The organism is Janthinobacterium sp. 13 (assembly GCF_002749695.1).
Classification (GTDB): Bacteria; Pseudomonadota; Gammaproteobacteria; order Burkholderiales; family Burkholderiaceae_D; genus Janthinobacterium; species Janthinobacterium kumbetense.
Genome location: NZ_PEEQ01000001.1, coordinates 1 through 55,936 on the forward strand (window position 1 = coordinate 1; position 55,936 = coordinate 55,936).

A 55,936-nucleotide genomic window follows, 5' to 3' on the forward strand; every position below is an offset into this window, starting at 1 on the left:
CTATTTGGGGCGCCTGCTGCAAGGCGACTTCTGGCGCAAGCTGGCCAAAGGCGGACTGCGGCTGGGCGCCAGCCTGGCGTCGCTGCGCCAGGTGGCGGCCGCCACGCGGGCAGCGCCAACGGGGGAAGACGACGCGCCCGCGCCGGCTCTGCTGCGGGCGCTGGCGCAATTCCAGGGCAGGGTCTTGCTGATCCTCAGCGGCGACGACCTGGGCGCGCGCGAGTGGCAGGCGCTGCTCGATGGCGACGCGGCGTGGCGCGCCGTGGCCGCCCGCGGGCAATGGACGCAGGCGCGGGTCGACGGCGCCAACCACACATTTGCCAGCGCCGCCTGGCGCGGCGCGGTCGAACAGCTGTGCGCGCGGTGGCTGCAGTCATGGTAGCGGCCCGACCGAAACGGGTGCTGATGGTCGCCTACCATTTTCCGCCCCTGGCCGGCGGCAGCGGCATCTTGCGCACCCTGGGCTTTGCGCGCCATTTGCCCGACTGCGGCTGGCAGCCGCTCGTGCTCAGCCCCAGCGCCAGCGCGTATGCGCAGCGGGGCGATACGCAGCTGGCGCAAGCCGCCACGCAAGCCACCGTGCGGCGCACCCTGGCGCTGGACGCGGCGCGCCATTTCGCCGTCGGCGGGCGCTATCCGCGCTGCCTGGCGCTGCCCGACCGCTGGAGTTCCTGGTGGCTGAGCGCCGTGCCGGCCGGCCTGCGCATGATCCGCGCCTACCGTCCCGACGCCATCTGGTCGACGTACCCGATCGCCACGGCGCATTTGATCGCGCTGACCCTGCAAAAACTCAGCGGCCTGCCGTGGATCGCCGACCAGCGCGACCCGATGCTCGACGACAGCGACCCGCAGGCGCCGTATCCGCCCGAGCCGCGCCTGCACCGCATGCATGCGTGGATCGAACAGCGCATCGCGGCGCGCAGCGCGGCCATCGTCTGCACCACGCCGGGCGCCATCGCGGCGCACCAGCGGCGCCTGGCGCAGGTGGCGCGCGAGCGTTTCCACCTGATCGAGAACGGCTACGATGAAGACGGTTATGCGCATGACGGCGGCCATGAGCGCATGGGTCGGCGCAACCGCTTCCTGCTGCTGCACAGCGGCGTGATCTACCCGTCCGAGCGCGATCCGCAAGCGCTGTTCGATGCGCTGGCCCGGCTGCGCCGCGAGGGCGTGCTCCACGCGCGCAATTTCCAGCTGGTGCTGCGCGCCACGGGCCACGATGCGTGGCTGGCGGGCCTGCTGGTGAAATACGCCATCCTCGACCTGGTGCGCCTGGAACCCTTGCAGCCGCACGGCGCGGCGCTGCGGGAAATGCAGGCCGCGGACGGCTTGCTGCTGCTGCAGGCGGCCAATTGCAACGGGCAGATTCCCGCCAAGCTGTATGAATACCTGCGCTGCCGCCGGCCCATCCTCGCACTGACCGACGCGGCGGGCGACAGCGCGGCCAAGCTGCGCCACTGCGGCATCGACACCATCGGCCAGCTGGCCTCCAGCGGCGATTGCGCGCGCGCCCTGCTGCGCTTCCTGGAACTGGCGCGCCAGGGCCAGGCGCCGCTGGCCAGCCCCGCCGCCATCGCCCTGCAATCGCGGCAAGCCCGCAGCAACGCCCTGGCCGCCTTGCTGGACCAGGTCAGTCACAGGAGACCGACATGAAGCATCGCCTGCTTGCCTGCACCCTCGCCGCCTGCTGCGCCCATGCCGGCGCGGCCGAATGCCCGCCCTACGTCAAGCACACGCCGGGCGGCGACTACACGAACGAGGAAGACCGTTCCGGCCTGTCCGTGGTCGAGAAATTCCATTTTTCGCGCGCCGTGGAAACGCTCACGCAAGGCATGACGACCAGCCTGGGCGGCGACATCAGCTACACGCTCGAGCACTTCCCGAATCACCACCGGGCGCTGGCATCGATGGCAAAACTCGGCTTGCGGCTGAAAAGCGCGCAACCCGTCGGCGCCCGCTACACGGTCAACTGCTACTTCGAACGGGCGATCGCCTTCGCGCCGCACGACGTGACGGCGCGCATGGTGTATGGCAACTACCTGCTGGCCACGGGCCAGGACGCGGCGGCGCTGGAGCAGCTGGACTCCGCCAGCCGCCTGGCGCCCGACCAGGCCACCATCCAGTACAACCTGGGCTTGATGTATGTAAAAAAGAAGGAATATGACAAGGCCAGCGCGCACGCGCAAAAAGCCTACGCGCTGGGCTTTCCCTTGCCTGGCCTGAAGAACAAGCTGAAGGCGGCGGGCAAGTGGAAAGAACCGCCGCCGGCCGCCGTGGAAGCCAAGGAAGCACCGAAGGCAGCGACAGAACCGGCCGTGCCGCCGGGCGAACAGCCTAGCGGGGAATGACGGCGGGCCGCCCGGCCACGCTCGCATGCCCGGTCGGCGACGCGGCCAGCGCGGCGGCCAGGTCGCGCCGCGACTGCGCCTTGTCGGCGGCATTGCCGATATGCGCCAGTTCCGCCGGCTGCAGCACGGTGGCGGTAAGCAGCATCACTTCGCCGTACGGCGTGTCGAAGGATGGGGGAATGGTGGCCACGCCCTGCGCCAGCAGCACGCCCACCTGTTCGTTTTCGTCTTCCAGTCCCTCGGGCGCATCCTGCACGTCCAGCACCATCGACACGCTGCCGTGGCGCTGCACCAGCAAATCGATGGAACCGTGGTCGGCCACGTTCTGGCTGACCTGGTAAATCACGTCGAACAGCCACGATTGCGCCACTTCCTGACCATCGAAGGCGGACAGCGGCGCTTCGATGCACACTTCCAGCAGGTGGCCGCGCGGGACGAACACGTCGTCGTCATCCTCGAACGGATCGCTCAAGCCATCGCTGGCGAGAATGATCGACTCGGCGCGGCGGATCACGCGCCACGCCTGGCGCAACGACGGCCAGCGCGGGCCTCCCATGAAGGCGGGGTTGACGAGGGGCGCCAGCACGTCGGCATCTACAGTGCCCAGGGTGGCATAGAATGCGTCGCGCCCGGCGCAGGCCGCAGCCAGCATCCGCGCGCCCGCTTCCTTGCCGACGACGGCGTCGTCCGGTTGCGCTACCTGGGGAATATCGTGTTCGTTTTGAGACATGGGAATACTCTTGAATTAGTCGGCAGGTGGAAAGTCATGATAGGAACGGGGCAGATAGCCCCAGATGCGCGCCACCCGGTCGCGCACCTCGAAATCGAAGCCGATGCGTGCCAGTTCCGGCACGATCCACACGCCATGGTCGATGATTTTCTTGGGCAGCAGCATGGCCACGTGTTCTTCCGAGTACAGGCTGATGTCGAACCATTCCACGCCCAGGAAGGGAAACGGCGGGTGGTAATCCCATTCCGTATCCCAGCGCGAGACATAGCCGGTGACGGAGCCGTAACGGTAGGACGGCGCCCAGTCGGGCTGCCCGCGCATGAAGGCCAGCAACGCGTTCCACTTGCAGTCGTTGGCGGCGCCGGCCAGGTTGCGCCGCGCGATGTGGCCGCGCAGCTTGCGCTTGACGTCGTCGCCGCCCGCATCGGCCTGCGGCAGGCCGTGCGTCGCTGATGCCGTCATGCGGGCGTCTCCTGCGCGTCGCTCACGCGGAGGTTCGCCCGCAGATCCTCGACCAGGCGCTTGCGGCTGCTCAAGGCGTATTCGATGGGCGAAAAAGGCATGGCGGCCGTGGCATAGGCATCGATCAGCGCATGCATCTGCTGCGCCTGCGCTAGCGAGAACAACGTCTTGCTGCCATTCCCGCTTTGCTGCGCGAGCTTTTCCTGCAGCACTTCCTTCCAGGCGATGTGCGCCTCGGACATGGGATTGGCCACGCACAGGGAAAACGTGCCGTTCAAGAAATACGTCCAGGCGCTGTCGGTGCGGGCGCGCAAGCCGTCCGCAATCGGCGCGCCCCTGTCGTCGAAACTGTCGCGCAGGCGCCAGGTCGTCAGGTTCAGGGTCGCCAGCGCGGCCGCGTAGCGGGAAGCAAATTGCGCCTGCAGGCGCGCTGGCGCCGTTTCCGCATCGCCGGCAACAGCGTCACGCGCAATGGCGATCCAGGCCAGCTGGGACGGCGGAAAATAGCGGCCGGCCCTAGACCCGGGCGCCGCCATGGCGCCAAAGACGAACGAGCACAGATTGCCACTGGCATCGACCACGTATGCCGGCGCGGGAACCAGGCGGGCCTGGATCAGGGCGTCGATTTCCTCCATGGTCATGGCGGCGGCGGCCGCCAGCTGCCTCTCGTCCAGATAGTGCTGCGCGAGATAATGATCGAGTTCCGTCATGCGCCGGCTTCCATGTTGATGACTGTGGTATCGGCCAACACGCTTACGGCGCCACCGGCTTGACCTTGGACGCGGCCAGCACGGCGCGCGCGCGGGCCGTGTCGATGTCGTCGGCCGTGGCCAGCGCCACGCCCATGCGGCGGCGGGCGAACGATTCCGGCTTGCCGAACAGGCGCAAGTCCGCGCCCGGCACGCTCAAGGCGTCGGCCACGCCTTCGAAGGCGATGCCTTTCGCTTCCAGCTGGCCATAGATGACGGCCGAGGCGCCGGGCGAACGCAGCGCCACGTTGACGGGCAAGCCGAGGATGGCTTTCGCGTGCAGCTCGAATTCGCTCTGCACCTGGCTGGCCATGGTGACCATGCCCGTGTCGTGCGGACGGGGGCTCACTTCCGAGAACCACACCATGTCGTCCTTGACGAACAGCTCCACGCCGAACAGGCCCAGGCCGCCCAGGTTGTCCGTCACTTTGCGCGCGATCGCGCGCGCGCGTTCGAGCGCCAGCGGCGCCATGCGGGCCGGCTGCCACGATTCCACGTAGTCGCCGTGCACCTGCAGGTGGCCGATCGGCTCGCAAAACTGCGTCTCGACCTGTCCCGCAGCACCCACGGCGCGCACCGTCAGCAGGGTGATTTCGTAATCGAAGTCGATGAAACCCTCGACGATGACCCGGCCCGTATCGACCCGGCTGCCGCTGGCCGCATATGCCCACGCCGCGTCCACCTCGGCGGCGCCATCGAGCTTGGACTGGCCCTTGCCCGACGACGACATCACGGGTTTCACCACGCACGGGAAGCCGATTTCCCGGCAAGCGTCCTGCAACTCCTGCAGGCTGCTGGCGAAGCGGTACGGCGACGTGGCCACGCCCAGGGTTTCGGCCGCCAGGGTGCGGATGCCTTCGCGGTTCATCGTCAGCACGGCCGCGCGCGCGTTCGGAATGCACGTGATTTGCCCGGCCGCTTCCAGCGCCGCCAGGGTATCGGTGGCGATGGCTTCGATTTCCGGCACGATCAGATCGGGCTTTTCCAGGGCTATCAAGGCGGCCAGCGCCACGCCGTCGCTCATGTCGATCACGTGCGAGCGGTGCGCCACCGGATGGCCCGGCGCGTTCGGATAGCGGTCGACGGCGATCACTTCCACGCCCAGGCGCTGCAGCGAGATGATCACTTCCTTGCCCAGCTCACCGGAACCGAGCAGCATGACTTTGATGGCGGTGGGCGACAGCGGTGTGCCGAAGGTGCGGGGCGCGATGGTGCTGCTGGTGGTGCGAGTGGTCATGGCAGGGTCTGTAGGCGGATGGAAAGATGGCTGGGACTATAACAAATGCCGGCCCGCTTGGACAGGGTGCGCCAACCGTGCAAGCGCTGGCGGCGGCACTTGCCAGCGCCCGCAGTCAATGCAATAATTGAGAATGATTCTCAATTAACTATCGTCGTCCATCGTCCCAGCCGCCATGAACCCTGCCGCACCGCCCGACCTTGCCACCCTGTACCGCGCCCACCACGGCTGGCTGCAGGGCTGGCTGCGGCATAAGCTGGGCTGCGGCGCCGATGCGGCCGACGTGGCGCACGACACCTTCCTGCGCCTGCTGCAGCGGCGCGAACGGCCGCAGCCGGCCCTGCGCGAACCGCGCGCCTACCTGACGCGCATCGCGCAAGGCCTGGTGATCGACCATTACCGGCGCCGCGACGTGGAATACGCCTACCTGCAGGCGCTGGCCGCCCTGCCCGAACAGACGGCGCCGTCGCCCGAAACGCGGCTGCTGATCATCGACACCCTGGTGCGCCTCGATACGGCGCTCGACGCCCTCAAGCCGCGCGCCAGGCTGGCATTTTTGCTGGCCCAGCTGGACGGCTTGACGGGCCCCGCCATCGCCGCCAGGCTCGAAGTCTCGCTGGCCACCGTCGAGCGCGACCTGGCCAGCGCCTGGCGCGCCTGCTACCGCGTGTATTTCCAGTGACGGTCGCCTTGCAGGATGACCCCGTCGAGCAAGCGATCGCCTGGGCCGTGCGCCTGCAGATGCACGGCGCCACGCCTGACGCCCTGCTCTCGCTGCAGCACTGGCGCGATGCCGATCCCGGCCACGAACAGGCGTGGCAGCGCCTGGCCGCCATCGGCAATCAATTCTCGGGCTTGCCGCCGGAAGCGAGCCGCGCCACCCTCGACGCCAGCCTGGCGCGCCGCCGCCAGCGCCGCCAGGCATTGAAAGTGCTGGCCGGCATCGGCTTTGCCGGCACGGCCGCCTGGTTCGCCATCGACACGCAGGCCGACTACCGCACGGGCACGGGGCAACGCCTGGCCGCGCGCCTGCCGGACGGCAGCTTGCTGCACCTGAATGCGGGAACGGCCGTCAGGCTGCGCTTTGACGGCAAGCAACGGCTGCTGACCTTGCTGCATGGCGAGCTGGCCGTCACCACGCAAGCCGACCCGCAGCGCCGGCCGTTTCTCGTCGACACGGGCGAAGCGCGCATGCTGGCGCTGGGCACGCGCTTCACGGTGCGCCGTCTCGCCGGCGCCGACGGCATGCTGACGCGCCTTGCCGTGCAGGAACACGCGGTGCAGCTGCAGGCAGGTACAGGCGTGGCCAGTCCCGTGCTGGTACGGGCCGGCGACAGCGTCGTGACGGATGGCGCGCGCACCTGGCGCGAGCCGGTCCATGACGATCCGGCCGCCTGGCTCGACGGCGTGATTGCCGCGCGCGACATGCCCCTGGGCCAGCTGGTGGCCGAACTGGCGCGCCACCGGCACGGCTTGCTGCTGTGCGACGCCGATATCGCCAGCTTGCCCGTCTCCGGCGTCTTCCAGCTGGACGACCCCGAGCGGGCCCTGCGCGTGCTGCTGCAGACGCAGCCCATCGTGGCCGTGTACCGCACGCGCTTCTGGGTCACGCTGAAAAAAGCGTAAAAAAGATGAGGGGATCGGGCTGGCCGCACGGCATACAGCTTGATACCCCCCAACTTGATAGCGATTATGAACCACTCTTTCCTGCCCTGCCCCCAGCCATTCCCACCACTTCCCGCCCGCTTTCCTGTCCGGTCTCCCGCCCGCTCCCGCCTGGCCGGCGCCGTCACCGGCGCCCTGCTGCTGCTCGGCGCGCCGCCCGTCCTGGCCCAGCACAAGCCGCCGCAGGCCAGCAGCGCCAGCGCCACGTATGCCCTGCAGATCGCCGCCGGCCCGCTCGATGCGGCGCTGGAACAGCTGGCGCGCAAGGCGGGCCTGACGCTCACCTACCAGGCGGCCGAGGTGCGCGGCTTGCGCACGACCGGCCTGGCCGGCAATTACAGCGCGGCGGCCGGTCTCGATGCGCTGCTGGCCGGCAGCGGCCTGGCGGCGCTGCGCCTGGCGCCCAACGATTTCGTCCTGCGCCCGCTGCCCAGGTCGGCGAACGCGGCGGCCGATGGCGCGCAGCAACTGGCCGAAATCACGGTCACGGCCGGCGGCGAGCCGGTGCTGGAAACGGAAGGCAGCGGCGCCTATGCGGCGGCGCTGGCCGGCACGGCCACGCGTTTTACCCTGTCGCCGCGCGAAACGCCGCAATCGCTGACCGTCATCACGCGCCAGCAGATGGATGACCAGGGCGTCCTGAGCCTGGCCGACGTGCTGCAGCAGACGCCGGGCGTGACCGTTTCGCACGACGATACGGAGCGCTATAACTACTATGCGCGCGGCTTCAGCCTGAACAGCTTCCAGTATGACGGCGTGCCCACCTTCGATTTCAGCACCAATTCGAACGGCCTGGGCATGCGCGACATGGCCATCTACGACCGGGTGGAAGTGGTGCGCGGCGCGAATGGCCTGATGAGCGGCGCCGGCAGCCCGGCCGGCGCCGTCAACCTGGTGCGCAAGAAACCCACGCGCCAGTTCCAGGCGTATGCGCAGGCGGGCATCGGCAGCTGGGACCGCTACCGCGCGGAAGCCGATGTCTCCGGCCCCTTGAATGCGGACGGTTCCGTGCGCGCGCGCCTGGTGGCCGCGCACCAGCAGCACGGCTCCTACATCGACTATTACCAGCAGGACAAGAGCGTCGTGTACGGCGTCATCGAGGCCGATGTGACGCCGCGCACGCGCGTGCTGGCCGGCATCGATTACCAGAAAATCGATTCGAAGGGGTCGTCGTTCGGCCAGAATCCCCTGTTTTACGCCGATGGCAGCCGCACGCGGTTCGCGCGCGCCTTCAACCCCGCCGCGCGCTGGACGGACGCTGGCAGCACCAGCACGCGCGTGTTCGCCGCCGCCGAGCACCTGTTCGACAACGGCTGGCAAGTCAAGGCGGAAGCGAGCCACTGGAAAGGCGATACGGACCAGTTGCAGGCGAACATCATCAGCTGGGGACCGTATCCAAACCCGGCCACGGGCCTGGCCACCGTGCAGCGCGGCGCGAAAACCTATGTCATCGACAGCAATTCGCTCGATGCATATGCGACGGGACCATTCCAGTGGCTGGGCCGCCAGCATGAACTGGTGCTGGGCGTCAACGCCAGTCACCGCACGTCCGACTACCTGGCGTATGGCGGCGGCAATGTGGAAATCGATTACCGCCACTGGAACAACAACGTGCCGCTGCCGGCGAGCATGGCCGTCAGCCTGACGCAAAAATACAGCTTCAAGGAGTACGCGGCGTACGGCGCGGCCCGCTTCAAGCCGGCCGATGGAATGTCGCTGATCGTCGGCAGCCGCCTGAACAGCTATGAGCGCACGGGCGACCTGATCTACGGCTGGGGCGGCACGGGCCGCGACGACGCGAAGGAAAAACACCGGCTGGTGCCGTATGCGGGCGCCGTCTACGACTTGAACGGCACGTATTCCGCGTATCTCAGCTATGCCAGCATCTTCGAGCCGCAATCGGTCAGCGACGCGAATGCCAGGGCGCTGCCGCCCACCACGGGCAAATCCTGGGAAAGCGGCATCAAGGGCGAGTTTTTCGAGCGCAAGCTGAACGCCAGCGTGGCCATCTTTCACATCCAGCAAGACAACCTGGCCGATTACGTGGGCACGGACGCCAACGAACGGGAAGTCTACCGCCCCATCGACGGCACCACCACGCGCGGCGTGGAGCTGGAAGTGGCGGGCCAGCTGTTGCCTGGCTGGCAAGTGCAGGCGGGCGCGACGTTCAGCCGCCCGCGCGACAAGGATGGCCAGCGCATCGATACGACGCGCCCCGAACGCAGCGTCAAGCTGGCGACCAGCTACCGCCTGGGCGGCGACTGGCGCCGCTTGAGCGTGGGCGGCAATATCAACTGGCAAGGCCGGACCTATTACCACACCGTCCTGACGGGCGACGTGCCGGCGCGCGCCGACGAAGGCAGCTTTGGCGTGGCGGGACTGATGGCGCGCTACGAGTTCAGCAAGGGGCTTAGCGCCGTGCTGAATATCAATAATGTCTTCGACAAGCGTTACTACAGTGGCTACGGCCTGTACGGCAGCGGCTACTATGGCGATCCGCGCAATGCGCAGCTGACCTTGCGGGCCAGCTTCTAACCGGCGTACGCCCGCTTGATCTCGTCAATATCGATCTTTTTCATGCCCATCATGGCCTTCATCACGCGCCCGGCCTTGACGGGATCGGGATCGGTCAGCAGCTTGATCATGAGGGTGGGCACGATTTGCCAGGACACGCCGAACTGGTCCTTGAGCCAGCTGCATTGCTGCGCTTCCGGCGGCCCCCCTTCGGACAGCAACTGCCAGTAATGGTCGACCTCGTCCTGGGTTTCGCAATTGACCTGGAACGAGATCGCCTCGGAAAACTGGAACAGGGGGCCGCCATTCAAGCCCGTGAACGTCTGGCCGTCCAGCTCGAAGGCCACCGTCAGCACGCTGCCCGGCTCCTGGCCGTGGATTTCCCTGCCCTCTTCGCCGTAGCGCAGGATCTGGCCGATCTTTGAATTGGGAAATATTTCAGTGTAAAACCGGGCCGCCGCCTCGGCGTTGCCGTTGAACCATAAACATGGGGTAATCTTTTGTACGCTGTGCATGATGTCTCCCTTGGCCGAAGTAGAAACACCTTCCCTGTGCGGGAAGGCCAGTGCTCCATCATAGTCACTATCGCGCCGTCGAGGCGCGCAATTTGCCGCCGCCTGTGCCGCCGCTTGTACTCCCCTCTTGCGCGATATCGGCGCGTCCCAGCATGCCGGCGCTGGCCAGCAGGCGCAGCCGGGCCGAGCGCCATTCCGCCTGGCAACGGATGCGTTCCTGCTGCGCTTCCAGCAGCGCCGACTGCGTATTGAGCATTTCCAGGATGTCCGCCGCGCCCAGGCCGAACTTGCGCTGCACGCTGGCCAGCGCGTCCTGCGCCGCGTCCAGCCACGTTTGCGCCGCGGACAGGTTGGCCAGGGCCGTGCTCGCCTCCGCATGCGTCCTGACCAGGTCCATCAGGGTCTGCTGCTGCACCTCCTGCGCCTCCGCTTCCCTTTGCTCGGCCTGCGCCTGCGCGCCGCGCACCTTGTAGTGGCGCGCAAAACCGTCGAACAGGGGGATGTTGAGCGAGATGCCCACCAGCGTTTCGCGCGTGGAAGCCGGCGACAAGCCCTGGTTCGGGCGGCCGTTCTGGTACAGATTCGCCGTCAGGTCGATGCTGGGCCGGCCTTCCGAACGGGCCACGGCCACCCGTTCGCGCGCGGCCGCCAGCTGCGCCTGTGCCGCCACGATGGCCGGATGCCGTTCCCTGGCCAGCGCCAGCCAGGCGCTCAAGTCTTCGCGCAAGCCCGCGTTCAAGCCCGCGCCATCCCCGTCGTCGTCCACCAACACCGCCGTGCCGGCCGGCAAGCCCAGCGTGTACACCAGCACGGCGCGGGCCTTGCGCTCGTCGCCGTCGGCGCGGCTGGCGCCCAGGGCCGCCTTGGCCAGGGCGCTCGTCGCCTGCAGGGTGTCGCTGTGCGAGCCCAGGCCCCGCTGCGCGCGCCGCTGCGTCGCCTGCACCGTTTCCCGAGCCAGCGCCTCGTACGCCTGCCGCATCTGCACGCTGGCGCGCGCCGTCTGCGCGTCGAAATACGCGCTGACCGTCGCCGCCAGGGTCTTTTGCAGCACGGCGTCGCGGTTGGCCAGGGCCGCATCGAGCAAGGCCTGGGCCGAACGCCGGCCCGCCGCGCGGCCGCCAAAGTCGAACAAACGCCAGGACAGGCTGAGCGAACCCGTATTGCTGTCCAGGCTGCTGGAAGCCGTTCTGGCGCCGGGATAGGCCGTGCGGTCATGCACGCGGCTCAGGCTGCCGTTCAGGGTGGGCAGATAGGCGGCCCTGGCCTCGCCCACGCCGGCCGCCTGCAGCCGGATGCCGGCCCAGGCGCCGTGCACCTGCGCGTTGCGGCACAGGGCCAGGTCGACGGCCGCCGGCAGGGTCAATGGTAAGGTCAGCTGTACTTCGGACTCCCAGGTGGACGGACATGGCGCGGTATTGAACTCCATCGGCTGTTGCGCCTGCGCGGGCAAGGCCCCCAGCAAGACGGCAGCCAGCAAGGCGGCGCGGCATCTAGCGTTCATGCAGCGCCTCCTTCTGGTGCTGCACCAGCGGCGAGAGCACGTATTCGATCACCCGTCGCGTGCCCGTGCGGATTTCCGCGCGCACGGCCATGCCGGCCGACAGGGGCACCAATCTGCCGTCGACGGCGATGGCCGGCTGCTGCAGCGTGATCCTGACGGCATAGACGAGGCCCTTCTTCTCGTCCTCGATGGCGTCGCGCGACACGCTGCTGACGACGGCGGCCACGGTGCCATACTTTGTGTAGTCGAAGGCGTCGACCTTGATGGCGACCGCCTGCCCTTCCTGCACGAAGCCGGCGTCGCGGTTTTCCAGCATGGCGTCGATTTCCAGCCTGCCCTGGCGCGGCACGATCTGCATCAGCGCCTGCGCGGCCGGCACCACGCCGCCCACCGTGTGCAGCTTGAGCTGCTGCACCGTGCCGTCGACGGGGGCCGTCAAGCGCAGCAGGCTGCCGCGGGCGCCGGCGCGGCGCGCATCCTGGCCGCTGGCGGCCGCCACCCTGGCCCCTTCCGCCAGCGCGTCGTACGCATCCTTGCGCGTCTGCGCGACCAGCGCCGCCCGTTCGCTGCGGGCCGACGCCAGCTGGCCGGCCAGGTCGATGCGCGCCTGCTCCTTTTCCAGCCACGCGTGTTCGGCCACGTCGCGCGTCCCCGCCAGCGCCCGGTAGTCGCCGGCGCGCTGCACCGCCAGCGGCAGCGCCTGCGCATAGCGGGCGATTTCGCCATCGAGATGGGCCAGCCTGGCGCGGAAGCTCGCGTACTGGCCATCCACATGCGCCTGCGCGGCGGCGACGTCGGCGGCGGAAGCCTCCGCGGGCGGCGCCAGCTTCGGCGCGCGCACGGTGTCGACGGCGGCGATCAGCGCGCGTGAGCGGGCCATCTGCAGCGCGGCCGCCACGGCGTCGCCGGCAGCCTTGTCGCGCTCCGCGTCGGGGCCGCGGCTGTCGAGCTCCACCAGCAGCTCGCCCGCTTTGACGGATTGCCCTTCCCGCACGTGCAGGGCGCGCACGGCGGCCACGTCGACGGAAGCGATGGTCTTGGTATTGCCGGACGGAATGATCTTGCCCGCCGCATTGACGATGATGTCGACCTGGCCGAAGACGGCCCACAGCACCACGCAGCCGACGAGCAGCATCAGCACGCGCGCCGTGAAGCGCAGCGACGGCGACACGGGCCGCTCCTGCAGCGCCAGCGCGGCCGGCAGGAAGGCCGCCTCGTCCTCGCTCAGCACGGGACCGCCCAGGGTGGCGCGGCTGCGCCAGCTGTGCCGCAGCACCTGGCCATAGCGGGCCAGCAGTTCGCCATACGCGGCCAGGCGGTGGCCGGCGCTCATGCGGCGCTCCCGGTCGTTCCCTGCTGCAAGCCGTACAAATGGGCATAGATGCCGTTCGGCCTGGCCAGCAGCGCCTTGTGCGTGCCCAGTTCGGCCACCTGGCCCCGCTCCATGACGACGATGCGGTGCGCCTCGCGCACGGCCGACAGGCGGTGGGCGATGATCAGCACGGTGCGCCCCGCGCAAATGCCGCGCATATTGTCCTGGATGATTTTTTCCGACTCGTAGTCGAGCGCGCTCGTCGCTTCGTCGAAAATCAGGATGCGGGGGTTGCCGACGAGGGCGCGGGCGATGGCGATGCGCTGGCGCTGGCCGCCCGACAGGCCCGTGCCATGCTCGCCCACCATGGTGTCGTAGCCTTCTGGCAACTCGCAGATAAAATCGTGGGCGCCGGCCAGTTTCGCCACGGCAATGACGGCGTCGATGGGCAGCGCCGGGTCGCTCAGCGCGATATTGTCGCGCACGGAACGGTTGAACAGGATGTTTTCCTGCAGCACCACGCCGATCTGGCGCCGCAGCGAGGCCGTGTCGATGACGGCGATATCCTGCCCGTCGATCAGCACCCTGCCCCGCTCGGGGATGTACAGGCGCTGCGCCAGCCGCGTCAGGGTGCTCTTGCCGGAGCCGGAACGCCCGACGATGCCGATCACTTCGCCGGGCGCGATGGCGATCGACACGTCGCGCAGCACCTCGGCCGCGTCAGGCCGGTAGCGGAAACCCACCTGCTGGAATTCGATGGCGCCCGCGATGCGCGGCATGCGCGCCTTCTGGCTGCCCCCGTTCAAGCCGCCGGATTCCGTGCGGGCATTCAGGATATCGCCCAGCCGGCTCATGGAAATGCCCACTTGCTGGAAATCGTTCCACAGCTGCGCCAGGCGCAGGATGGGCGAGGCCACCTGGCCCGCCAGCATATTGAAGGCCACCAGCTCGCCCACCGTCATTTTCCCGTCGATGACGAGGGTGGCGCCCCACCACATGATGGCGGCCGTCACCAGCTTGCTGACGAGGGTGACGCCGCCGCTGGCCAGCATGCCGATGTTGTTCGCCGACAAGCCCGCCGACACGTAGCCGGCCAGCTGCTTTTCCCACTGCTGCTGCCAGCGGGGCTCGACGGCCATGGCCTTGACCGTGTCGACGCCGCTGATCGTCTCGACCAGGAAAGACTGGTTTTCCGCGCTGCGGTTGAATTTGTCGTTCAAGCGCCCCCGCAGCACGGGCGTGAGCAGCATCGACAGGGCCGCATACACGGGAATCGAAGCCAGCACGATCACGCTCAGCGCGGCGCTGTACCACAGCATGGCGGCGATGAAGATGAAGGAAAACAGCACGTCCAGCACCAGGGTCATGGCGTTGCCGGTAAGAAAGGAGCGTATGCTTTCCAGTTCATGGATGCGGGCCACGGAATCGCCCACGCGGCGCGCCTGGAAATACGCGATCGGCAAGGCCAGCAGATGGCGGAACAGGCGCGCGCCCAGTTCCACGTCGATCTTGCTGCTGGTGCGCGCAAAGACATAGGTGCGTATCTGGCCCAGCACGGCCTCGAAGACGATGGCGCAGACGAGGCCGATGGCCACCACGTTCAGGGTCTGCATGGCGTGGTTGACCAGCACCTTGTCCATCACCACCTGGAAAAACAGGGGCGTGGCCAGGCCGATCAGCTGCAGCACGAAGGAAATCAGCAGCACTTCGCCCAGCAGCCGGCGGTATTTGACGATGGCGGGGATGAACCAGCTGAAGTCGAAGCGGGCCGTCTCGCCCGCGTAGCTGGCCTTGCTGGTGAAAAAGATCAGTTCGCCCGACCAGATGGCGAGGAAATCGTCGCGGCCCAGGATTTGCGGCGGCTGGCCCGGATGCTGGACGAGTACCTTGCTCACGCCGCCGTCGCCCGTGTCGACCTTGCCGAGGATAAAGAAACGGCCGTCGTGGCCGATGGCGATGGCCGGCAGCGGCGCCTGCGCCAGCCGTTCAGGCGCTTGCTGCACCAGCTTGGCCGTCAAGCCCAGCTGTTTTGCGGCCAGCAAGACGGTTTGCCGCGTGAACACGGACTGGCCGAATGCGTGCTTGAGCTGGGCGCCGTCGGCAGCAATGCCATGCAGGCTGGCCATCAGCAGCAGCGACAGCAAGCCCGTGTCGGGCGCGGCAGGTTCCAGGGGGGACGTATCGTGGCGATATGAAAATGCGGTCATCGGATCATGTCAGAAATTCAATGGCGCAGCCAGGCCGGCACGTGCAAAACCGGCCTGGCTGCGTAAGTGGCGATACGGCTAGCTAGCCGTTAGTGGGCCGCCGCCAGCTGGATCTGCGCCGCCGGGCCGCCATGGGCCGACCACGGCGCCGATGCGGCCGCCGGCACGGCAAAGCCGGCCATCGCTTGCACCAGCTGCGCCGCATCCGCTTGCCAGCCGCTGAAACCGCCCTGGCTAGCGGCACTGAATGGCTGACCGGAACGCCAGTTCTGCGCCAGTACGGGCGCCAGGGTCGCGGCCGTGCCGGCAGGCAAGGTGAGCTGGCCAGCCGGCGGCGGCGTCAGGCCCGCCATCGCCTGCACGAGTTTTTGCACGTCGCTGCCCAGCAAGACGCGGCCATCGGCCATGCGGAATTCCTCGATGCGCCGCTCCGCGCTCTCGTACCAGCCGGTGACGGTGATCTTGTCGCTGGTGCCGATGGTGCTCACTTCCAGAGCCGTGCCCACCTGGCGGAACCACAGCTGCTCGGCGCTGACGCCGGCCAGGAAGGACACCACGTCGCGGCTGCCCGCCTCGTTGGCCTCGTTGATCATGTCGGCGCCGTCGCCGCGGGCGAAGATATAGGTATCGTTGCCCAGCGTGCCGGCCAGGACGTCGTCGCCCTTGCCGCCCTGCAAGATATCGTTGCCCAGGACGCCCAGCAGGGTGTTCTTCAGTTCATTGCCGATCAGCACATCATCGAACTTGCTGCCGACGACCGCGTTGAAATTGGCCACCACATCCACGCCCGGACGCGCCGCCAGTGCCGTGCCTACGGCTGCGAAGGCAACCGTCGCGCCAGCGCTTGCGTTGACGTAATTGAGCGCGTTGCCCGCACCGCCGCCGTCGAGCACGTTGCCGCCGGGGGTAGTGACGAAAAAGATGTTGTTGGTGAAGGAGCTGCCCGTCACGGTCAGGCCAGAGCCCCCGAGGCGCACATTCTCGACGTTGTCGGCCACCGTGTAGTTGACCGTGGTAAACACGGTATCGTTGCCGCCGTTGTCCCGTTCGTCGATGAAATCGCCGCCGTGGTTGACGTAATACGTGTCGTCGCCGCCCAGGCCCTGCAGCAGGTCGGCGCCGGCCGTGCCATACATGACGTCGGCATTCGCCGTGCCCGTGAAGGTTTGCCCCGTCGGCTGCGTGGGGCCGTTGAAGTGCCAGGCCTGGGCCAGCGCGGGCGCCAGGGCGGCGGCCGTGGCGGCAGGCAAGGTCAGCTGGCCCAGCGCCGGCGGCGCCAGGTACGCCATGGCCTGCACCAGCGATTGCACGTCGGCGCCGCGCAGGACGTGGCCGGCGGCCGTGCGGAATTCCTCGATGTTCGGCGCGGCCGCGTTCCAGGCGCGGATGGTGATCTTGTCCGTCGTGCCGATGGTGCTCACTTCCAGGTCCGCACCCACCTGGCGGAACCACAGCTGGTCGATGTTCACGCCGGCCAGGAAGGCGATGGCGTCGTAGCCGGCGTCGGCGGAAAGCTCGGTGACGACGTCGGCGCCGTCGCCGCGGGCGAAGACGTAGGTATCGTCGCCCAGGCCGCCGGCCAGCGTGTCGGCACCCTGGCCGCCTTGCAAGGTGTCGTTGCCGAGGCCGCCGGACAGGCTGTTGGCCAGTTCATTGCCGATCAGCACGTCGTCATAGGCGCTGCCTGTCACGCTGGAAATATTGACCAGCACATCGCTGCCAGGCAGGAACGCGGTACTGCCGCCGGCGGGAGCGATGGTCGCCGTGGCGCCCGCCCTGGAACCGGCATAGGTGGCGGAATTATTGCTGCCGATGCCATACAACAAGTTGCCGCCGGCTACGTCGACGTGAAAGACGTTACCGCTGCCGTTGCCTGTCACACCCAGGCCCGCTGCGGCCAGGTGCAGTTCTTCGATGTTGGCGGCCATGGTGTAGTTGACGGTCGTGTAGACAGTGTCGCGGCCGCCACCAGGCTGTTCAGTTACCACGTCGTTGCCATGGTTGACGTAATAAATGTCGTCGCCGCCCAGGCCCGCCATCACGTCGGCGCCCGCCGTGCCCTTGATGATGTCGGGGTTCGCCGTGCCGGTAAAAACGCCATTGCCGGGCTGGTTTGGTCCCTCGATGCGCCAGTTCTGCGCCAGCACGGGCGCCAGGACGGTGGCTTCGTAGACAGGCAAAGTCAGCTGGCCCAGCGGCGGCGGCGTCAGGCCCGCCATCGCCTGCACCAGGTTTTGCACGTCGCCGCCCAGCAGCACGCGGCCGTCGGCCGTGCGGAATTCCTGGATGCGGGGCACGATGCCGCCGCTGAACCAGCCATTGACGGTAACCTTGTCCGTCGTGCCGATGGTGCTCACTTCCAGGTTCACGCCCACCTGGCGGAACCACAGCTGGTCGGCGCTGACGCCGGCCAGGAAGGAGACGACGTTGTGGCTGCCCCCTTCCACCATCTCGGTGATGCCGTCGGCGCCGTCGCCGCGGGCAAAGATATAGGTATCGTCCCCCTGCATGCCGACGAGCAGATCGTCGCCCTTGCCACCGCGTAAGGTATCGTTGCCCAAGCCGCCAATCAGGCCGTTCTTGAGCTCGTTGCCGGTGAGGACATCGTCGAACTTGCTGCCGGAGATGCTCATCAGGTTGACCAGCACGTCGCTGCCCGCTGGCGCCGTCAGAGGGTCATTCGCGCCCAGCAGCGTTGCCGTCACGCCCGTGCGGGAACCGACATACACGACCGAGTTGCCCGTGCCGCCGCCATCGATCCTGTTGCCGCCGGCCGTGTCGACGTAAAAGATATTATTGGTATTGGCGCTGCCCGTGACGGTCAGCCCGGCGGCGGTCAGGTAGACTTTCTCCACGTTCTCGGCCACCGTGTAATTGACGCTGGTGTACACGCTGTCGTTGCCGCCGTTGGCCAGTTCGACGATCACGTCGCCGCTGTCGTTGACGTAATACGTGTCGTCGCCGGCCAGGCCTTCGAGCACGTCCGCGCCCGTGGTGCCGGTCAGCACATCCGCGTTCGCCGTGCCGATGAAGCGCTGCGGGGCGGCCGCGACACTGTTCAGGTATGCCTCGATGGCGGACATGCCGTCGGCAGCGGTGGAAGTTTGCGATGCAAATTTTTCAGTCATGTTGCAGTTTCCTGTCATTAAACGTCAAAACCAAGAGTGAATATGTCGGCGCAAGCTGACATGCAAGGCAAAAGTTCCGGCCGCCTCCACTTGCAGTTCAGCGTGCACCTTCAACGGTCCGGCACTTTCGGCGCAGGGACGGCGCGCGATTGAACGCCGCCTCGCATGCACGCCGTATTGACGTTCAAGCGGGTGTAGCACTGTTATTTGTCATGCAAATGTCACACTGCATGCTGGAAGGGAGGGGGGAAGGAAGCGCGCGGGCGCGCCCGCCGCGATGGAGTCTGGTTTCAGGCGGCTGGGGGAGAGCTCTCGCTTGACGGCCGGGCGCCAAACGTCTGGTCCTGCAGCTGCGCCACCAGGAAATCGATGAACACGCGCAAGCGCGGCGGCAAATGGCTGCTGGCCGGCCACAGCAGCCAGAATGCCGTGCGCGCCTGCGTATGCGCGTCCAGCAACGAAACCAGTTGCCCCGCCGCCAGTTCGCGCTGCACGGCGAACGCGGGCAGGTAGGCGATGCCCTGCCCCTGCAAGGCCAGGAAGACGCGCATTTCCACGCTGTTGCACACCATGCCGGACGCCGGCTGGGCCAGCGCGTCCATCAGCGGCCACGGCTCCAGGCGGCCCGTGGCGGGAAAACGGTAGTCCAGGCGGGCGTGCCGCAGCAGTGCGGCGCCATCGGCGGGCCCGCCATGGCGCGCCAGGTAGGCGGGCGACGCCACCAGCAAGCGGCGGAACGTGCATAGCTTGCGCCGCATCAGGCTTGAATCGGCCAGCTCGCCCGTGCGCACGGCCGCGTCGAAGCCGTCGCTGACGAGGTTGACCATGGCGTCGGAAAAATCGAGATCGAGTTCGATGGCGGGATAGGCTTGCATGAAAGCGCCGATGGCCGGCTCGAACAAGCCGCTGTAGCGTGGCAGGCTGATACGCAGGCGACCGCTGGGGCCGCTGCTGGCCTCGCTCAATTCCCGCTCGGCAGCTTCCACCTCGGCCAGGATGCGCTTGCAGCGCTGCAGGAATTTTTCCCCTTCCGCCGTCAGCGCCAGGTGCCGCGTGCTGCGCTGGAACAGGCGCGCGCCCAGCCGCGCCTCCATGCGCGCCACGCTCTTGCCCACGGCCGACGAAGACAGGCCCAGCAGCCGGCCCGTGGCCGAGAAACTGCCGCTGTCGGCCACCTGTACAAACATGGCGATGCCGCCGAGACTATCCATGCGCTCCCCATTAAAGACAAATTTGTCCGATATGTTGATCAGTTTAGCCCATTTTTCTTCAATGACGGGCGCGCCATACTTGCCGCTCCTTCTATCCGAGCCCACTTCCATGCCCTCTTCCCCACGTTTGACGCTTGCCCTGCAAGTGCTGGCCGCCTGCCTGACAGGCTTGCTGATTCCTTTGTGCTTCACGGGCCCGGCCGTGGCGCTGCCCGCCCTCGGCGCCGAATTGCGGGGCAGCGCCGCCGCCCTGAACTGGGTCATCAATGCATACATCCTCAGCTATGGCAGCGCCATGATGGTGGCCGGCAGCCTGACGGACGTGCTGGGCCGGCGCCGCGTCTGGCTGGCGGGCCTGGCCCTGTTTTGCGCGGCCACCCTGGCCATCGCCATGGCCCCGTCCGTCGCGCTGGTCGCCGCGCTGCGCTTCGTGCAGGGCCTGGGCGGCGCGGCCGCGTTCGCCGCCGCCATGTCGTCGCTGGCGCCCCTGTTCCACGGCGCGGCGCGCAGCCGGGTGATGAGCGTGCTGGGAACGACGTTCGGCCTGGGCCTGGCCTTCGGCCCGCTGGCGGCCGGCGCCATGCTGGAACTGGCCCGCTGGCCCGCCATCTTTTACGCCACGGCCGCGCTGGGCGCCATCGGCGCGCTGCTGGTGCTGGCCAGCGTGCCGGCCGATGCGCCCCGTGCCCAGGGCCGGCTGGACTGGCCCGGCGCCCTCAGCTTCAGCGGCGCGCTGTCCCTGTTGACCCTGGGCATGCTGCTGGCGCCCGAACATGGCTGGCGCAACGGGGCCGTGCAACTGTCCCTCGCCTCGTCCGCGCTGCTGTTTTGCGTGTTTGTCGCGGTCGAACGCAGGACGGCGCGGCCCATGCTGGACTTGACCCTGTTCCGCCAGCGCCGCTTTGTCGCCGTGCAAGTGCTGGCCGCCTCGCCTGCCTTTTTGTTCATCGTGCTGATCGTCATGCTGCCGGGGCGCTTCATCGGCATCGACGGCGTGTCGCCGCTGGCGGCGGGCCGCCTGATGATCGCCCTGGCCGCGCCCCTGCTGGTCGTGCCCATGCTGGCGGCGCTGCTATTGCGCTGGTTCAAGGCCGGCACCGTGTGCGCGGCGGGATTGCTGCTGGCGGCCGCCGGACTGGCCTGGCTGGCGCAAGTGCTGGGCAACGGCGGCACCGCCGCGCTGGCGGGACCGCTGCTGCTGGTAGGCGCCGGCATCGGCTTGCCGTGGGGCTTGATGGATAGCATGGCCCTGAACGTGGTGGACACGCCGCGGGCCGGCATGGCGACGGGCATCTTCAATACCGTGCGCATCAGCGCCGATGGCGTGGCGCTGGCCCTGGCGGGCGCCGTGCTGGCCAGCCTGATCGGCGCCGCGCTGCAGCACCAGCTGCCCGCCGGCCTGCCCGTGCTGGCCGCCGCCAGCCGCGCCGCGCTCGGCGATATCCAACAGGCAACACAGCTGCTGGGCGGCCAGGAAGCGCTGCTGCGCGCCAGCTATGACGCGGCCTTCCGCCATTTGCTCAATGGCCTGGCCGTGCTGGCCGTGGCGCTGGCGGCGCTGGTGCCGTATTTACTCAAGAAAAGAGAACTTCACGACGCTTGACAAAACCGTCGCGAGCGGAAGGTAGAGGTGGTCGAGAAGCGCAACCGTACTCAGGTACGGTGAGCATCGCAGGCCATCTATACCGACGCGCAGCAGGTTTGGGCAGGCGTCCTAGGCGTCCAGGCCGTAAAACACGGCAACGAGGATGGCGATATTGTTGCAGGCGCGCGAGAATGTCGTTGTGGCGTAGGCCACGGCCACACTGGGGCCGCGGTAGCGCAGGTAGACAAAGCTGAACATGGCGCCCGACCCCAGCGCGACGATGGCGTGCAACAAGCCGCCGCTGATGAAATGCACGATGGCCCACAGGATGGCGCCGATAAAAATGCTCAGCTGGCGGCTGGCGCCCAGGCGCCGGAGGATTTCCAGCGGCAGCAGCTGGCCGAGGAAGGTTTCCAGGATGGGGGAATAGATGACGACCCAGAACACCAGCAGCGGCAGCGACATTTCGCGCTTGAACTTGGACAAGCCCGTGTGCGCGCCCCAGTATTCAGGCGGCAACAGCCATTTGGTGAGGAACAGGATGGCAAAGCACAGCATGCAGGTGAGTAACCCCCAGCCGAGGCCGGCAAGGGCCAGCTGCAGCACGGGAGGCGCCGGGCCGTCGTCGTCCGGGCTGGAGAGATCATGGCTGCTGCGCACTTGCATGAGTAGTCCTGGCGGTGATCCAGCGCTCATTGTAGCGCGGAATACGACTGTTCGCGCATGGCTGTGGAGCGCGGCGCATGGCGCGCCGCGCTGCCGCGCTCTCGGCGTCAGGCCGCCAGGCGCAGCGGACCGTTGGCCGGCTTGGCCAGTTTGAAGATGCCCACTTCCTGTTCCAGCTGCGCCGCCTGCTGCTGCAGTTCATGCGCGGCGGCCGCCGCCTGCTCGACCAGGGCCGCGTTTTGCTGGGTCACGCGGTCCATGTCGACGATGGCACGGTTGACTTGCTCGATGCCGGCGCCCTGCTCCTGCGTGGCGTGGCTGATCTCGGCCATGATGCCCGTCACCCTGCCAATGCCGGCCACCACGTCATGCATGGTGACGCCGGCCTGCTCGACGAGCAAGGTTCCCGTACCCACCTTGCTGACGGAATCGTCGATCAGCAGCTTGATTTCGCGCGCGGCGGCGCTTGACCTCTGCGCCAGGTTGCGCACTTCCGTGGCGACGACGGCAAAGCCGCGCCCCTGCTCGCCCGCGCGCGCCGCTTCCACGGCCGCGTTCAAGGCGAGGATATTCGTCTGGAAGGCGATGCTGTCGATCACGCCGATGATGTCGACGATCTTGTTCGACGAGGCATTGATCAGGCTCATGGTGTGCACCACTTCGGCCACCGCCTTGCCGCCCTGCTCCGACACCTTCGACGCTTCGCGCGCCAGGTGGTTGGCCTGCTGCGCATTGTCCGCATTCTGGCGCACGGTGGAAATCAGTTCTTCCATCGATGAGGCGACCTCTTCCAGCGAGCCGGCCTGCTGCTCCGTGCGCTGCGACAGGTCGCGGTTGCCCGAGGCGATCTCGGTCGAGGCCGTGGCGATGCTTTCCGTGCCGTGGCGCACCTTGCCGACGATGGCGGCCAGGTTGTCGCGCATGGTCTTGATCGCAAACAGCAGGCTGCTGTCGTCGCCGTGGCGCGTGTGCACGTCGATGGCCAGTTCGCCGAGCGCGATGCGCCCCGCGATCGAGGCCGCATACCCCGGTTCGCCGCCCAGCTGGCGCAGCAATCCCCGCGTGATGACGGTGGCAACAAAGATGCAAATGAGCACGCTGAGGGCGGCCAGCACGCCGATCCAGCGCAGCGACTGGCCATAGATGGCGCGCGCGGCCACGCTGGCCTGCTCCGATTCGCGCTGCACGTTTTTCAGCACGGTATCGATGTCGGCGACGATCTGGCGCCGCAGGGGGCTGCACTCCTCGACGAGGAAGGTGCCGTACTGTTCCATCTGCCCCGTGGCGCGGAACTGGCGCGGACGCTGCAATTGCTGCGCCATGGTGTTCAAGCCCGCGCTGACTTTCTCGAATTGCGGATCGCCGGCGAACCGCGGCGCCAGGCGCGCCAGCGCTTCCAGGTACAGCGCCTTCTGGCTGTCGAGGATGGCCAGCTCTTTTTCGGCGGCGGCCTGGTCATGGAAGATATACGCGTTGCGGGCGGCCAGGCCCGTCTGGTCGAGCGCTTCGCGCGCCACGTACAGCGGGTCCAGTTTTTCCAGCTGGACTTTGTCTTGCGCGTCCATGGCGCCGGAGATGGCGCCGATGCGCAGCAGCGCGAAAGCCGCCAGCACCAGCATGAATACCACCAGCAGCCCGAAGCCTGCGCTCAGGCGCGCGCCTATCGTCAAACGATTGAATGACATCATTGTTGTTATTGCCCTGTAAATAAAGTTGATTGTTGCTGGTTATTTAAAAACCAGCGATCTGCTCGCCGTCGTGTTGCCTTTCCTGCATGGCGCAGGATGGGTCTCTAACTGGCGTTTTTTGGGCAGTCAGCTTCTAATTTCGGGCACTGCAGGCGCGCGGGACATACCCTGCGCCATACAACAGCACACTGAATTATAAGCGAACAGCGTTACGGATGATTCCACGCGCTCACTTTTAATGCCTTGACGCATATCAAAAAAGACAATTAACGCTGGCCTGGCGTATCGATGACGGCCATGGTGATGCGCGAGATGCAGCACAGCTTGCCGTCGTCGTCGGTGATGCGGATTTCCCAGACCTGGCTGGTGCGGCCCCGGTGGATCGGCGTGGCGCGCCCCGTCACCTGGCCGCCGCGCACGCCGCGCACGTGGTTGGCATTGATTTCCTGGCCCACGCTCACTTGCCGGCTGGAATCGAGGCAGGCATTCGCGGCCATGCTGCCCAGGGTTTCGGCCAGCAGCACGGAAGCGCCGCCATGCAGCAGTTTAAAAGGCTGCATGGTGCGGTGGTCGACGGGCATGGTCGCTTCGATCCAGTCGGGGCCGAAGGCGCTAAATTCGATGCCCAGGTGGCGCATGGCCGTGCCTACGCTAGCGGCGTTGAGGGTGGCCAGGTCGAGCGGTGCGTGCCAGATTTCCATCGTTACCTCATATCAGTGGGGAGAACAGCCATTGTAGGACAGAGCGCTGCCGCACGCCGCTTCATCTTTCCTTCACCGTGGCACGGGGTGGCGCCGGCATTAACTGGTTATAATTGCCCCATTCTTTAAAAACGAGGTTGTGTATGAAGTGGGCCTTGCTGGGCATTTTTGTGTTTTCTGTTTTACATATTCATTTTCGTGGCAAGGTGCGCCTGCCGTTCCGCCGCCAGATCTTCGATCACTCCTCGTTCATGGCGCCGCTGAACCTGTTCATGCACACCTTTTCCAAGGTGCCGGCCACGCCCTATTTAGCCGTCGAGCAATTCCCGGAACTGGCGCCGCTGCAGCAGAACTGGCAGATCATCCGCGATGAAGCGCTGCGCATGCAGGAAATGAAAAAGATCAAGGCAGCCGAAAAGAACAATGACGTGGGCTTCAATTCCTTCTTCAAGTATGGCTGGAAGCGTTTCTACCTGAAATGGTATGACGCGAACCACCCGTCGGCGCAGCAGATGTGCCCGCAAACCTATGCGCTGCTGCAATCGATTCCGTCGATCAAGGCCGCCATGTTCGCGGAACTGCCGCAAGGCGGCAAGCTCAACCCGCACCGCGACCCGTTCGCCGGCTCCCTGCGCTACCACCTGGGCTTGCAGACGCCGAACGACGACCGCTGCTTCATCGACGTCGATGGCGAGCGCCACAGCTGGCGCGACGGCCAGGCCGTGATGTTCGATGAAACATATATCCACTGGGCCCGCAACGACGCCGACAGCGACCGCATCATCCTGTTCTGCGACATCGAGCGCCCGATGCGCTACCGCTGGGCGCAAGCGCTGAACCGCTGGCTGGGCCGCACCCTGATGACGGCCGCCGCCTCGCCGAACGAGCTGGGCGACCAGGTGGGCGGCGTGAGCAAGCTGTTCCAGATTTCCTGGACCATGGGCCAGTACCGCCGCCGCTTCAAGGCGTGGAACAAGACGGCGTACCAGGTCACCCGCGTGGCCCTCGTCGTGGGCGTGATCGCGCTGATCTACTTTATCTAGACGCCGGCATCGCCTGTTTGACAAAAACCGCCTTCGGGCGGTTTTTTTTATAATGCGATGCCACTCACCGGGAGAATCTGCAAATGACCGAACGCGACCGCCAGTACGATATCCAGATCGGCGACGATGCATGGATCGAGTTCATCAGCCTTGACGGCCGCTATGACCAGGCCATCGACATCGATGCCCTGCTGGGCGGCCTGTGGCCGCTGATCTGCCGCCTGGAAACCTATTGCGTGGCCGGCTGTTGCGGCATGGATGCCTTCGATTTCACGCCCGAAGGCATCGCTGCGGCGCTGGTAGACCTTGACCGCGCGCAACTGCACGGCGCCTGCGCGCAAGCCCGCAACGCCGTGGCAGCGGCCGCCAGCGACGTCTTCACGAGCAACACGATGAACCACATGGCCGACAAACGCGTGTTCCTGCAATTGCTCGAGCATGTCGAGCGCTGCACGGCGGACCCTGAAACGGGCCGGCCGGCAAGCCAGCCGCGCTGACATAGGCGATAATACGGGTTCACACCACTCTCTTCTTTTATTTATGCGCGACATCATTGCCGGATTTCTACGTTTCCAGAAGGAAGTCTTTCCTGAACGCCGAGAGCTGTTCAAGACATTGGCCACGGGACAGACGCCCAAGGCCCTGTTCATTTCCTGCTCCGACAGCCGGATGGTGCCGGAACTGGTGACGCAGCGCGAGCCTGGCGAACTGTTCGTGATCCGCAACGCGGGCAATATCGTGCCCTCGTTCGGCCCGGAACCGGGCGGCGTGAGCGCGTCCGTCGAATTTGCCGTGGCGGCCCTGAATGTGACGGACATCGTCATTTGCGGCCATTCCGATTGCGGCGCGATGAAAGCCATCGCCACTTGCACCTGCCTCGATCACATGCCGGCAGTCAAGAACTGGCTGCGACACTCTGACGCGGCGCGCATGATCAATGAATCGATCGAGCATGCGACGGAACAGGACCGCATCGACGGCATGGTGCGCGCCAATGTCGTGGCGCAACTCAACAACATCCGCACCCACCCTTCGGTGGCGCTGGGCATCACGCAAAAACGCCTGACCCTGCATGGCTGGGTGTATGACATCGAAAATGGCTCGCTCGATGCGCTCGACGAGTCTACCGGCCAGTTTGTCCCGCTCGCGGAACATCCGGCCTCGAAGCTGTAGGCGCAAGCCATCCCCGTCAGGCGCAACATTGCGCTTGACCTTGTCCAGACGGGAAGGTGCAAGGTAGCGATACTCAAGGAGATTATCGTATGCCAACCATCACCGTATTACCCCATCCCGAGCTGGCCCCCGAAGGCGCCGTGTTTGACGCGCCGCAAAACATGAGCATTTGCGACGCCTTGCTGCTCAACAAGATCGACATGGAACACGCGTGCGGCCAGGTGGGCGCCTGTTCCACCTGCCACGTGGTCGTGGTGCAGGGTTTCGACTCGCTCAATCCACTGGGCGACAATGAAGAAGACATGCTCGACCAGGCCTGGGGCTTGCAGCCCCATTCGCGCCTGTCTTGCCAGGCGCGCATGGCGCAGGAAGACCTGACGCTCGAACTGCCCAGGTACACGCTCAACCACGCCAAGGAATAGTCCCCGGCGCGCTTGCCCAACGCCCTAGCTGACTACCACATGATCACGCGCTGCTCGGGCGGCAGATACATCGGGTCGCCCGGCTTGATGCCGAACGCTTCGTAAAAGCCGGGCTGATTCTTGACCGTGCCCTTGGCGCGGAATTCGCCCGGCGAATGGGGGTCGCTCTTGATCTGGGCGATGGCCGCTTCCGGACGCAATTTCGCGCGCCATTTCTGCGCAAAGCCGATGTACAGGCGCTGTTCGCCCGTCAAGCCATCAATGACGGGCGACGGCTTGCCGCCGAGCGAACGCTGGTACGCCTTGTAGGTGATCGACAGGCCGGAATTGTCGCCGATGTTTTCGCCCAGGGTCAGCTCGCCATTGATGTGGTAGCCAGGCACGGGACTGTAGGCGCCGTACTGCTTGACGAGCCCCGCTGCCAGCGCCTTGAAGGCCGCGCGGTCCTCCGCCGTCCACCAGTTGCGCAGACGTCCCTTGGCGTCGTACTGGCTGCCCGAATCGTCGAAGGCATGGCTGATTTCATGGCCGAAAGTGATGCCGAGCAAGCCGTAATTGACGGCATCTTCCGCCTTCACGTTGAAGAACGGCGGCTGCAAAATGGCGGCCGGGATCGTGATCGCGTTGAGTGCCGGGCTGTAGCTGGCGTTGACGGTTTGCGGCGTCATCGACCATTCGTCGCGGTCCACCGGCTTGCCCAGCTTGGCCAGGTTTTGCTGGCGGCTCCACGCGCGCGCGGCGCGCACGTTGGCGATCAAGTCGTTCGGCTGCGTCTTCATGCTGCCGTAGTCGCGCCAGGTAGCGGGATACGCGATCTTCGGCTTCAGGGCGGCCAGCTTGAGCTGGGCTTCCTTCTTGGTTTCCGGGCCCATCCAGTCCAGCTGCTCAATGCCATCCTTGAACGAGGCGACGAAATTGTCGAACATGGCCATCACGCGGGGCCGGGTTTCCGGCGGCAAATACATTTCCACGTAGCGCTTGCCGACGGCGTCGCTGATGGCGTTATCCGTGAAGCGCAGCGCCAGTTGCCACTGCGGTTCGCTTTGCGGCACGCCGCGCAGCACCGTGCCGTCGAAGGCGAAGCGTTCCTTGACAGTGGCGCTGTCCAGGTAGGAGGCATAGCTTTCGATGATGCGCCAGTTCAGGTAGCTCTTCCACGCTTCCAGCGGCACGGCGGCCACGGTCTCGGCGAAACCGGTCATGAAGCTGGGCTGGCGCACCACGGCCGAGGCGGCTTTCGGCGCCAGGCCGGCAGCCGTAAAGTAGGCGTTCCAGTCGAAGGCCGGCGCCAGCGCCGCGAATTTGTCGAAATCGACGCGGTTGTACGATTTGACGGGGTCGCGCATCTGCACGCGCGTCCACTGCACCGCCGCCAGGCGCGTTTCGAGGTCGAGGATTTGCGCCGCGTGCGCCGCAGCGGCCTTGTCGCCGCTCATGGCCAGCATGGTCTCGACGTGCTTGAGGTATTTGGCGCGCACGGCTTGCAGCTTGGCGTCGTCATCCTTCAAGTAGTAATCGCGGTCAGGCAAGCCCAGGCCGGACTGGCTGATGTTGACAGTGTAGCGCTCGGGGTCTTGCGCATCGGGCGCCACGTAGGCGGAAAACGGCGTGGCAACGCCATTGCCTTGCAGGTAAGCCAGCAGCGCCGGCAAGTCCTTCTTGTCTTTCACGCCAGCCACGCGGGCCAGCTCGGCGCGCAGCGGCTTGAAGCCGGCCGCATTGCGCGCCTTATCGTTCATGAAACTCGTGTACAGGTCGGCGATCTTGTGCGCCTCGCTGCCGGGCTTGCCGGGGTTCTTGACGGTGGCGTCGATCAGGCCGCGCAACTGGCCCTGCGCGATTTCGCGCAATTCGATATACGTGCCCCAGACGGATTTGTCGGCCGGGATGTCCGTATTGCGGGTCCAGACGCCGTTGACGTAGCCGTAGAAGTCGTCCCGCGGGCTGACTGCCGGGTCCAGGGTTTTCAGGTCGATGCCGGAGACGGGTGCGGCGGCGGTAGCGCCTTGCTGGGCGTGCAGCGACGGCGAAGACAAGGCGAACAAGGCGCAGCAGGCGGCGCTGATAAGCGAACGTTTCACGAAGATTCCTTTAATTGTTTTGACTTCATGTTGGGGAACATGCTGTATCCAGGCATGAGAGGTCGGATTATAGTCGGCATGCTTGTGGGGAAACAATGTCGGTTGAACAATCCCGGTGATCCGATGTGCATTGAAGCACGCCTCGCGCCCGCGCCGATGATCAGCAAATGTTACCATCTAGCAATAGCCATACCTGTCGCTCACCACCTTTTTTGCCTGGCTCTTGGACTGGAGAAGTTTGATGCAGGAATGCAGATTCAATATTTTCGGCACGCTGATTGCCGTCCGGGGACATCAAGGAGCATGGCGCGCCTTCTATCTCGGCGCGGAAGGCAAGCGCAGGCCCGCCGATTTCATCATTCCCGACGATATTCAAGGCGATGCGTTATGCGAATACCTGGCGGACCTGTTCCATGAAGAGGCGACGCCGCGCAACAACACGGCCACGCAAATCACCACGCCCGCGTTCCAGGCCTAGCCTTTTATTTCACCGGTTCGAACGTCACCGTCAACCCGTTGCCCGTGGTCCGGATCTGCGTGGGCACGAATTGCACGCCCGCATAGCGCAGCTCGTCGGGCTTGAAGGTGTAGATCGGCGTTTCATGCATGAGCTGGTCGGCCACCAGGCTGGCCACCTTGGCGAACTGGCGCTGCTGCGACTCGTCCATGCCGTCGATGATCACCTTGTCCACGCTCGCCTCGCTCAGGTAGACGGCGTTGCGCTGGGCGTCAAGCACGAGGCGGCCCGACATGGCCAGGCTGCCGCGCCAGCTCTGGCGTATGAATGGCGGCAAGACGCTGGCGTCCACGCTGAGGGCGACTCTTTCGCGCTCGGGCTGCAGCGACAATTGCGGATGCGTCAGCTTGACGTCCAGCACGGACAGCACCCGTTTATCGATGGGAAAGCGGCGCTCCAGGCCTTGCTGCATCTTGCTCAGCGACACATTCACGTCGCGCGGGCCGATCAGGGTGGAGCACGCGGCCAGCGCGCTGCAGGCCAAGGCGGCGATGGCGGCGGTTTTCAGCAAGGGACGAAAGGCGGTCGCATTCATGGATAGTCTCGGTGGAAAGATGGCGCCATCTTACACATGCGCCCGCTTTCACGCAAAAACCGGCGCCCGCCTTGCAGCGGACGCCGGTTTGCATGTGGGCCTTGTCAGCGCACGAACAGGGCGATCAGTATGACGATGGGCAATGGAATGCCCAGCAGCAGCAAGAGGATGGAACGCATGGCAGTCTCCTAAATAGTATCGGTGAATTAAATGGTCACATGGCGCAGCACGCGCTCATGGTCGCGCTGGCGGCCGCCAAACGTTGCAGCCAGGCTGGCCACGAAAGCGCCCAGCAGCAAGGCGACGAACATCCACAGCGCCGTATGGGCGCCGGCCTTGCGGGCCGCCTCGGCCGCTTGCTGTGCCTGCGCCTTGGCATCGGCAGCAGCCTTGGCGGCGCGACCGTAGACGGCGTCGACGCGCGCTTCCGCTTCCGCCTGCGTCAAGCCCGTGCGGCTGGCCACGACCTGGCCCAGGTAGGCGCGGTCATCGACGGCCAGGCTGCCCGTGGACAGGCCGGTGGCGAAGATCTTGCCGATTTCGCCGCGCTGCCCGGCGGATACGCCGCTCGCTTCGCCCGCCCCGGCCGCCGGAGCGGCGCGCAGCAGCATGTCCGAGTAATAATCAAGCGGATTGGCACTGCTGCCCTCGCCCGCCTTGGCGCCGGCCGCCGCTGCGCCCGCCCCTACGGCCGGGCCAACTGCCGCCGCCACGCCGCTGCCCGCATCGATAGCGCCGCTCAGCACGGCCCGCGTGCCGCCGGCCAGCACTGCCACGGTGATCAGGGTGGCCACGGCCCAGGCCAGCAAACCGTGCGCCGTATCGCGGAAATGCACTTCATCCGTGTGGATGGAGCTCCATTTCACGCGCAGGCGGCCCGCCATGTAGCCGCCGATGCCGGACGCGGCCAGTTGCATGAAGGCCAGCCAGGCGATGGTCGACACGCCGATGGCCGTCGCATTGAACGACCACGGCGACACGGACGACAGGCCCAGGCCCACGCCGAGGATCAGCAGGATGAAGGACAAGGCGGCCGCAGCGGCAGCGCCCGCCAGCACGGCGCCCCAGGAGACGCCCGGATTGTTCAAGTCCGAGACGGACAGTTGTGTAGCTTGCATGGAATTCTCCCTGTTGACTTGATTGAGTTGCTGGGCGAAGCATGCCGTGCGGGCGCCGCCCCGTATGTGCGACGCCATACACAATCTTGATATTTAGTTACTGCCTACTTGATGCCGTGATGGCCCATCAGGTCGTACAGGGTGGGCCGGCTCACGCCCAGCAGCTCGGCCGCCTTGGCGATATTGCCGTCGGCCCGCGCCAGCGCGCGCACCATCACCTTGTATTCGGCCCCTTCGCGGGCCTGGCGCAGGTTCAGCGGCTCGTCCGGGGGCGCCGCCCGGGCGCTGGCGGGCAAGCCCAGGTCGTCGGCGGCGATCTGCGGCCCGTCGCACATGATGACGGCCCGCTTGATGCAGTTTTCCACTTCGCGCACATTGCCGGGCCAGCCATAGCTTTCGATCAGCTGCAGCGCGCCCGCGCTGAAATGCAGGTTGCTGCGGCCCTCGCTGGCGCAGAACTTGTTCTTGAAATGTTGCGCCAGCAAGGTGCAATCTCCGGCCCGCTCGCGCAAGGGCGGAATGCGCAAGACGATTTCGCTGAGGCGGTAAAACAGGTCTTCGCGGAAGCGTCCCTGTTCCGCCAGCACTTTCAGGTCCTGGTGCGTGGCGCACACGATGCGCACGTCGACGGCGATCTCGGCGCGGCCGCCTACCCTTTCGATGACCCGCTCCTGCAAAAAGCGCAGCAATTTCGCCTGCAGCGGCATCGGCATGTCGCCGATTTCATCGAGAAAGAAGGTGCCGCCGTGGGCCAGTTCGATCTTGCCCAGGGTTTGCCGAGCCGCGCCCGTGAACGCGCCCCGCTCATAGCCGAACAGCTCGCTTTCCAGCAGGTTTTCCGGGATGGCCGCGCAATTGATGGCAACGAAACGCTGCGCATGGCGGCTCGACAGCGCATGCAGTCCCCGCGCGATCAGCTCCTTGCCGCTGCCCGAATCGCCCAGCAGCATCACGCTGGCCGACGAGGGCGCCACTTTTTCCACGTTGCGGCACAGTTTCAGCATGCCGGGATCGCGGCTGACGATGCCGGCCAGGGGAGAATCGGCCTGCGTCTGCAGCATGCGGCGGTTTTCCTGCTGCATCGCGTGCAGGTAAAACGCGCGCGCGATGACCAGGCCCAGCATGTCGGCCTCGAACGGTTTCTGGTGGAAATCGTAGGCGCCCAGCGCGATGGCCTTCAAGGCATGCGCGCGCTCCTGGTTGCCCGAGAGGATGATGACTTTCGTGTCCGGCGCCAGCGCGAGGATTTGCTGCAGGGTAGCCAAGCCTTCCGTGGCGCCGTCCGGGTCGGGCGGCAAGCCCAGGTCCATCGTCACCACGGCCGGCTGGTGGCGCCGCACGAGCGCCAGCGCCGCCTCGCGCTCGCCCGCCAGCAAGACGTCGTAACCGTCAAAGCTCCAGTGCAACTGCTTTTGCAGGCCGGGATCGTCTTCGATGACCAGCAGTTTCTGTTTGCCCATGGCACTCCTTTGCTATGCCGCATGCAGCGGCAGGATCACGCGAAACGTCGTGCCCACTTGCGGCTCGCTGCGCACTTCCAGGCTGCCGCCCACTTCGCGCAGGTATTCGCGGCTTTCGAACACGCCGATGCCCATGCCCGCCGTCTTGGTCGTGTCGAACGGTGTAAATAGACGTTCGCGGATGAATTGTTCGCTCATGCCCTGCCCCGTATCGTCGAGCTCGACGACGGCCGTATGCTGCACGCGCCGCAAGCGCACGGCCACCTTGCCATCGCTGGCCGTGGCCTCGATGGCGTTCTGGATCAAATGGCCCAGCACCCGCTCCAGCCGTGCGCGGTTGGCCAGCACCGTCAGTTCGCCGTCGACGATTTCCAGGCACGGGGCCGGCGCCAGGCTGGCCTTGGCCGCCACGGCCTGGCGCAGCAAGCCGTCCAGCAGCAGCGGCGCCGGTGCTTCCGGCGCTTCGCCGCGCGCCAGTTTCTGCAGCAGGGTCTTCATTTTCTGCACGGAATGGTCCAAAGTGCCCAGCATGTCTTCCTGGAAGGCGGGATTGGCGCGGTGCTTTTCCGCATTGCTCAGTAGCAGCGACAGCTGGAACACCAAGTTCTTGAGATCGTGCACGATGAAGGTGGACATGCGGTTGAACGAATCGAACTGGCGCGCCACCGTCAGGGTGGCGAGCGATTCGCGGTGCGCCAGGTAGCTGGCGGCCTGGCTGCCGGCAATTTTCAGCACGTCGCGGATTTCCCAGTTCAGGCCGATGCGCGTGCGGGGCCGCGCCAGCGCGACAAAGGCGAACAGCTGGCCGTGCAGCATCAAGGGCACCAGCAGCCACACGTCGGGCAGCGCCAGCAGCGCGGGCGGCAACGGCAAGCCGCCGTACTGGTCCGGATTCTGCACCCAGTCGGGCACGTCGATCACCCATTGTCTTGCTTCCAGGAACTGGCACAGGGGGCCGGACGCCGGCTCGCTCCACGTGCCCGGCGGCCAGTTCCAGCTGGCGGCCGGCGCGAACCGGTCCTGCTCGCGCAAGATCCACAGCGCGCCGGCGCGGCTTTCCACCAGCTGCGCCATGGCCTGTATCGTGCGTTCGCCCAGGTCCGGCCCGTCTTCGGACAGCGCGCGCGTAAATCGCAGCCACTCCTCGCGGTAATCGAAGATGGCATTGTAGAAATGCTTGTTGATCGTCACCTTCAGCTTGGCGCGCAAGCTGCCGGAAAACAGCACGCCCGCCAGCAACAAGGCCGCGCCGCCCAGGTATGCCATTTGCATCAAGGAGCCCCAGGTGCCGCCGAAGTAGCGCAAATAGTAGGCGCTGGCCGCCATGGCCAGCAAATAGATGGCCGAGCCCAGCAAGGCGGCCGAGCGGTACAGCATCTGGCGCGACACGGACAAGCCCAGCGCCCAGCCGGGATTGCGCGCGGCCGAGACAGCCAGCAGCGGCGCGCACAGGGCGTCGACGATGCCGCGCGCGGCCCAGATGTCGTCGTTGACCGCGCGAAACAGCAAGGCGTCGCTGTACAGATAGAAATCGTAGGCGAACAGGCCACCCACGCCCAGGCACGCAAACTTGATGCCCCAGCGTTTCAAGGGCGGCGTATTGCGGTACCACTGTTCCACCAGTAACATGCCCAGCACGGCCAGCAGCAAACGGCAGACACTGGCGATGAATCGCGCCGGCAAAGGCAGCGCCAGCCAGGACGAGGCCATGGACAGCAGCCAGGGCGCCAGCGCCGTGAGGACGATGCCGGCCAGCACCAGGCGCAAACGGGACCGCGCCGGTTCGATCAGCAGCAGCAAGAACACCAGCCAGGCCAGGGTGCGCAGCAGTTCCAGCGCATCGCCGGCCAGCGCCACGCGCTGTCCCAGCAGTACCAGCACGACCGTGCCCGTCGCCCAGCCGCCCGTCGCCAGGCAGGCCACCAGCAAGGCGCGCACGTTTTGCCGCGCGCGCCAGTTGCTGATAAGCAGCAGCGCCAGCACGAAGAAGGCCAGCGACGCCAGGCCATGGCTGAGGGCCGCCGCATCGGCCGCCGCCAGCCAGTCCGACTGCGCCCGCATCATCGGCTGCCCTTGCCAAACAGCACCACCTGCACCGTGTCGAGCAAGATCAGCAAGTCGAGGAACAGGCTATTGTTTTTCACATAATACAGATCGTATTGCAGTTTTTTGACGGCATCGTCGACGGAGGCGCCATATTGATAGCGCACTTGCGCCAGGCCCGTGATGCCCGGCTTGATGCTATGACGAATGTTGTAGTACGGCACCTGCTGCTTCAATTGTTCGACAAAGTAGGCGCGCTCGGGCCGCGGTCCCACGAAACTCATCTCGCCGCGAAACACATTGAGCATCTGCGGCAGCTCGTCGATGCGCAGCTTGCGGATCAGCTTGCCCACGCGCGTGATGCGCGCATCGTTGTCCAGCGCCCAGATGGGCTTGCCATCGCGCTCCGCATCGCAGCGCATGCTGCGAAATTTCAGCACATTGAAGGGCAAGCCGTCGCGTCCCACCCGCTCTTGCTGGTAAAACACGGGGCCGCCGTCTTCCAGGCGGATGCACAAGGCCGTCGCCAGCATCATGGGCAGCGCCGCCAGGCAAATGACGCCGCTGGCGGCCAGGTCGAACAACCGCTTCGAGGCGGCGCGGAAAAAACTCTGGTCGAAGCCGCCGCCATAGATCAGATAGCTCGGTTGCAAGGAATCGATGCGGATCTGGCACGCTTCGCGCTCGAAGAACGTGGCCGCGTCGATCACTTTCACGCCGCCCAGCGCGCATTCCAGTAGTTGCTTGGCAGGAAACGCACCATTGCGCCGGTCGCTGACGGAAACGACGATTTCATGCGCCGCATGGCGCTGGGCCATGGCCAGCAGCGACGGTTCCGCCGGCAGCAAGGCCGAGGCCGGCACGCAGCATTGCTCGCCAGCCACGTCGATGCAGCCGACGACGGTAAACTGGTGGAAACCGATCTTGCTCGCCGCCAAGTCCATGCATTCGCGCGCCAGCGCCCCGCCGCCCACCAGGATCAGCCGTCCCTCCATCAGCGCCGATTGCGAGGATTTGAACACCACCAGGCGCGCCAGCAGCACGCCGATGGCGCCCAGGCCGAAGATCAGCACGCTGCCGCGCCCGAAATGCAAGGAAGGAATAAAGCGGATCAAGACGCTGAGCACGGCAAAACCCAGCGCGAACGACGGCAGGATGCGCAGCAAGGTGTTGCGGATGTCTTCGCGCGAGCGGTGCTGGTACATGCCCAGCGCGCTCATGCTGAAAACGATGACCAGGGCAAAGATCGAGGACGACAAATACACCTCGCTCGCCCGCACGAGGCGGCTGCCATCCGCCAGCCACAGCAGCGACGTCAGGGTGGCCGACAGCAGCAGGATCAGGATTTCCAGCAACAGCAAGATAAACGCTGTTTTCGAGACGTAATGGCTGAAGATGCGGATCATGGGGCCTCCTGCGGCAAAGGCAACACGCCGCGCACAAGGCGGCCTGCTGCTCTCCTGCCATCATGGCGAACTGTTCCACGAGGACATTGATACGCCACAAGCTACGGCCCCAGCTATCTTTCACTGGCAGAATTTATCTCAACACATTACCGATTGATGTGAAATGGACTATAGTATGCTTCCCCTGAAAAAAGATAAATGTCATGAAATTTGATGTAGCGATTGTCGGCAGTGGCCTGGCGGGTTTATCGGTTGCACTGCATTTAGCTGAGACGCGCACCGTCGCGATCATTTCCAAACGCGCGCTGCTCGATGGCGCCAGCAACTGGGCGCAAGGCGGGATCGCGGCCGTGCTGGACTCGGGCGACAGCCACCAGCAGCACATCGAAGACACCCTGATCGCGGGCGGCGGCCTGTGCGACGAGAGCGCCACGCGCTACATCGTCGAGCACGGCCGCGAAGCCATCGAATGGCTGATCGAGCAAGGCGTGCCGTTTACGCGCGACGCCACGGCCGAACTGGGTTTCCACCTGACCCGCGAAGGCGGCCACAGCCAGCGCCGCATCATCCACGCGGCCGACGCCACCGGGCACGCCGTGCAAGTCACGCTGGAAGAAAAGGTGCGCGCCCACCCGAACATCAGTCTGTTCGAACACCATTGCGCGATCGACCTGATCACTTCCGACAAGCTGGGCATGAAGCCCGCCCAGCGCAACGCGCAACCGCATTGCCACGGCCTGTACGTACAGGATGAGCAAACGGGGAAAGTCCTCACCTTTGCCGCCGAGCACACCGTGCTGGCGACGGGCGGCGCCGGCAAGGTGTATTTATATACCACCAACCCGGACACGGCCAGCGGCGACGGCATCGCCATGGCCTGGCGCGCCGGCTGCCGCGTGTCGAACATGGAATTCATCCAGTTCCACCCCACGTGCCTGTACCACCCGTATGCGAAATCCTTCCTGATCACCGAAGCCATCCGTGGCGAAGGGGGCTTGCTGAAACTGCCGCCCGAAGCGGGCGCGGCGGCTGGCACCCGCTTCATGCTGGCGCACGATGAGCGGGCCGAACTGGCGCCGCGCGACGTGGTGGCGCGCGCCATCGACTTCGAGATCAAGAAACGGGGTCTCGATTACGTGCACCTGGACATCAGCCACAAGCCGGCCGAATTCCTCATCGAACACTTCCCCACCATCTATGCGCGCTGCCTGGAACTGGGCATCGACATCACCAAGCAGCCTATCCCCATCGTGCCCGCCGCCCACTACACGTGCGGCGGCGTCGTGACGGACCTGTCCGGCCGCGCCGACTTGCCGGGCCTGTACGCCGTGGGCGAGACGGCGTGCACGGGCTTGCATGGCGCGAACCGCCTGGCGTCGAATTCCTTGCTGGAATGCATCGTCATCGGCCGCGCCTGCGCGCAAGATATCGAAAGCAAGGAAAAGCTGGGCACGCCATACCTGCCCGACTGGGATGAAAGCCGCGTCACGGATGCGGATGAGGAAGTGGTGATTTCGCACAATTGGGACGAGCTGCGCCGCTTCATGTGGAATTACGTGGGCATCGTGCGCACGACCAAGCGCCTGGAACGGGCCCAGCACCGCATCGCCCTGCTGAAGGAAGAAATCGACGAGTACTACCGCAACTTCCGCATCACCCACGATTTGCTGGAATTGCGCAACCTCGTCGACGTGGCCTCGATGATCGTCAACAGCGCCCTGTCCCGCCGCGAAAGCCGCGGCCTGCACTTCAGCCGCGATTATCCGGAAACGTTACCGAAGGCCATCGCCAGCGTGCTGACGCCGCCGCACCGGTAAACTGTTCGTGATTGGGGAGATGCCTCACTGGCATACTCCCTGGCGGCTCATCAGACCGCTCTTTTATTTTTGCGTTCCCCACACAGACGGCTGTGGCAATGGCTGCGTTGGTTGAAACGATGGTAGAGGTTGCAGTGGTTGAATCTCCTGGCGTGGCGCTGGCTTTGCCTGAGGCTGATATCCGTAAGAGCTATCTGCTTGATTTGGAACAGTTCCAGCCTTCCCCGTGTAGGGATTGACATTGCCCTGTGTGCTGTAGTTATTCGAAATGGTGCTGTCAGGTGCGGTTCTTTGATGCGGTGCCACGTAAGTTCCATCTTTTTTCGTGTACCCATTTACATGCACTTGGGCATTGGCAATGCTGGTGAACAACACCATTGATATCGCTAAGTATTTGATCATTTACTTCTTTCAGGTTCCGGCATAGTGGCGTGTCGTAGCGCCCGCAAAAAAGATTGCCGTTTCCTTGAGGCTATATTTTTTGGTATGGTGACTATAGGCCAATTCTCATAGGTAAAAAATAAAGTATTTCTTTCCAATACAAATAGAGGAAATTGACTGATTTTCTGTAGTAAATATGCAACCATCTAGATAAATTCGGTATTTATCAAACTGCCGCAGCACCGTTGGAATACACGTCAAATATCAATCCTCCGGCATCTCAAACTCAATCCCATCCTCCGTGTACGACATCTTGGCCGACTCGCCCGTGCATGCGCCCTGCGGCTCGTCCGCCACATAGCGGCACTCGCTTTCCACGCTGCCATCTTCCCGCCAGTGCCGGGTCCAGCCCTGGCGTTCGCCATCCACGTATTCGATCAGCTGCCTCGGCTTGCCATCGGCATACCAGGAACGCAAGGCGCCCTCCTCGCGGCCGCCCGCGTTCCACTGTTTGTGCACGATCAATATGCCGGTCCGGCTGAAGCGTTGTTCGCTGCGCAACACAAAGTGATCGGTGTGCGTGCGCTTGCTGGCGACTTTGCCGTCCGGGTAATATTCGACGCTCTCGCCGACAGGCTTGCCGTCCACGTAGTTGGCAGTACGCTGCACCTTGCCATCCGGAAAATATCCGGTGCTGGGTCCCGTCATGACGCCGTTGTCATGCTGGCTGCGGCTTTCCACGGCGCCGTCCGGATAGAACCGCAGCAATTCGCCATCCGTCCGGCCCTTGACCTGGGTCGTGCGCGTTTTCAGCTTGCCGTCCTCGTCGAACGTTTCCATCACACCATCGGCGCGGGCGCCGTTGCGGAAGGTGCGCGACGCGATCTGCTTGCCATTCTGGTGAAAAGTCTGTTCCTCCCCGTCCTGCACGCCATTGCGCCACGTAATACGCATGGAAACCTTGCCTTCCGGGTAATACAGAGTCTGCACACCCTCCTGCACGCCGCGCCCATCCCGCTCCATCTGCATCTCGACTTGTCCGTGCGGGTAATACATGCTGTAGTTGCCCACCAGCTTGCCGCGCAGGTAATCGGGAGCGTTGACATGGCCAATCAGCCGCTTCGGTTCGCCTTCGCGCACATGATAGATCGCGACTTGCCAGGTGCCGGGCGTCTTGCCGGGCGGCAGCGGCAGGACCAGCGCATAGCGCGCCTCTTCCATCACCTCGCCGCGCGACAGCTTGTGGTTCAGGTAGAGCCGCGCCTTGCCGTCCGCACAGTGCGCATCGCAGCCGCGCAGCATGTGGATGACGGGAATGGCCTCGACCTTGGTCCGCTCGGGCGCCGGGCAGGCGCGCAGGCGCACGAGCAAGGGGTTCCTGTCGCGTATCATGTTGGCCAGCTCGGCCTTCATGACGCCATACTGCTCCTCGTTCAGTCCGACCGACGCCGCATCCATGCGCAGCTGCCTGCCGCCGCAGCCCGTGTCCTCGTCCACGGTCAGGATATCGCCGCCGCCGGGCGCGGCCGTGATCGCCGTGACCACTTGCCGCTGCACGATCTCGGCATGGGCCAGCGCCGGCAACAGCAGCATGGCGCCAAGCAGGCGTTTCAATTCAGTGCGCGCCATGCTTGCTCCTTTCATAATGTTTCCGGAGATGGCTGCGCCACTCCGCATTCGCCCTGGGCCTTGCCGGCCACGTACAGGCATTCGCTTTTCACGCTGCCATCGTCATGCCATGCGCGGATCGTCCCCTGCAGGCGCTCCTGTGGATCCCACGCTTCTTCAAGGATCAGCACGCCCTGCTCATTGAAGCTGCGGGCGCTGCGCCGCTTGCCGTTATCGCCGTATGTGAGCTTGCTGGCCAGTTTTCCATTCGGGTGATATTCGAGAGCATCGCCGGTGGCCTTATCATTGACTCGCGTGACCGTGCTGCGTACGCTGCCATCGGGATAGTATTCGGCGCACAGGCCGTTGAGCATGCCATCGCCGGCCTGCGCTCGGCTGGCAACCTTGCCATCAGGGAAAAAGGTAATGATTTCACCGTCCAGCTTGCCGTTCCGCAAGGTTTGGCGCGCAACCAGATTGCCATCCTCGTCAAACGCCTCGAACGGCCCGTCGACCTGCATGCCGTCGCGGTAGGTGAACGCTTCCAAAAGCTTCCCTGTAGCATGAAACGTTTCATGCACGCCCTCTTGCAGACCGTGACGCCATGCACCGCGTGTTTCCGGGAGACCATCGGGATAGAAGCTGCTGCTCAAGCCATCCTTGCGGCCCTGCGCATCCAGTCCCACCTGCTTTTCGATCTTGCCATCGTCGTAATAAGCGGTATAGCCGCCCACCGGCTTGCCCGACACAAAATCGGCGGCATCGAACTGGGCCGACATGCGCGGTTTCTTCTCATCCACTGCGTGAACAATCTCCACCTGCCACGCACCGGGTAATTTTCCTGGCGGCAAGGGCAACACCAGCATATAAGGTGCCAGCCGTTTTTCTTGCGGGACCAGATGTTCATCCAGGTACAGGCGCGCCTTGCCGTCGGCGCAAGCGCCGGGCTGGCAAGCCGCCAGCTTGCGCACCAGCGGAAGGGCCGCGTCGCCCGTCGCGCCCACCACCGGGCACCGGGCCAATGTGACGAGCATCGGCGTCTTGTCGCGGATACGCCTGGCCAGCGTGGCCCTCAACGCCGCATACGCATCCCCCTTTGCCAGCTCCCCTTCCTCCATGCGCAGCTGCCTGCCCCCGCAGCCCGTGTCCTCGTCCACGGTCAGGATATCGCCGCCGCCGGGTGCGGCCGTGATCGCCGTGACCACTTGCCGCTGCACGATTTCCGCGTGGACCAGCGCCGGCAACAGCAGCATGGCGCCAAACAAATGTTTCAAAGTGCGCGCCATGCCTGCTCCTTGCGCTGCAGTTCCGGCGCCGGCGGCGCTTCCCCGCATGCGCCCTGGGCCTTGCCGGCCACATACTGGCATTCATTCTTCAGGCTGCCGTCCTCGCGCCAGTTGCGGCTCCAGCCGTCGCGCCGGTCGTTTACGTACTCGATGGCTTGCTCGGGCTTGCCATTTTCATACCACGAGCGCGACGTGCCCTGCTCGCGCAATTGCGCATCCCACCGTCTTTCCAGCACCAGCACGCCCTGGGGGCTGTAGCGCCGGACGCTCAGCAGTCCGCCTTCGTCGCCATATTGCTGGCGGGATTGCACCTTGCCGTCGGGATAGAACTCCAGCGCCTCCCCTACGGGCAAATCGTTGACCTGCGTCATGGTGGCGCGCACGGCGCCATCGGGATAGTATTCCGCGCTGCGGCCATTGAACTTGCCCTTGCTCACTTGCGTGCGGCCGGCTACTTTTCCATCCGGGAAATACGAGAGCAGTTCGCCTTCCATGCGGCCATCGCGCAGCACGTAACTGGTGCTCAGCTTGCCATTCGCGTCAAACGTCTGCACGGGGCCGTCCACGCGCTGTCCCTTGCGGTACACGCTGGCCTCGCGCAGCTGGCCCGTGGCGTGATATTGCTGGTGCGTGCCCTCCGGCAAACCATGGCGCCAGTTGCCACGCGATTCCAGGCTGCCATCCGCACGATACAGGCTGGTGACGCCATCCTGCCGTCCCTGCCCATCCTGCGCCACCTGTTTCTCGATCTTTCCATCCGGGTAATACGTGACATAGCCGCCCACCAGCTCGCCCTGCGCATAGTCGGCGCGGTTGACCTGGCCCGACAGGCGCAGCTTGCCGCCCGCCACGCTGACAATCTCCACCTTCCACGTGCCCGGCAGCTTGCCTTTCGGCAAGGGCAACAGCAGCACGTTCGGCGCGTTTTCCTGCTCGACGGGATAGAAACGCTCGTGCAGGTACAGTCGCGCCCGGCCATCGGCGCAGGCGGCTGGCGTGCAGGCGGCGATCTGGCGCACAATGGGCACGCTCGCATCCTCCGGGCATTTTTTCACGGTGACGAGCATGGGCGTCCTGGCGCGCATGCGTTCAGCAAGCTGGACTTTCAGCGCCTCGTACGGCGCCTCGTCGAGGTTCACCGAGCGCGCATCCATGCGTATCTGCTTGCCGCCGCAGGCCGTCGTGCCGGCAATAGTGAACACATCGCCGCCTTCGCTATCCGGCTCGCTGGCCATCGCCGTCACCACCAGGCGCTGCACGATTTCCGCCTGCGCCATGGCTGAATACAGCAAGGAAGCGCCCAGCACGGCGCATATCGTCTTGATTTTCATGCTATTCCTTTAATTTTCCGCCGTGACGGCGACACCGCCCGGCACGAAGCTGACCCGGCCATCGCGGTAACGCACCAGCACCACCACCTTGGCATCCATCAATTGACCGTGCTGCACGGCCGGCAGATAGGTCCAGCGCTGCACGCTATCAAGCAGCGCCTTGTTGAGCATGGGCTCCATCGGCAATTCCGCTGTCGCAAGCGTCAGGCTGCCGTCGGCGGCAATCGACAGGATCAAGCGGTTTTCGCCCGTCGCGTGCTTTGCATCGAGCACGCCGTAATCGACCGTCGTCATCGTCTCGCGCTGCACGCCGCCAACCTGGTCCCGCAGGGGCGGCATGGCCTGGAGTTTTTGCGCCAGCAGCGCGCCATCGGCCAGCGTCTTGTCCCAGCGCTTCTGGTAGGCGCCCGGTTGGGCCAGGCGCAACACCCTGGCGGTCAGGTCCATGCGCTGCATGGTGCGCGCGACGCCATTGTCGGCCGGCTCGCCCGGGTCGGCCGGCAAGGCGTTCTGCACGGCATAACGGTAAGCCGTCAGCCGCGCCAGCGCCACCAGATTGACGGCATCGCGCTCGTCGCCGCCGCGCAGCTGTGCAGCAGCCGCGATGCCCAGCCAGGCCGTGCCATCGGTCGGCCGCGCCCACACGGCTTGCTCGAAGTACTGGCGCGCCGCCTGCGGTTCGTTCACGCTCAGGTGCATGCGGCCCATGGCCGCCGCCACCAGATGGTCGCGCGGGTTCGCTTGCAGCAGATCAAGATAACTGGCGACCAGCGCCGGCTGATAGCCGGGCACCCAGCCCAGGCCTTCCAGCAACGAGGCGCGCAGCTGCGCCTGCGTGCGGTCGCCGCCGTAGCCGGACTGCTTTTCTTCGCCGGCCCGGTACAGCAGTTGCAAGCCGCGCGTGACGGCGTCATCGTCGCCCTTGGTGACGGCTTGCGACAGGCTGCGCACGGCCTTGCGCGCATCGGACGGCTGGAAACCTGCCGCCTTGCGCGGGCGCCAGCGAAATACTTCCAGGCCAGCCGCCTGGTCGGCTTGCGCCTGCAAGTTGGCCTTGTCCTTGACTTCATCGGACGACGAGGTCCAGGCCGTAAAGCCGATCAGGAACAGCACGATCAAGAGCACCACCACGGCCCAGCCCTTGCCCGTGATGCCGCCGCCCGCGTTGCCCGCTGCATTGCCGGCCACATTGCCAGCCCAATTCGCAGCGGGAATGGCGACGGGCGCCTGCCCCGGCGCCGTGCGGCGCGCGCTGCGCTGCGGCGGCGGCTGTTGCAGTTGCATCTGCTGCGCCTGCACGGACGCTTGCGCGGCCGCACCGATGACCTTGTCGCGCGCGCACGCGGCGCAGCCCAGGCCTGCAAAATGCTGGTGTTCGGGATGCGCGGCACACACGACGAGCTTGCCGCCGCTGCGCTGAGCATAGCCGCGCAGCAACTGCGCCCAGTCGGCCGCCGCGGGCCGCTGGGGTGTTGGCGACTGGGAAAACGCGCGGTCGAACATGGCGCGCAATTCGGGCGGCATCAGCGCATGGCCGCTGGTGGCGTTCGGCGCCAGCTGCTTGTGGCGCTTCACCCCATACGCATAGCAACCGTCGCGGATGCGCCCGGGAATATCGGTCGCCACTTGCGCATTGCCGGGCCGCCCGCTGTACGGGTGGATGCCGAAGTTGAGCAACTGGAAGATGATGACGGCCAGGGCGAAGCGGTCTTGCGCCATTTCCGTGCCCGCCGGCATGCCCTTGCGCTGGAATTCCGGCGCCAGGTAGTCGGCAGTGAATTGCTCGGCAGGAAATCGCTCCGCATGGCCCTGGATGCTGAAACCGTCGCAATCGAGCATGGCGATGTACAGCGAATCGCGGTAGAAGCGCAAATTCACGGGTTTCAGATCGACCACGTAATGCTGCTGCTGGTGCAGCGCATCGATGACGGCGGCCAGGTTGGCGGCCAGGGTCAGCTTGGGACCGAGTCCCGTGGGCAATCCTGCCGCGCGCGCCTGGCGCTCCTGCATGATCTGTTCCAGCTCGGCCGTCTGCGCCATGTCCAGCAAGGGCATGACGAAACCGGCAAAGCCGCCCTGTCCATCGAACACGGCCGCTTGCGGCCAGGCGATCTGGACGTAGCGCTTGCCGTTTTCCACTTGATCGGGCAGCTCGGGCGACAATTCCAGCATCGCTTCGAGCTTGCGCCGGTTGGCGGCCCGGTCCAGGTGCGGGTGGTACAGCTTGGCAACCTGCGCGGGTGCGCCGGGCAGCAGGTACACGCTGCCCGCGCCGCCGCTCTTGACGAGTTTGCCCAGGATCAAACTGCGGACTTTATCCAGCCAAATTTTTCCACCCGGACTCAGGCCGGGTGTCACGCCTTGCTTCCGGCTCATGCGCGCAAGGCCAGCAGCAGGGTCTTGTCGTCGCCCGTGATCTGGTGCGTGCGCGGGTCGGCCAGGGTGGACGCCAGCGCCGCATTGCCCAGTTCGATACTTGCGACCGTGCGCAGATAGCCTTGCACGGCATCCATGAACGGCGCGTACAAGCCCCCATTGTTCTTGCTCATGGCAAAGGGCATGCAGCCGTCCGACATCAGCACCACGCCGCGCGCGGACTGGGGAATCGGCAACAGGCGCAGCTGTTCGCGCCAGCGCTCACCCGACAGAAAATAGGTTTCGTTGGCGTATTCGCCGTTGGCGGGCAACGAGATGAGTTCGCCGCCATCGCCCAGTTGCGCCACGCCCAGGCCGTCGCCCAGGTGGAAGAAGACGCCAGCATCTTGCCCCATGACCACGCCGACGACGGTGGCAGCGTAGTCGTCGAGGGTGGCATTGGCGGCGCGGGCGATGTCGTCCAGCGCGGCGCGGATCTGCGCCAGGGTGCCAGCCAGCGCGCCGTCATGCAAATCCTGCACGGTGGCGCCCTGCTCCAGCCGTCCGGCCAGCGCCTGCACGGTTTGCGTTGCAACAAACTGCGCGCCCTGCTCGCTGAGCCTGGCCGAACCGGCGCCATCGCAGACGATGGCGACCAGCACGTCATTCACGACGGCGTGCGCATGCGCATCCTGGCAAGCGATGTTTTTATCCAGGTGCGCCTTGCCCGTGACGGAGGCGCCGAACACGCGCCAGATAGTCTGTACTGCAGTCATGGATCAGCGGGCTTTCACGTATTCACGACCGACCAGCCGTCCGTCGAGGCCAGCTGGGCCTGCGCACCGGGACGCGATTGCGACACCACTTGCATGCTGGCGCTCAGCCACAGGAACAGTTCGCGGAACTGCAAGCCTTTCAACTGCTTCACGCCCCGCTCGCCACGGCTGGAGAATTCGCCCAGGGAATCGATATTCGCATGGTCGCCCACGGCGATGGGGAAGATCGCCACTTTATTCGCCTGCTCGGCCGCGCGCGCCTGTTCGGCGCCATGCTGCCAGCGGTCCGTCGGTTCGCCGTCCGACATCAAAAACAGCCACGGCCGCGTGTACGCCACGCCCGCCTGGCGGAAACGCTGCTTTTCCTGCTCGATTTCCGCCAGCGCCAGTTCCACGGCCGCGCCGGTCGGCGTGGTGCCGTTCGCTTCAAGACGAGGCGCCGTGAAATCCATGGCGTCGCACCAGTTGCTGGCGACGGCCGCTTCGTCGTGGGCGCCATATTGAATCACCAGGATGCGCACGCGCTTGGCGGCGATCACGTCGGATTTGAGTTCCTGTTCCAGCAAGGCCAGGCCTTCGTTCAGCAGCGAGACGGGTTCGCCATCCATGCTGCCGGAGCAGTCCAGCACGAGCACCAGCGGCGTGCGTTGTTCGGTATTGTCGACCAGGGCGACGTCGGGGATCATTATGGAAGTCATGTAATTTTGATAGAGTTGCGAAATAGCCTAGCCCCGAAGCTTACCCTATGGATATGTTTTCCATGCGTCCGATTGCTTGGGATTGCGCCATGCGCTATCAAAGTGCTAATTTTCAGGGATTTTTTCATCCCTCCCCCAACGCGCGCCCGGCGAACTTGCTCTGAAAGCAACAACCTCGTACACTGCGCCATTCAGGTCGCCCGGCAACGGCCATATAAGCAAACTTGATGATGATACCGATCGCCAGCCTGGAAGCGCTGGAAGAATTCCTGGGAGAAAAACTGGACCCGTACGATGCTGGGCCGCCAATCGCGCATCCAGGGTTGCGGCTGTCGCAGGTGTGCAGGCAGGTGGCGCTGGACATCCGCAACGGCAACGCCACTGCCGTGCGCGTCGCCTTCCTGATATTGACAAAAGACCCTGGCATGCCCTTTGGCAAGCTCATCAAGAGCGGTTTCGCCAGGGCGTTAAGGCAACGTGCGGATCTCCTGTCCGAGATGCAACGGCGTGGTTTGACAGCGAAAACCGTCGCGTTGCTGGAACTCGAATTCTGTCCGCGAGAAACAGAAGATTATTGCAAATTAATCAAAAAATTTGATCCAGGCGAGTTGCTCGCGAGGATAGAGGATGTCTGCGTCACGGACGCGAAATCGCGCATGCTGCTGCAAAGCCTGACAGCCGACGGTGCGCGACGTACAGCCGCAAGTTAGCAGCACTATTCCCAGATGATTTCCAAGGGCACGCCTGGCTCCAGCTCCGCCTCCTTGCCGGAAAGCGGATATTTTCGATGCCCCAGCGAGTATTTGCTCACGAAGACTTTATAGCTGCCATCGTGAAGAAAATGCACGACGAACCGGCCAGCATCGGCGGGAGCATACTTCGGCACCGGCACGGTTTGCTCCACGCGGATATCCTTGCCGTTTTTTACCGTATACATGACAACGGTCGCCTGCATCCCCGGCTTCCATGCCGCCGGTATCGAAAGGCAGCAAGTGTCTCCTCCGCCACCCTCGCCAGGAGCAAGATAACCGGCCTCCGCCGACGAACCATCGGCCAGTGTCACCATATAACTGCCGACGCCATGCTCGCCATGGTTGTAGGCCGTCAGGCTCACGGCGATTTGTCGTTCACTCCTCGCACAGCCGGCATTCAAAAGCGACAAGACCATGCACACGAAGCAGGCGGCATATTTACTTTTCAAGAAAAATATCATTTAGCCCTCAGTCCAGCCAGTTATGACAGGGAATTTCATGTGCATGCAACCTCTGCCACACAGCGTCTTCACTCCCAGATAATCTCAATGGGAACGCCGCGCTCCAATTGCGCCTCTTTCCCGGAAAGCGGGTATTTCCGATGGCCGAGCAGGTATCGGGTGACAAACACCTTGTATTTGCCGTTGCGCAGAAAATGCACGACGAACCGGCCAGCATCGGCGGGAGCATACTTCGGCACCGGCACGGTTTGTTCCACGCGGATATCCTTGCCATTCTTGATGGTATGCATGACGATATTTGCCGTCATTCCCGCTTGCCACACGCGGGGAATGGACAGGCAGCACGTCAATCCGCCGCCGCCCTGGCCCGCGTCCAGATAGCCCGCCCCCGCTGTGGCGCCGTTCTGCAAGGTCACCTCATAGCTTCCCACTCCGTGATCGGTATGGTTGTAGCCGCTCAAATTCACCGTCAGCTCCCGGCTTTCCTTGCCCTGCGCGGCATGCGGCAAGGCCGTAAACAGCCACAGGAAGCCGATCAGCAGCGCTTTCATCGAAAGAAAATTCTTGACCATGGGATACCCTCGGCAATCGCGTATGAATGACACGTCAATTCTGCATTGTTATCACGCCTCGACGATTGCCTATTTTGCCGCCTGCGCATCCCACAACGGCGTTCCCGCCTCCCAGACGGTATTCGGCAAGGCGTGCAGAGCGTCGTAAAAGGCGTCCAGCGAAGCGGGCGGATTTTTCATCAGGGTCACGAACTGCGGCTGTTCCATCGCCTTACCCGACGTGTAGAGCGCCAGCAGCACATATTGTGTCTGCCGGTCGAGGTCATCGATTCCCGCATCGAGCGCGCGCTGCTGGTATTTGGCAACAAAAGCATTGAGCACGCGCGGCGGCGTGTCATTCGTTTCATCCGTGATCACGCGCCGCAGATGGCTGACCAGGTTGGCGGTATCGGCAGGCTTGACCTTGACCTGCCGCGCACCGCTGGAGGCGGGCGGAGGCGCCTTGTCGGCAGCCTGCGCCATGGGGTTGCCACCAATAAACGCCAGCGCCGCGCACAGGGCCAGCGCCGGGAACGTCGTCGGGTAAGGCTTGCTTGGTTGCATAAGAACTTTCGCTAAGTGAATGGCATGCGACTCCCCCCCATGCCTGGAATTTATATTTTTGACAATTTTTTATTGTATCGGGGAATTTTTTATCCAGGAGCACGATTGCATCGGCGGCGCCGCATTGCGGTGGCGCCGCGTATGTACTATCTTGATAGTTGCCCAGGACAGATGGCAGCGACCCGCCCCTCCTCACAAAGGTGGGGCGGATCGCTGCGCAACACCGCCCTTACCCAGTTCCGCACCTGCACGCCTGCGGCACACTGATGTAATCAGGATTGGGGGCAAGCATGCACACAGGGACAGTCACCGCGGATGTGGGCAAACTGATCGGCGCCATGTACGACTCGGCCTGCGGCACGGGCGACTGGCCGCAGCTCGACAACGCTGGACTGAACGGCCAGCAATGGCAGGAACTCCTGCCGCATCTGCAACGCGCGCTGTGCCTGCAGCAACGCCTGCGCGAGGCGCAACTGGCCAGCCACTGCGCGCTGGCGGCGCTCGACGCCATGGGCGCGGCTGTGCTGGTGCTCGATGGCAACCTCGCCTTGCGTTTCGCCACCCCCGCCGGACACGCCCTGCATGCGGCGCAACTGGAACACGCGGCCCCGCCCGCGCTGGTGCGCGCCGTGCGCCTGGTGATCGCCAGCGCCGGTGGCGCTACGCAATGCCAGTCGCTGCGCCTGCCGCGCAAGCAGCAAGCGCCGCTGGCCCTGACCGTCACCCCGCTTGCCGATTGCCAGCCCACCTGCGCCCTGCTGATCGCGCGCGACCCCACGAAAACGTGCACCTCCGTCCCTGCCTTGCGCCAACTGTTTGACTTGACGCAAGCCGAAGCGCAAGTGGGCAAGGCGCTGGCGCAGGGGGCCACCATCGAGGAAATCGCCGCGCAGGGCGGCATCAGCGTCAACACCGTCAAGACGCATCTGCACCACACCTATTTAAAGACGGATACCCGGCGCCAGGGCGAGCTGATCGCCCTGATCCACGGTGCCACGGCGCACCTGGCCGTACTCGATGCATGAGGCCGTGTCATCCGATCGGATGATGCGCGGCGCATGTTGCCTGCCTACACTGGCAAGACCGGCAGCCCGCGCCTTGCCAGTGTGACAGCAGCGCTTGCGGACCAGCCGGTGCGGTTTCCCTGTCACCCACATCAACATCGCCGCGCCGGCAGCGGGACGGCACCACAGTTCAAGGATGGGTAAAGAAATGAAAACATGGATCTTGGCCGGCACCCTGGGCGTCTGCGCCCTGCTGGCAAATGCACAAACGCTCCCTGACAGCCAGACCGTCGTCGTTCCCGGCGGACGCCTGCACACGATCGAATTGCCGGCACACAAACATTTCATGAGTGCGGAAAGTTTTGCCCCGTTCCGCGGCGGCTATGAATTGTCGAACGGACAAGTGCTCTACCTGCGCAATGCGGGCAGCATCGGCGCCATGATGTATGCGCGCATCGATAACCAGGAAGAACACCGCATCATCGCCACCGGCAGCGACAGCTTCGTGGCGCTCGACCAGCAGCTGGCCATGCGCATCGACTTGCGCGACGACGGCAGCGTGGGCGGTGAAGTGCTGATGCGGGTACCGGCCGAAAAACTGGCCAGCGGCGAGATCGTGCCCGCCCATGTGCAAAGCATGAGCCTGGCATCGCGTTAGGGCGGCAAGCCGCATGGGTGACAGCCATGAGCAAACAGTACTCTGTGCAACAGCAAAACGCGCTGATCCAGGCCGCCATCAAGCAGACGGCGGCCTGGTGGCGTGCCCGCCCCCTGCCCGACGCCTTGCGCCAGTGCGCCGCCAGCCATGGCGTGGCGCTGGGCACGGCCCTCATGCTCGACCTGAAACTGGCCTGCCCCGGCATGCCCGCCGTGTACGGCAAGCTGCTGAGCGCCGATGGCCACTTCATTCATTTCGAGATGGACCTCGACGACGACTTGCGCCCCCTGCCCGGCAGCGTGGCGTGGGACGACATCAGCGCCGGCTACGACCTGGCCGCGCACAAACGGGGCACGGGCGTGGGATATGGTGTGCTGTGCAAGAAAGTGTTGCAGGAATTGAATCGCGGCGCATGCTAGCGGAACCGCCGTCGGCGCATGCTATGATCGGCGCCCCGTTCATGAGATAAATGGCAACGCTACATGCAGCATCCATCCGGCAACAACCCGATCCCGGCGCTGCTGCGCCGCGTCCTGCGCCTGCTGGCCTGGCCCTTGCTGGCCCTGGTCAGCGCCGCCTGCACCAGCACCACGCGCCATCCTGCCAGCGAGCCCACGCAAGTCATCCTGCGCTTTACCTTTGACGATGGCAAGCCGATGCGGCATGAAGATCACATGGTCATGGCGCGCCAGGAAACGTATACCAAGTACTGCAGCAAGATAGGCAGCACCACTGTCTGCGATGTCGGCATCGATATACTGTATGCAAGCGCCGACGCGCCGCTCGATGCCACTGGCGAAGTGCGCGTCACCCTGCGTTCGACCGGCCCCATCGGCGACCTGCCGACCGAACGCTGCATCAATGGCAAGTCCTACCTCTTTAATTCCGGCGACTGGATACGCGGTCCGTTTCACCAAGGGCAGGTGATCGAGATCCGCTACAAGATAAGTCCATTGAAGATGGCATGCCCGAGGTCGGAGAGCGCGCCGCCGTGGTGGGACAAGGATTAAGCTAGCCAGCCGGGGCCGGCTGGCTTGGCGCTTACTGCAACTCGAACTCCGCCGGAGTCAAGCCCAGCTCGCGCGCGATCTTGCTGGCCACGCGCTGCTCGTTGGCGTCGAAATTGCCGTCCGATGAAGCGACGGCGATGATCATGCGCACCAGCAGGCGCGACGCCTCCACATTCGACTTCATCTTGCCCAGCGCCTGATACGCCTTGGCTTCGCCGATATCCTTGTCGAACTCCAGCTGGCCGACATATTCCTGGAAAGCCTTGATCACGTCCGTGGTGGTAAACACGGACAGCGCGTCATTGCTTTCAATAAACTTCACCATCTTCTGCTTCTCTTCCGCACTGACGCTGCCGTCGGCCATGGCGATCAAGGCCGAGCCCGCCATCGCGGCGTTCAGGAAATCCTTGTTCTTGTACTTCAGTGCTTCGGTTTTCAGTTCGCTGGCTTTGGTCTTCAGTTTGGACAGAAAGGAATCGAAACTCATGGTGTACCTCCGGGTTGGTTGGTGCATATCGAGCGGCAAGTCTTGCCGCCACCTGGGATAGTTGAGGGTGCAAGCTTGAAATACAAGCAAGGGACGAGCAACAAGCACGCAACTGAGCGCGCCGCGTTTGCCGATCGCCATGCCTTGCCCTGAAAAACGACTGCAATCCAACACCAATTGAGCCACACGCAAAGTTAAATAATTTGCAGTTGAAAAATAAGTAACTTCATGGCAGCATGGAATTACATTTTCTTTACTGCAAGGTTGTGATGGACAAGCAATTGCTGTTGATTTGCGCACTGACGTTCATCATCCACATCATCGGCACCCTCGCCTACTCCGTGCGCATCGCCGGCATCCGCACGCGGCGCATCGCCGTGTCCCTGGCCCTGTTCAGCATCCTGATGCTGCTGTCGCGCACATCGAATTCCTTCCTGGGACCATTTCTCGCCAAGCGCGTGGAAACGGGCATAGACCAGCACGTGGCCGCCAGCACGCTATTGGTAGACTTCCGCTGGCTGCTGTTCTCCGCCAGCCTGGCAACGATACTCGGCGCGATACTGATCCCCACCTTCCAGCGCGCCTTCTGCCGCGCCGTCGAACATTTCCAGGTACACAGATCGGTACCGAAACTGCTGCTGCATGCCGTCTTCAAGGGCGGTTTGTCCTACCTCGAGACGTCATCGAAGGCAATATCGAAGAATCGCAATTCCAGGGTGCGGTGGTGTGGCTGGCGGAGAGCAGATTGGCGGGAACGCTGATTGCGCAGTTTTTGCTGGTGCCATCGGCGGCGGCGATTGTGTGGGGGGGGCGGCGAAAAGACTCTAATTTTCCTTGGACAATATTCAAGGCAGGGCCTCCAAATTAAAAATCAAGAAGTCCCGCCACATAAATATATAACGCAATTTTCGATTTGAACGACAGGGAGAGCTTTAAGCCCCTCTCTCCTCATGAATTTTAAATATAGAATCAGCCAATCTCGACCCAGTCGAAACCAATTTCGACAAAACTCTTAGCTGTTCTATATTTGCAGTTTGATCCGTTTTATTTGGGTAATTTATTGAATGATCAATTTCCCCCCAAACCTCCTCGAACAATGTCCGCACTTGCACCTCGCAACAAGTCCCATCCAGCCTATTGGCTGGCGCAATCAAAAAATGAACACTTGTATAATACGATGGCTTCACAGAAGTTTTTATTTTAAAATTCTTAAAATAATCTACCGACTCTGGATCCCAAGTATAAGCAACCGGTTTTTCCAATAATTTCCAATTCTTAGTCCTTACCTTTTCATCAATAAATTTATAAATTGAAGAAAATTGATTTTGATGCAAATGTAATATTCTAAGTCCAGCAAAGTCCGTAATTTCCGTAAGTATATTCTCTCGCGTTATCACCCTACCATCATTTCTCTTTCTGACTATTTTTTCGTACATATGTCGTTCATCTTTAATTCTACTACGAACAGAATGAATTACAGATGGCACACCAGTATTTAATTCTGGACTCGATAAAAAATCATTGAGAACTTGCTTACTGAAAAGTTCAAAAAGTATTTTCTTCTCCCGAAAAACATCAACCAATTCATTAATTTCTGGATCCAATGGAATTCGAATAGCCGGCATCTCTGGATCAATTTTATTATTAATATTTTCGGCCATTTAACTACCCAAGAAGTTTAATTCGTTGAATCAATGAATTCGAAAAATCATTATACTTTTTCTTAGTTCCCAATATATCAGGCTTTTGACCATTAATAGTATTTTGATGCTCTTTATCTATTCTATCAACATCAGGAATATTCCACATTGGCACTCTATAGTGTTGAGCGAGAGTAGGAAAGGTATTATGACTATGCATAATAGACTCACCACCAATTGGCTCAGCGAGCAATTCATCAGTTATACTTTCTCGAAGATCCTTGCCAATATATGTATGGATAATTTCAGGTATTTCCAACGCATATTTCAAATGGGCTTGGGCCAAATTCCACTTTGCACTTGGCTTGGTATATTTTCTAGCATTGTAAATCGTATAACCCAAAAATTGAACAAAGACCTTGGGGAATAATTTTCTTTTATCGCTTGATATTAATTTATATATTATTTCAAATTCATCATGCCATTTCTTCAAACTGCTACCAATATTTCTAATTCCATATAAAGAAAACATATCGGGTGCAGCAGGAACAAAGAACCCATCGACTGTTGATATGATTGTCTTGTTTAGCGCACCCAAGCTTGGCGATGTGTCAATTATTACATAATCATATTTTAACTTTTTCCCATATTCCTCTGCAATTGACCTAATTCTTGTTATAGTCCTTATTGCAAGAGCATCGCCTCGATAGGCATCGCTCCATCGCGATGAAATTTTTTCTTCAAATTCATGCAAAGATAGTCGCCCTGGTATCATATCAAGGTTTTTTGTTATTTTTAAAGGAGGAGATAACGTCTCATATTCTCCTGTTCCATCGCTAGTTGGCATCAAAAGATAATGTAAAGAACGAGGTTTATCATGAAGATTCTTAACCTTTCTGGGCGTTGTTTTCTTTCTAAACTCTTCAATTCCCATTTCTATACATTCATCCTCCTCCTCCCAAATCTTATGAATCGCTTCAACAGTCATTGAATAAATAGTTAAATTACACTGCGGATCCGCATCAATAATTAAAACTTTATTACCTAACTCGCTCAAGGAGTGAGCTAAATGATACGTTAACGTGGTTTTACCCACCCCACCTTTATTGTTAAAAACAGAGAGAATTTTCATTTTTTAAATTACAAAATAGGCACATTTGTCGAAATGAAACCATATATTAAATTCTCAAAAAAATCAAATTTATATTGAAAGTTGAATGTCAATATAGCAAAACCAAGCATTATTTGTAGAAAAATCACGTTCTATAAAAAACTCAATCACAAAAAAAAACCGACATCTAATGATGTCGGCTTCCGTCCTATCTACACAAAACACACAAAACTTACCCCACAAACTTCCGCGCATTCCTGAACATGCGCATCCACGGCGAATCCTCGCCCCATGCCTCAGGGTGATACGACTGTTGCACCGAGCGGAACACGCGCTCCGCGTGTGGCATCAGCACGGTGAAGCGGCCGTCTGGCGTGGTGACGGAGGTGATGCCTTCCGGCGAGCCGTTCGGGTTGTATGGGTACGCTTCGGTGGCGGCGCCCTTGTTGTCCACAAAACGCATGGCTTTGGTGACCTGGGTGATGTCGCCCGTTTGCGAGAAGTCGGCGTAGCCTTCGCCGTGGGCGATGGCGATGCCGGCCTGGGTGCCGGCCATGCCGTTGAAGAAGATCGATGGGGAATCCATCACTTCGACCATGGCAAAGCGGCCTTCGAATTTCTCCGACTTGTTGCGCGTGAATTTAGGCCAGGCGTGGGCGCCGGGGATGATGGATTTCAAATTGCTCATCATCTGGCAGCCGTTGCAGATACCGAGGCCGAAGCTGTCCGTGCGGTTGAAGAAGCGCGCGAACTGTTCCGCCAGGCTGGCGTTGAACAGGATGGTTTTCGCCCAGCCTTCGCCCGCGCCCAGCACGTCGCCGTACGAGAAGCCGCCCACGGCGATGACGCCCTGGAAGTCGTCCAGCTTGACGCGGCCCGCAATCAGGTCGCTCATGTGCACGTCGACGGCCGTGAAGCCTGCCTGGTGCATCACGTAGGCCGTCTCGATGTGCGAGTTGACGCCCTGCTCGCGCAGGATGGCGACGCGCGGACGCACGCCCGTGGCGATGAATGGCGCGGCGATGTTCTCGTTCTGGTCGAAGGTGACGATCGGCGACATGCCCGGATCTTGCACGTCCAGCAGGCGGTCGTATTCGGCGTCCGCGCAGGCCGGATTGTCGCGCAGGCGGGCAATGCGCCAGCTCGTTTCGCTCCACAGGCGGTGCAGTTCAGCGCGCGGCTGGGTGTAGATCAGCTTGGCGTCGCGCGTGAATTCGATCACGTCGCGGTCGTTCAATTTGCCGATGATATGGCTGCAAGCGCCCAGGTTGAAGGTGCGCAGCACGTCCATGACGAGCGATTTTTCTTCCGCGCGCACCTGGATCACGGCGCCCAGCTCTTCGCTGAACAAGGCGCGCAGGGTCAGTTCGTTGCGGCGTTCCGCCACCTGGCCCGTCCAGTTCTTGGCGTCGCCCCAGTCGCTCGAGTG

General features: G+C 63.7%; 52 protein-coding genes and 1 pseudogene (1 of these 53 cut by a window edge). 20 read left to right on the forward strand and 33 right to left on the reverse strand.

The genetic code is table 11. The features are described from left to right. From CLU94_RS00005 to CLU94_RS00015, 3 genes and pseudogenes are all read left to right on the forward strand, one after another. Positions 1–382 (forward strand): annotated as a pseudogene (locus CLU94_RS00005) (hydrolase 1, exosortase A system-associated); the annotation flags it as partial. Continuing rightward, positions 376–1,653 carry a glycosyltransferase gene (locus CLU94_RS00010; protein WP_257218609.1) on the forward strand — a complete coding sequence of 426 codons (1,278 nt, stop codon included), beginning with the start codon at positions 376–378 and terminating at the stop codon, positions 1,651–1,653. The pseudogene CLU94_RS00005 and the gene CLU94_RS00010, both read left to right, overlap by 7 nt. After that, complete coding sequence (locus CLU94_RS00015) at positions 1,650–2,348, forward strand: tetratricopeptide repeat protein (RefSeq protein ID WP_143451309.1); 699 nt, start codon at positions 1,650–1,652, stop codon at positions 2,346–2,348. The genes CLU94_RS00010 and CLU94_RS00015 overlap by 4 nt, the downstream gene beginning before the upstream one ends. On the opposite strand, the gene CLU94_RS00020 is transcribed toward CLU94_RS00015, so the two are convergent. The 4 genes from CLU94_RS00020 to purT are packed head-to-tail and all read right to left on the reverse strand — an operon-like array spanning position 2,335 to position 5,526. Beyond that, positions 2,335–3,078, reverse strand: coding sequence for a hypothetical protein (locus CLU94_RS00020; RefSeq protein ID WP_099664085.1), 744 nt, complete (start codon positions 3,076–3,078; stop codon positions 2,335–2,337). The two genes, CLU94_RS00015 and CLU94_RS00020, sit on opposite strands and share 14 nt — an antisense overlap. A 15-nt stretch (positions 3,079–3,093) precedes the next feature. After that, positions 3,094–3,540, reverse strand: a complete 447-nt coding sequence (locus CLU94_RS00025) for a DUF6678 family protein (protein ID WP_099664086.1) — start codon at positions 3,538–3,540, stop codon at positions 3,094–3,096. Then, complete coding sequence (locus tag CLU94_RS00030; RefSeq protein ID WP_099664087.1) at positions 3,537–4,250, reverse strand: DUF6058 family natural product biosynthesis protein; 714 nt, start codon at positions 4,248–4,250, stop codon at positions 3,537–3,539. Before CLU94_RS00030 ends, CLU94_RS00025 begins: the two co-directional genes overlap by 4 nt. A gap of 43 nt (positions 4,251–4,293) precedes the next feature. Further along, entirely contained in the window at positions 4,294–5,526 is a 1,233-nt protein-coding gene (purT, locus tag CLU94_RS00035; RefSeq protein WP_099664088.1) for a formate-dependent phosphoribosylglycinamide formyltransferase, read from the reverse strand. 175 nt (positions 5,527–5,701) lie between these two features. On the opposite strand from purT, the gene CLU94_RS00040 reads away from it, so the two are divergent. The 3 genes from CLU94_RS00040 (at position 5,702) to CLU94_RS00050 (ending at position 9,726) form a co-directional block, all read left to right on the forward strand. Next, complete coding sequence (locus tag CLU94_RS00040) at positions 5,702–6,208, forward strand: sigma-70 family RNA polymerase sigma factor (RefSeq protein ID WP_099664089.1); 507 nt, start codon at positions 5,702–5,704, stop codon at positions 6,206–6,208. Then, a complete protein-coding gene (locus CLU94_RS00045) occupies positions 6,205–7,152 on the forward strand; it encodes a FecR domain-containing protein (protein WP_099664090.1) in 948 nt (315 codons plus the stop codon). Before CLU94_RS00040 ends, CLU94_RS00045 begins: the two co-directional genes overlap by 4 nt. A gap of 66 nt (positions 7,153–7,218) precedes the next feature. After that, entirely contained in the window at positions 7,219–9,726 is a 2,508-nt protein-coding gene (locus tag CLU94_RS00050; protein ID WP_099664091.1) for a TonB-dependent siderophore receptor, read from the forward strand. Here CLU94_RS00050 and CLU94_RS00055 read toward each other — a convergent pair. The 6 genes from CLU94_RS00055 to CLU94_RS00080 form a co-directional block, all read right to left on the reverse strand. After that, positions 9,723–10,220: a VOC family protein gene (locus CLU94_RS00055; RefSeq protein ID WP_099664092.1), complete on the reverse strand. Its 498-nt coding sequence runs from the start codon at positions 10,218–10,220 to the stop codon at positions 9,723–9,725. The genes CLU94_RS00050 and CLU94_RS00055 overlap by 4 nt on opposite strands. 67 nt (positions 10,221–10,287) lie before the next feature. Next, entirely contained in the window at positions 10,288–11,721 is a 1,434-nt protein-coding gene (locus CLU94_RS00060) for a TolC family protein (protein WP_099664093.1), read from the reverse strand. Further along, positions 11,711–13,054, reverse strand: a complete 1,344-nt coding sequence (locus tag CLU94_RS00065) for an HlyD family type I secretion periplasmic adaptor subunit (protein WP_099664094.1) — start codon at positions 13,052–13,054, stop codon at positions 11,711–11,713. Before CLU94_RS00065 ends, CLU94_RS00060 begins: the two co-directional genes overlap by 11 nt. Continuing rightward, on the reverse strand, positions 13,051–15,240 hold the full coding sequence (locus tag CLU94_RS00070; protein WP_099664095.1) for a type I secretion system permease/ATPase: 2,190 nt from the start codon (positions 15,238–15,240) through the stop codon (positions 13,051–13,053). The genes CLU94_RS00065 and CLU94_RS00070 overlap by 4 nt, the downstream gene beginning before the upstream one ends. 89 nt (positions 15,241–15,329) lie before the next feature. After that, entirely contained in the window at positions 15,330–18,368 is a 3,039-nt protein-coding gene (locus CLU94_RS28825) for a calcium-binding protein (RefSeq protein WP_180278540.1), read from the reverse strand. A gap of 290 nt (positions 18,369–18,658) precedes the next feature. Beyond that, on the reverse strand, positions 18,659–19,579 hold the full coding sequence (locus CLU94_RS00080; protein ID WP_099668094.1) for a LysR family transcriptional regulator: 921 nt from the start codon (positions 19,577–19,579) through the stop codon (positions 18,659–18,661). Positions 19,580–19,688: 109 nt separating this feature from the next. On the opposite strand from CLU94_RS00080, the gene CLU94_RS00085 reads away from it, so the two are divergent. After that, the gene (locus tag CLU94_RS00085) at positions 19,689–21,182 is read left to right on the forward strand and encodes an MFS transporter (protein ID WP_099664097.1); all 1,494 of its coding nucleotides are present in this window, start codon (positions 19,689–19,691) and stop codon (positions 21,180–21,182) included. A gap of 111 nt (positions 21,183–21,293) precedes the next feature. On the opposite strand, the gene CLU94_RS00090 is transcribed toward CLU94_RS00085, so the two are convergent. The 3 genes from CLU94_RS00090 to CLU94_RS00100 all read right to left on the reverse strand — a co-directional run bounded on the left by CLU94_RS00090 (position 21,294) and on the right by CLU94_RS00100 (position 24,219). Continuing rightward, entirely contained in the window at positions 21,294–21,830 is a 537-nt protein-coding gene (locus CLU94_RS00090; RefSeq protein ID WP_099664098.1) for a CPBP family glutamic-type intramembrane protease, read from the reverse strand. A 107-nt stretch (positions 21,831–21,937) separates the two neighbouring features. After that, a complete protein-coding gene (locus CLU94_RS00095) occupies positions 21,938–23,518 on the reverse strand; it encodes a methyl-accepting chemotaxis protein (protein ID WP_099664099.1) in 1,581 nt (526 codons plus the stop codon). A gap of 266 nt (positions 23,519–23,784) precedes the next feature. Next, complete coding sequence (locus CLU94_RS00100) at positions 23,785–24,219, reverse strand: hotdog fold thioesterase (protein ID WP_099664100.1); 435 nt, start codon at positions 24,217–24,219, stop codon at positions 23,785–23,787. A gap of 143 nt (positions 24,220–24,362) precedes the next feature. On the opposite strand from CLU94_RS00100, the gene lpxO reads away from it, so the two are divergent. From lpxO to fdx, 4 genes are all read left to right on the forward strand, one after another. After that, the gene (gene lpxO / locus CLU94_RS00105) at positions 24,363–25,262 is read left to right on the forward strand and encodes a lipid A hydroxylase LpxO (RefSeq protein WP_099664101.1); all 900 of its coding nucleotides are present in this window, start codon (positions 24,363–24,365) and stop codon (positions 25,260–25,262) included. A gap of 83 nt (positions 25,263–25,345) precedes the next feature. After that, positions 25,346–25,759, forward strand: coding sequence for a DUF6331 family protein (locus tag CLU94_RS00110; RefSeq protein WP_099664102.1), 414 nt, complete (start codon positions 25,346–25,348; stop codon positions 25,757–25,759). Between the two features lie 43 nt (positions 25,760–25,802). Further along, positions 25,803–26,435 (forward strand): carbonic anhydrase, encoded by a 633-nt coding sequence (locus tag CLU94_RS00115; protein ID WP_099664103.1) that lies wholly within the window; start codon positions 25,803–25,805, stop codon positions 26,433–26,435. An 89-nt stretch (positions 26,436–26,524) separates the two neighbouring features. Next, entirely contained in the window at positions 26,525–26,857 is a 333-nt protein-coding gene (fdx, locus tag CLU94_RS00120) for an ISC system 2Fe-2S type ferredoxin (RefSeq protein ID WP_099664104.1), read from the forward strand. 32 nt (positions 26,858–26,889) lie between these two features. Here fdx and CLU94_RS00125 read toward each other — a convergent pair whose 3' ends face one another. After that, the gene (locus CLU94_RS00125) at positions 26,890–28,938 is read right to left on the reverse strand and encodes a M13 family metallopeptidase (protein WP_099664105.1); all 2,049 of its coding nucleotides are present in this window, start codon (positions 28,936–28,938) and stop codon (positions 26,890–26,892) included. A 241-nt stretch (positions 28,939–29,179) separates the two neighbouring features. Between CLU94_RS00125 and CLU94_RS00130 the strand changes: the two genes are divergently transcribed. Beyond that, positions 29,180–29,416, forward strand: a complete 237-nt coding sequence (locus tag CLU94_RS00130) for a DUF7661 family protein (protein WP_099664106.1) — start codon at positions 29,180–29,182, stop codon at positions 29,414–29,416. A 4-nt stretch (positions 29,417–29,420) separates the two neighbouring features. Here the strand turns inward: CLU94_RS00130 and CLU94_RS00135 are convergent, their stop codons facing one another. The 5 genes from CLU94_RS00135 to CLU94_RS00155 form a co-directional block, all read right to left on the reverse strand. Next, the gene (locus tag CLU94_RS00135; protein ID WP_099664107.1) at positions 29,421–29,990 is read right to left on the reverse strand and encodes a DUF1439 domain-containing protein; all 570 of its coding nucleotides are present in this window, start codon (positions 29,988–29,990) and stop codon (positions 29,421–29,423) included. Between the two features lie 206 nt (positions 29,991–30,196). After that, a complete protein-coding gene (locus CLU94_RS00140; protein WP_099668095.1) occupies positions 30,197–31,108 on the reverse strand; it encodes a hypothetical protein in 912 nt (303 codons plus the stop codon). A 104-nt stretch (positions 31,109–31,212) separates the two neighbouring features. Continuing rightward, entirely contained in the window at positions 31,213–32,568 is a 1,356-nt protein-coding gene (gene prsR / locus CLU94_RS00145) for a PEP-CTERM-box response regulator transcription factor (protein ID WP_099664108.1), read from the reverse strand. A gap of 12 nt (positions 32,569–32,580) precedes the next feature. Further along, complete coding sequence (gene prsK / locus CLU94_RS00150; RefSeq protein ID WP_099664109.1) at positions 32,581–34,632, reverse strand: XrtA/PEP-CTERM system histidine kinase PrsK; 2,052 nt, start codon at positions 34,630–34,632, stop codon at positions 32,581–32,583. Beyond that, positions 34,629–36,017, reverse strand: a complete 1,389-nt coding sequence (locus tag CLU94_RS00155) for a TIGR03013 family XrtA/PEP-CTERM system glycosyltransferase (protein ID WP_099664110.1) — start codon at positions 36,015–36,017, stop codon at positions 34,629–34,631. Before CLU94_RS00155 ends, prsK begins: the two co-directional genes overlap by 4 nt. A 203-nt stretch (positions 36,018–36,220) precedes the next feature. Here CLU94_RS00155 and nadB point away from each other — a divergent pair, with 203 nt between their 5' ends. After that, on the forward strand, positions 36,221–37,834 hold the full coding sequence (gene nadB, locus CLU94_RS00160; protein ID WP_099664111.1) for an L-aspartate oxidase: 1,614 nt from the start codon (positions 36,221–36,223) through the stop codon (positions 37,832–37,834). A 63-nt stretch (positions 37,835–37,897) separates the two neighbouring features. Here nadB and CLU94_RS27875 read toward each other — a convergent pair whose 3' ends face one another. The 7 genes from CLU94_RS27875 to CLU94_RS00190 all read right to left on the reverse strand — a co-directional run bounded on the left by CLU94_RS27875 (position 37,898) and on the right by CLU94_RS00190 (position 46,269). After that, positions 37,898–38,236, reverse strand: a complete 339-nt coding sequence (locus CLU94_RS27875) for a hypothetical protein (protein WP_143451311.1) — start codon at positions 38,234–38,236, stop codon at positions 37,898–37,900. Positions 38,237–38,479: 243 nt separating this feature from the next. Next, complete coding sequence (locus tag CLU94_RS00165) at positions 38,480–39,844, reverse strand: toxin-antitoxin system YwqK family antitoxin (RefSeq protein ID WP_099664112.1); 1,365 nt, start codon at positions 39,842–39,844, stop codon at positions 38,480–38,482. Between the two features lie 11 nt (positions 39,845–39,855). Next, the gene (locus CLU94_RS00170; RefSeq protein ID WP_099664113.1) at positions 39,856–41,109 is read right to left on the reverse strand and encodes a toxin-antitoxin system YwqK family antitoxin; all 1,254 of its coding nucleotides are present in this window, start codon (positions 41,107–41,109) and stop codon (positions 39,856–39,858) included. Beyond that, the gene (locus tag CLU94_RS00175; protein WP_099664114.1) at positions 41,094–42,440 is read right to left on the reverse strand and encodes a toxin-antitoxin system YwqK family antitoxin; all 1,347 of its coding nucleotides are present in this window, start codon (positions 42,438–42,440) and stop codon (positions 41,094–41,096) included. Before CLU94_RS00175 ends, CLU94_RS00170 begins: the two co-directional genes overlap by 16 nt. 9 nt (positions 42,441–42,449) lie before the next feature. Continuing rightward, entirely contained in the window at positions 42,450–44,816 is a 2,367-nt protein-coding gene (locus CLU94_RS00180) for a hypothetical protein (RefSeq protein WP_143451314.1), read from the reverse strand. Continuing rightward, entirely contained in the window at positions 44,813–45,571 is a 759-nt protein-coding gene (locus CLU94_RS00185; RefSeq protein ID WP_099664116.1) for a PP2C family serine/threonine-protein phosphatase, read from the reverse strand. The genes CLU94_RS00180 and CLU94_RS00185 overlap by 4 nt, the downstream gene beginning before the upstream one ends. A 14-nt stretch (positions 45,572–45,585) precedes the next feature. Beyond that, the gene (locus tag CLU94_RS00190; RefSeq protein ID WP_099664117.1) at positions 45,586–46,269 is read right to left on the reverse strand and encodes a vWA domain-containing protein; all 684 of its coding nucleotides are present in this window, start codon (positions 46,267–46,269) and stop codon (positions 45,586–45,588) included. Between the two features lie 227 nt (positions 46,270–46,496). Here CLU94_RS00190 and CLU94_RS00195 point away from each other — a divergent pair, with 227 nt between their 5' ends. Continuing rightward, positions 46,497–46,979 carry a hypothetical protein gene (locus CLU94_RS00195; RefSeq protein WP_099664118.1) on the forward strand — a complete coding sequence of 161 codons (483 nt, stop codon included), beginning with the start codon at positions 46,497–46,499 and terminating at the stop codon, positions 46,977–46,979. A gap of 5 nt (positions 46,980–46,984) precedes the next feature. Here CLU94_RS00195 and CLU94_RS00200 read toward each other — a convergent pair whose 3' ends face one another. The 3 genes from CLU94_RS00200 to CLU94_RS00210 form a co-directional block, all read right to left on the reverse strand. Then, complete coding sequence (locus CLU94_RS00200; protein ID WP_099664119.1) at positions 46,985–47,482, reverse strand: DUF3304 domain-containing protein; 498 nt, start codon at positions 47,480–47,482, stop codon at positions 46,985–46,987. A 68-nt stretch (positions 47,483–47,550) separates the two neighbouring features. After that, a complete protein-coding gene (locus CLU94_RS00205) occupies positions 47,551–48,054 on the reverse strand; it encodes a DUF3304 domain-containing protein (RefSeq protein WP_099664120.1) in 504 nt (167 codons plus the stop codon). A 69-nt stretch (positions 48,055–48,123) separates the two neighbouring features. Continuing rightward, on the reverse strand, positions 48,124–48,597 hold the full coding sequence (locus CLU94_RS00210) for a hypothetical protein (protein ID WP_099664121.1): 474 nt from the start codon (positions 48,595–48,597) through the stop codon (positions 48,124–48,126). A gap of 290 nt (positions 48,598–48,887) precedes the next feature. Between CLU94_RS00210 and CLU94_RS00215 the strand changes: the two genes are divergently transcribed. The 4 genes from CLU94_RS00215 to CLU94_RS00230 all read left to right on the forward strand — a co-directional run bounded on the left by CLU94_RS00215 (position 48,888) and on the right by CLU94_RS00230 (position 51,269). After that, entirely contained in the window at positions 48,888–49,622 is a 735-nt protein-coding gene (locus tag CLU94_RS00215; protein ID WP_099664122.1) for a helix-turn-helix transcriptional regulator, read from the forward strand. A gap of 187 nt (positions 49,623–49,809) precedes the next feature. Beyond that, entirely contained in the window at positions 49,810–50,259 is a 450-nt protein-coding gene (locus CLU94_RS00220) for a hypothetical protein (RefSeq protein ID WP_143451315.1), read from the forward strand. A 26-nt stretch (positions 50,260–50,285) separates the two neighbouring features. Beyond that, complete coding sequence (locus CLU94_RS00225; protein WP_099664124.1) at positions 50,286–50,678, forward strand: hypothetical protein; 393 nt, start codon at positions 50,286–50,288, stop codon at positions 50,676–50,678. A 63-nt stretch (positions 50,679–50,741) separates the two neighbouring features. After that, entirely contained in the window at positions 50,742–51,269 is a 528-nt protein-coding gene (locus CLU94_RS00230) for a hypothetical protein (protein ID WP_099664125.1), read from the forward strand. 31 nt (positions 51,270–51,300) lie between these two features. Here CLU94_RS00230 and CLU94_RS00235 read toward each other — a convergent pair whose 3' ends face one another. Continuing rightward, complete coding sequence (locus tag CLU94_RS00235; protein ID WP_099664126.1) at positions 51,301–51,756, reverse strand: tellurite resistance TerB family protein; 456 nt, start codon at positions 51,754–51,756, stop codon at positions 51,301–51,303. Positions 51,757–52,025: 269 nt separating this feature from the next. Between CLU94_RS00235 and CLU94_RS00240 the strand changes: the two genes are divergently transcribed. Further along, positions 52,026–52,517: a lipid II flippase Amj family protein gene (locus CLU94_RS00240; protein WP_257218610.1), complete on the forward strand. Its 492-nt coding sequence runs from the start codon at positions 52,026–52,028 to the stop codon at positions 52,515–52,517. Continuing rightward, a complete protein-coding gene (locus CLU94_RS28890; RefSeq protein WP_257218611.1) occupies positions 52,481–52,624 on the forward strand; it encodes a lipid II flippase Amj family protein in 144 nt (47 codons plus the stop codon). Before CLU94_RS00240 ends, CLU94_RS28890 begins: the two co-directional genes overlap by 37 nt. Positions 52,625–52,688: 64 nt before the next feature. Here the strand turns inward: CLU94_RS28890 and CLU94_RS00245 are convergent, their stop codons facing one another. The 3 genes from CLU94_RS00245 to purL form a co-directional block, all read right to left on the reverse strand. Then, positions 52,689–53,417 carry a RelA/SpoT domain-containing protein gene (locus CLU94_RS00245; RefSeq protein ID WP_257218612.1) on the reverse strand — a complete coding sequence of 243 codons (729 nt, stop codon included), beginning with the start codon at positions 53,415–53,417 and terminating at the stop codon, positions 52,689–52,691. Between the two features lie 4 nt (positions 53,418–53,421). Next, positions 53,422–54,528 carry a ParA family protein gene (locus tag CLU94_RS00250; protein ID WP_099664127.1) on the reverse strand — a complete coding sequence of 369 codons (1,107 nt, stop codon included), beginning with the start codon at positions 54,526–54,528 and terminating at the stop codon, positions 53,422–53,424. A gap of 211 nt (positions 54,529–54,739) precedes the next feature. Beyond that, on the reverse strand, positions 54,740–55,936 hold the final stretch of the coding sequence (purL, locus tag CLU94_RS00255) for a phosphoribosylformylglycinamidine synthase (protein WP_099664128.1). 2,841 nt of this gene lie beyond the right edge of the window; the window shows 1,197 of its 4,038 coding nt (coding positions 2,842–4,038); its start codon lies off the right edge, out of view — the gene reads right to left on this strand; it ends in the stop codon at positions 54,740–54,742.

What these genes read in the sequence shown, in the direction of transcription:
- prsK (WP_099664109.1), bottom strand. Translation starts at nt 34,632, where the DNA reads ATGATGCGGGCGCAGTCGGACTGGCTGGCGGCGGCCGATGCGGCGGCC.
- lpxO (WP_099664101.1), top strand. Translation starts at nt 24,363, where the DNA reads ATGAAGTGGGCCTTGCTGGGCATTTTTGTGTTTTCTGTTTTACATATT.
- CLU94_RS00100 (WP_099664100.1), bottom strand. Translation starts at nt 24,219, where the DNA reads ATGGAAATCTGGCACGCACCGCTCGACCTGGCCACCCTCAACGCCGCT.
- CLU94_RS00090 (WP_099664098.1), bottom strand. Translation starts at nt 21,830, where the DNA reads ATGCAAGTGCGCAGCAGCCATGATCTCTCCAGCCCGGACGACGACGGC.
- CLU94_RS00030 (WP_099664087.1), bottom strand. Translation starts at nt 4,250, where the DNA reads ATGACGGAACTCGATCATTATCTCGCGCAGCACTATCTGGACGAGAGG.
- CLU94_RS00115 (WP_099664103.1), top strand. Translation starts at nt 25,803, where the DNA reads ATGCGCGACATCATTGCCGGATTTCTACGTTTCCAGAAGGAAGTCTTT.
- CLU94_RS00040 (WP_099664089.1), top strand. Translation starts at nt 5,702, where the DNA reads ATGAACCCTGCCGCACCGCCCGACCTTGCCACCCTGTACCGCGCCCAC.
- CLU94_RS00065 (WP_099664094.1), bottom strand. Translation starts at nt 13,054, where the DNA reads ATGAGCGCCGGCCACCGCCTGGCCGCGTATGGCGAACTGCTGGCCCGC.
- CLU94_RS00240 (WP_257218610.1), top strand. Translation starts at nt 52,026, where the DNA reads ATGGACAAGCAATTGCTGTTGATTTGCGCACTGACGTTCATCATCCAC.
- nadB (WP_099664111.1), top strand. Translation starts at nt 36,221, where the DNA reads ATGAAATTTGATGTAGCGATTGTCGGCAGTGGCCTGGCGGGTTTATCG.
- CLU94_RS00055 (WP_099664092.1), bottom strand. Translation starts at nt 10,220, where the DNA reads ATGCACAGCGTACAAAAGATTACCCCATGTTTATGGTTCAACGGCAAC.
- CLU94_RS00025 (WP_099664086.1), bottom strand. Translation starts at nt 3,540, where the DNA reads ATGACGGCATCAGCGACGCACGGCCTGCCGCAGGCCGATGCGGGCGGC.
- CLU94_RS00080 (WP_099668094.1), bottom strand. Translation starts at nt 19,579, where the DNA reads ATGGATAGTCTCGGCGGCATCGCCATGTTTGTACAGGTGGCCGACAGC.
- CLU94_RS00250 (WP_099664127.1), bottom strand. Translation starts at nt 54,528, where the DNA reads ATGAAAATTCTCTCTGTTTTTAACAATAAAGGTGGGGTGGGTAAAACC.
- CLU94_RS00165 (WP_099664112.1), bottom strand. Translation starts at nt 39,844, where the DNA reads ATGGCGCGCACTGAATTGAAACGCCTGCTTGGCGCCATGCTGCTGTTG.
- CLU94_RS00015 (WP_143451309.1), top strand. Translation starts at nt 1,650, where the DNA reads ATGAAGCATCGCCTGCTTGCCTGCACCCTCGCCGCCTGCTGCGCCCAT.
- CLU94_RS00195 (WP_099664118.1), top strand. Translation starts at nt 46,497, where the DNA reads ATGATGATACCGATCGCCAGCCTGGAAGCGCTGGAAGAATTCCTGGGA.
- CLU94_RS00220 (WP_143451315.1), top strand. Translation starts at nt 49,810, where the DNA reads ATGAAAACATGGATCTTGGCCGGCACCCTGGGCGTCTGCGCCCTGCTG.
- CLU94_RS28825 (WP_180278540.1), bottom strand. Translation starts at nt 18,368, where the DNA reads ATGACTGAAAAATTTGCATCGCAAACTTCCACCGCTGCCGACGGCATG.
- CLU94_RS00215 (WP_099664122.1), top strand. Translation starts at nt 48,888, where the DNA reads ATGCACACAGGGACAGTCACCGCGGATGTGGGCAAACTGATCGGCGCC.
- CLU94_RS00170 (WP_099664113.1), bottom strand. Translation starts at nt 41,109, where the DNA reads ATGGCGCGCACTTTGAAACATTTGTTTGGCGCCATGCTGCTGTTGCCG.
- CLU94_RS00180 (WP_143451314.1), bottom strand. Translation starts at nt 44,816, where the DNA reads ATGAGCCGGAAGCAAGGCGTGACACCCGGCCTGAGTCCGGGTGGAAAA.
- CLU94_RS00155 (WP_099664110.1), bottom strand. Translation starts at nt 36,017, where the DNA reads ATGATCCGCATCTTCAGCCATTACGTCTCGAAAACAGCGTTTATCTTG.
- CLU94_RS00245 (WP_257218612.1), bottom strand. Translation starts at nt 53,417, where the DNA reads ATGGCCGAAAATATTAATAATAAAATTGATCCAGAGATGCCGGCTATT.
- CLU94_RS00235 (WP_099664126.1), bottom strand. Translation starts at nt 51,756, where the DNA reads ATGAGTTTCGATTCCTTTCTGTCCAAACTGAAGACCAAAGCCAGCGAA.
- purT (WP_099664088.1), bottom strand. Translation starts at nt 5,526, where the DNA reads ATGACCACTCGCACCACCAGCAGCACCATCGCGCCCCGCACCTTCGGC.
- CLU94_RS00050 (WP_099664091.1), top strand. Translation starts at nt 7,219, where the DNA reads ATGAACCACTCTTTCCTGCCCTGCCCCCAGCCATTCCCACCACTTCCC.
- CLU94_RS00130 (WP_099664106.1), top strand. Translation starts at nt 29,180, where the DNA reads ATGCAGGAATGCAGATTCAATATTTTCGGCACGCTGATTGCCGTCCGG.
- CLU94_RS00010 (WP_257218609.1), top strand. Translation starts at nt 376, where the DNA reads ATGGTAGCGGCCCGACCGAAACGGGTGCTGATGGTCGCCTACCATTTT.
- CLU94_RS00185 (WP_099664116.1), bottom strand. Translation starts at nt 45,571, where the DNA reads ATGACTGCAGTACAGACTATCTGGCGCGTGTTCGGCGCCTCCGTCACG.
- CLU94_RS00190 (WP_099664117.1), bottom strand. Translation starts at nt 46,269, where the DNA reads ATGACTTCCATAATGATCCCCGACGTCGCCCTGGTCGACAATACCGAA.
- prsR (WP_099664108.1), bottom strand. Translation starts at nt 32,568, where the DNA reads ATGGGCAAACAGAAACTGCTGGTCATCGAAGACGATCCCGGCCTGCAA.
- CLU94_RS00095 (WP_099664099.1), bottom strand. Translation starts at nt 23,518, where the DNA reads ATGATGTCATTCAATCGTTTGACGATAGGCGCGCGCCTGAGCGCAGGC.
- CLU94_RS00205 (WP_099664120.1), bottom strand. Translation starts at nt 48,054, where the DNA reads ATGGTCAAGAATTTTCTTTCGATGAAAGCGCTGCTGATCGGCTTCCTG.
- CLU94_RS00140 (WP_099668095.1), bottom strand. Translation starts at nt 31,108, where the DNA reads ATGCAAGCTACACAACTGTCCGTCTCGGACTTGAACAATCCGGGCGTC.
- CLU94_RS00230 (WP_099664125.1), top strand. Translation starts at nt 50,742, where the DNA reads ATGCAGCATCCATCCGGCAACAACCCGATCCCGGCGCTGCTGCGCCGC.
- CLU94_RS00135 (WP_099664107.1), bottom strand. Translation starts at nt 29,990, where the DNA reads ATGAATGCGACCGCCTTTCGTCCCTTGCTGAAAACCGCCGCCATCGCC.
- CLU94_RS00020 (WP_099664085.1), bottom strand. Translation starts at nt 3,078, where the DNA reads ATGTCTCAAAACGAACACGATATTCCCCAGGTAGCGCAACCGGACGAC.
- CLU94_RS00070 (WP_099664095.1), bottom strand. Translation starts at nt 15,240, where the DNA reads ATGACCGCATTTTCATATCGCCACGATACGTCCCCCCTGGAACCTGCC.
- CLU94_RS00110 (WP_099664102.1), top strand. Translation starts at nt 25,346, where the DNA reads ATGACCGAACGCGACCGCCAGTACGATATCCAGATCGGCGACGATGCA.
- CLU94_RS00210 (WP_099664121.1), bottom strand. Translation starts at nt 48,597, where the DNA reads ATGCAACCAAGCAAGCCTTACCCGACGACGTTCCCGGCGCTGGCCCTG.
- CLU94_RS00175 (WP_099664114.1), bottom strand. Translation starts at nt 42,440, where the DNA reads ATGAAAATCAAGACGATATGCGCCGTGCTGGGCGCTTCCTTGCTGTAT.
- CLU94_RS00200 (WP_099664119.1), bottom strand. Translation starts at nt 47,482, where the DNA reads ATGATATTTTTCTTGAAAAGTAAATATGCCGCCTGCTTCGTGTGCATG.
- CLU94_RS00225 (WP_099664124.1), top strand. Translation starts at nt 50,286, where the DNA reads ATGAGCAAACAGTACTCTGTGCAACAGCAAAACGCGCTGATCCAGGCC.
- fdx (WP_099664104.1), top strand. Translation starts at nt 26,525, where the DNA reads ATGCCAACCATCACCGTATTACCCCATCCCGAGCTGGCCCCCGAAGGC.
- CLU94_RS00060 (WP_099664093.1), bottom strand. Translation starts at nt 11,721, where the DNA reads ATGAACGCTAGATGCCGCGCCGCCTTGCTGGCTGCCGTCTTGCTGGGG.
- CLU94_RS00085 (WP_099664097.1), top strand. Translation starts at nt 19,689, where the DNA reads ATGCCCTCTTCCCCACGTTTGACGCTTGCCCTGCAAGTGCTGGCCGCC.
- CLU94_RS27875 (WP_143451311.1), bottom strand. Translation starts at nt 38,236, where the DNA reads ATGATCAAATACTTAGCGATATCAATGGTGTTGTTCACCAGCATTGCC.